The sequence below is a fragment of the Lentzea sp. NPDC004789 genome (assembly GCF_053601075.1).
Genome location: NZ_JBSGBE010000040.1, coordinates 1 through 40,990 on the forward strand (window position 1 = coordinate 1; position 40,990 = coordinate 40,990).

Annotated in this window: 41 protein-coding genes; 15 read left to right on the plus strand and 26 right to left on the minus strand. The window is 67.4% G+C overall.

Annotated features, from left to right (window positions below; all coding sequences use genetic code 11):
• The 3 genes from ACWEIJ_RS44875 to ACWEIJ_RS44885 form a co-directional block, all read right to left on the minus strand.
• Positions 1 to 2,504, minus strand: a 2,504-nt coding sequence (locus tag ACWEIJ_RS44875; protein ID WP_449843407.1) for a SpvB/TcaC N-terminal domain-containing protein, incomplete at its 3' end; no start/stop codon positions are given.
• A gap of 213 nt (positions 2,505 to 2,717) precedes the next feature.
• On the minus strand, positions 2,718 to 3,989 hold the full coding sequence (locus tag ACWEIJ_RS44880) for a hypothetical protein (RefSeq protein WP_449843408.1): 1,272 nt from the start codon (positions 3,987 to 3,989) through the stop codon (positions 2,718 to 2,720).
• Positions 3,986 to 5,215 (minus strand): MFS transporter, encoded by a 1,230-nt coding sequence (locus ACWEIJ_RS44885; RefSeq protein ID WP_449843409.1) that lies wholly within the window; start codon positions 5,213 to 5,215, stop codon positions 3,986 to 3,988. The genes ACWEIJ_RS44880 and ACWEIJ_RS44885 overlap by 4 nt, the downstream gene beginning before the upstream one ends.
• Before the next feature lie 113 nt (positions 5,216 to 5,328).
• Between ACWEIJ_RS44885 and ACWEIJ_RS44890 the strand changes: the two genes are divergently transcribed.
• The 5 genes from ACWEIJ_RS44890 to ACWEIJ_RS44910 all read left to right on the plus strand — a co-directional run bounded on the left by ACWEIJ_RS44890 (position 5,329) and on the right by ACWEIJ_RS44910 (position 9,371).
• The gene (locus ACWEIJ_RS44890; protein ID WP_449843410.1) at positions 5,329 to 5,769 is read left to right on the plus strand and encodes a gamma-glutamylcyclotransferase family protein; all 441 of its coding nucleotides are present in this window, start codon (positions 5,329 to 5,331) and stop codon (positions 5,767 to 5,769) included.
• A gap of 107 nt (positions 5,770 to 5,876) precedes the next feature.
• Positions 5,877 to 6,797 carry an O-methyltransferase gene (locus ACWEIJ_RS44895; RefSeq protein ID WP_449843411.1) on the plus strand — a complete coding sequence of 307 codons (921 nt, stop codon included), beginning with the start codon at positions 5,877 to 5,879 and terminating at the stop codon, positions 6,795 to 6,797.
• Positions 6,785 to 7,837, plus strand: a complete 1,053-nt coding sequence (locus ACWEIJ_RS44900) for a diiron oxygenase (RefSeq protein ID WP_449843412.1) — start codon at positions 6,785 to 6,787, stop codon at positions 7,835 to 7,837. The genes ACWEIJ_RS44895 and ACWEIJ_RS44900 overlap by 13 nt, the downstream gene beginning before the upstream one ends.
• Entirely contained in the window at positions 7,834 to 8,382 is a 549-nt protein-coding gene (locus tag ACWEIJ_RS44905) for an N-acetyltransferase family protein (RefSeq protein WP_449843413.1), read from the plus strand. Before ACWEIJ_RS44900 ends, ACWEIJ_RS44905 begins: the two co-directional genes overlap by 4 nt.
• Positions 8,379 to 9,371, plus strand: a complete 993-nt coding sequence (locus ACWEIJ_RS44910; RefSeq protein ID WP_449843414.1) for an SIS domain-containing protein — start codon at positions 8,379 to 8,381, stop codon at positions 9,369 to 9,371. Before ACWEIJ_RS44905 ends, ACWEIJ_RS44910 begins: the two co-directional genes overlap by 4 nt.
• 2 nt (positions 9,372 to 9,373) lie before the next feature.
• On the opposite strand, the gene ACWEIJ_RS44915 is transcribed toward ACWEIJ_RS44910, so the two are convergent.
• Genes ACWEIJ_RS44915 through ACWEIJ_RS44925 form a run of 3 tightly spaced genes read right to left on the minus strand, consistent with a single transcriptional unit; the run spans position 9,374 to position 10,884 of the window.
• Entirely contained in the window at positions 9,374 to 10,012 is a 639-nt protein-coding gene (locus ACWEIJ_RS44915) for a class I SAM-dependent methyltransferase (protein ID WP_449843415.1), read from the minus strand.
• A gap of 27 nt (positions 10,013 to 10,039) precedes the next feature.
• Entirely contained in the window at positions 10,040 to 10,420 is a 381-nt protein-coding gene (locus tag ACWEIJ_RS44920; RefSeq protein WP_449843416.1) for a DUF1304 family protein, read from the minus strand.
• On the minus strand, positions 10,420 to 10,884 hold the full coding sequence (locus tag ACWEIJ_RS44925; RefSeq protein WP_449843417.1) for an SRPBCC family protein: 465 nt from the start codon (positions 10,882 to 10,884) through the stop codon (positions 10,420 to 10,422). The genes ACWEIJ_RS44920 and ACWEIJ_RS44925 overlap by 1 nt, the downstream gene beginning before the upstream one ends.
• Positions 10,885 to 10,967: 83 nt before the next feature.
• Here ACWEIJ_RS44925 and ACWEIJ_RS44930 point away from each other — a divergent pair, with 83 nt between their 5' ends.
• A complete protein-coding gene (locus tag ACWEIJ_RS44930; RefSeq protein WP_449843418.1) occupies positions 10,968 to 11,633 on the plus strand; it encodes a TetR family transcriptional regulator in 666 nt (221 codons plus the stop codon).
• 17 nt (positions 11,634 to 11,650) lie between these two features.
• Here ACWEIJ_RS44930 and ACWEIJ_RS44935 read toward each other — a convergent pair whose 3' ends face one another.
• From ACWEIJ_RS44935 to ACWEIJ_RS44965, 7 genes are read right to left on the minus strand one after another with little or no spacing between them, the layout of a single operon-like run.
• A complete protein-coding gene (locus ACWEIJ_RS44935) occupies positions 11,651 to 11,974 on the minus strand; it encodes a hypothetical protein (RefSeq protein WP_449843419.1) in 324 nt (107 codons plus the stop codon).
• Positions 11,971 to 12,405 (minus strand): hypothetical protein, encoded by a 435-nt coding sequence (locus tag ACWEIJ_RS44940; protein ID WP_449843420.1) that lies wholly within the window; start codon positions 12,403 to 12,405, stop codon positions 11,971 to 11,973. Before ACWEIJ_RS44940 ends, ACWEIJ_RS44935 begins: the two co-directional genes overlap by 4 nt.
• Positions 12,406 to 12,457: 52 nt before the next feature.
• Positions 12,458 to 13,123, minus strand: coding sequence for a hypothetical protein (locus ACWEIJ_RS44945; RefSeq protein ID WP_449843421.1), 666 nt, complete (start codon positions 13,121 to 13,123; stop codon positions 12,458 to 12,460).
• A 7-nt stretch (positions 13,124 to 13,130) separates the two neighbouring features.
• Positions 13,131 to 13,700, minus strand: coding sequence for a hypothetical protein (locus ACWEIJ_RS44950; RefSeq protein WP_449843422.1), 570 nt, complete (start codon positions 13,698 to 13,700; stop codon positions 13,131 to 13,133).
• Positions 13,693 to 14,193 carry a WXG100-like domain-containing protein gene (locus tag ACWEIJ_RS44955; protein ID WP_449843423.1) on the minus strand — a complete coding sequence of 167 codons (501 nt, stop codon included), beginning with the start codon at positions 14,191 to 14,193 and terminating at the stop codon, positions 13,693 to 13,695. The genes ACWEIJ_RS44950 and ACWEIJ_RS44955 overlap by 8 nt, the downstream gene beginning before the upstream one ends.
• On the minus strand, positions 14,190 to 14,516 hold the full coding sequence (locus tag ACWEIJ_RS44960; RefSeq protein ID WP_449843424.1) for a WXG100 family type VII secretion target: 327 nt from the start codon (positions 14,514 to 14,516) through the stop codon (positions 14,190 to 14,192). Before ACWEIJ_RS44960 ends, ACWEIJ_RS44955 begins: the two co-directional genes overlap by 4 nt.
• A 15-nt stretch (positions 14,517 to 14,531) precedes the next feature.
• Complete coding sequence (locus ACWEIJ_RS44965; RefSeq protein ID WP_449843425.1) at positions 14,532 to 15,368, minus strand: YbaB/EbfC family nucleoid-associated protein; 837 nt, start codon at positions 15,366 to 15,368, stop codon at positions 14,532 to 14,534.
• Positions 15,369 to 15,622: 254 nt separating this feature from the next.
• Here ACWEIJ_RS44965 and ACWEIJ_RS44970 point away from each other — a divergent pair, with 254 nt between their 5' ends.
• Together ACWEIJ_RS44970 and ACWEIJ_RS44975 are read left to right on the plus strand one after the other, a co-directional pair.
• Positions 15,623 to 16,852: a serine hydrolase domain-containing protein gene (locus ACWEIJ_RS44970; RefSeq protein WP_449843426.1), complete on the plus strand. Its 1,230-nt coding sequence runs from the start codon at positions 15,623 to 15,625 to the stop codon at positions 16,850 to 16,852.
• Between the two features lie 78 nt (positions 16,853 to 16,930).
• Positions 16,931 to 17,677 carry a GH12 family glycosyl hydrolase domain-containing protein gene (locus ACWEIJ_RS44975; protein ID WP_449843427.1) on the plus strand — a complete coding sequence of 249 codons (747 nt, stop codon included), beginning with the start codon at positions 16,931 to 16,933 and terminating at the stop codon, positions 17,675 to 17,677.
• A 65-nt stretch (positions 17,678 to 17,742) separates the two neighbouring features.
• Here ACWEIJ_RS44975 and ACWEIJ_RS44980 read toward each other — a convergent pair whose 3' ends face one another.
• From ACWEIJ_RS44980 to ACWEIJ_RS44995, 4 genes are all read right to left on the minus strand, one after another.
• Positions 17,743 to 18,384 (minus strand): hypothetical protein, encoded by a 642-nt coding sequence (locus tag ACWEIJ_RS44980; protein WP_449843428.1) that lies wholly within the window; start codon positions 18,382 to 18,384, stop codon positions 17,743 to 17,745.
• Between the two features lie 138 nt (positions 18,385 to 18,522).
• Positions 18,523 to 19,467 carry a hypothetical protein gene (locus ACWEIJ_RS44985; RefSeq protein WP_449843429.1) on the minus strand — a complete coding sequence of 315 codons (945 nt, stop codon included), beginning with the start codon at positions 19,465 to 19,467 and terminating at the stop codon, positions 18,523 to 18,525.
• A gap of 104 nt (positions 19,468 to 19,571) precedes the next feature.
• Positions 19,572 to 20,126: an RNA polymerase sigma factor gene (locus ACWEIJ_RS44990; RefSeq protein WP_449843430.1), complete on the minus strand. Its 555-nt coding sequence runs from the start codon at positions 20,124 to 20,126 to the stop codon at positions 19,572 to 19,574.
• A gap of 240 nt (positions 20,127 to 20,366) precedes the next feature.
• On the minus strand, positions 20,367 to 20,873 hold the full coding sequence (locus tag ACWEIJ_RS44995) for a MarR family winged helix-turn-helix transcriptional regulator (RefSeq protein ID WP_449843431.1): 507 nt from the start codon (positions 20,871 to 20,873) through the stop codon (positions 20,367 to 20,369).
• Positions 20,874 to 21,017: 144 nt separating this feature from the next.
• Between ACWEIJ_RS44995 and ACWEIJ_RS45000 the strand changes: the two genes are divergently transcribed.
• From ACWEIJ_RS45000 to ACWEIJ_RS45010, 3 genes are all read left to right on the plus strand, one after another.
• Positions 21,018 to 21,629 carry an NAD(P)-dependent oxidoreductase gene (locus ACWEIJ_RS45000; protein WP_449843432.1) on the plus strand — a complete coding sequence of 204 codons (612 nt, stop codon included), beginning with the start codon at positions 21,018 to 21,020 and terminating at the stop codon, positions 21,627 to 21,629.
• A 25-nt stretch (positions 21,630 to 21,654) separates the two neighbouring features.
• A complete protein-coding gene (locus ACWEIJ_RS45005; RefSeq protein WP_449843433.1) occupies positions 21,655 to 22,095 on the plus strand; it encodes a DUF6069 family protein in 441 nt (146 codons plus the stop codon).
• 68 nt (positions 22,096 to 22,163) lie between these two features.
• Positions 22,164 to 23,384 (plus strand): amidohydrolase family protein, encoded by a 1,221-nt coding sequence (locus ACWEIJ_RS45010; protein ID WP_449843434.1) that lies wholly within the window; start codon positions 22,164 to 22,166, stop codon positions 23,382 to 23,384.
• Positions 23,385 to 23,438: 54 nt separating this feature from the next.
• Here the strand turns inward: ACWEIJ_RS45010 and ACWEIJ_RS45015 are convergent, their stop codons facing one another.
• Together ACWEIJ_RS45015 and ACWEIJ_RS45020 are read right to left on the minus strand one after the other, a co-directional pair.
• Positions 23,439 to 24,080: a hypothetical protein gene (locus ACWEIJ_RS45015; RefSeq protein ID WP_449843435.1), complete on the minus strand. Its 642-nt coding sequence runs from the start codon at positions 24,078 to 24,080 to the stop codon at positions 23,439 to 23,441.
• Between the two features lie 79 nt (positions 24,081 to 24,159).
• Entirely contained in the window at positions 24,160 to 25,221 is a 1,062-nt protein-coding gene (locus tag ACWEIJ_RS45020) for an aldo/keto reductase (protein WP_449843436.1), read from the minus strand.
• A 136-nt stretch (positions 25,222 to 25,357) separates the two neighbouring features.
• On the opposite strand from ACWEIJ_RS45020, the gene ACWEIJ_RS45025 reads away from it, so the two are divergent.
• Positions 25,358 to 26,278 (plus strand): helix-turn-helix transcriptional regulator, encoded by a 921-nt coding sequence (locus ACWEIJ_RS45025; RefSeq protein WP_449843437.1) that lies wholly within the window; start codon positions 25,358 to 25,360, stop codon positions 26,276 to 26,278.
• 487 nt (positions 26,279 to 26,765) lie between these two features.
• Here the strand turns inward: ACWEIJ_RS45025 and ACWEIJ_RS45030 are convergent, their stop codons facing one another.
• A complete protein-coding gene (locus ACWEIJ_RS45030; protein ID WP_449843438.1) occupies positions 26,766 to 27,149 on the minus strand; it encodes a hypothetical protein in 384 nt (127 codons plus the stop codon).
• Positions 27,150 to 28,178: 1,029 nt separating this feature from the next.
• Here ACWEIJ_RS45030 and ACWEIJ_RS45035 point away from each other — a divergent pair.
• Both ACWEIJ_RS45035 and ACWEIJ_RS45040 read left to right on the plus strand, forming a co-directional pair.
• Positions 28,179 to 28,514, plus strand: coding sequence for a hypothetical protein (locus ACWEIJ_RS45035; RefSeq protein WP_449843439.1), 336 nt, complete (start codon positions 28,179 to 28,181; stop codon positions 28,512 to 28,514).
• Positions 28,515 to 28,578: 64 nt separating this feature from the next.
• Positions 28,579 to 29,670, plus strand: a complete 1,092-nt coding sequence (locus ACWEIJ_RS45040; protein WP_449843440.1) for a hypothetical protein — start codon at positions 28,579 to 28,581, stop codon at positions 29,668 to 29,670.
• 443 nt (positions 29,671 to 30,113) lie between these two features.
• Here the strand turns inward: ACWEIJ_RS45040 and ACWEIJ_RS45045 are convergent, their stop codons facing one another.
• Both ACWEIJ_RS45045 and ACWEIJ_RS45050 read right to left on the minus strand, forming a co-directional pair.
• A complete protein-coding gene (locus ACWEIJ_RS45045) occupies positions 30,114 to 32,195 on the minus strand; it encodes an SEC-C domain-containing protein (RefSeq protein WP_449843441.1) in 2,082 nt (693 codons plus the stop codon).
• Positions 32,188 to 32,571, minus strand: coding sequence for a hypothetical protein (locus ACWEIJ_RS45050; RefSeq protein WP_449843442.1), 384 nt, complete (start codon positions 32,569 to 32,571; stop codon positions 32,188 to 32,190). Before ACWEIJ_RS45050 ends, ACWEIJ_RS45045 begins: the two co-directional genes overlap by 8 nt.
• Between ACWEIJ_RS45050 and ACWEIJ_RS45055 the strand changes: the two genes are divergently transcribed.
• Positions 32,557 to 33,162, plus strand: a complete 606-nt coding sequence (locus tag ACWEIJ_RS45055; RefSeq protein WP_449843443.1) for a UPF0158 family protein — start codon at positions 32,557 to 32,559, stop codon at positions 33,160 to 33,162. The genes ACWEIJ_RS45050 and ACWEIJ_RS45055 overlap by 15 nt on opposite strands.
• A 657-nt stretch (positions 33,163 to 33,819) precedes the next feature.
• Here the strand turns inward: ACWEIJ_RS45055 and ACWEIJ_RS45060 are convergent.
• The 4 genes from ACWEIJ_RS45060 to ACWEIJ_RS45075 all read right to left on the minus strand — a co-directional run.
• Positions 33,820 to 34,725, minus strand: a complete 906-nt coding sequence (locus tag ACWEIJ_RS45060; RefSeq protein WP_449843444.1) for a polymorphic toxin-type HINT domain-containing protein — start codon at positions 34,723 to 34,725, stop codon at positions 33,820 to 33,822.
• A 722-nt stretch (positions 34,726 to 35,447) separates the two neighbouring features.
• Positions 35,448 to 35,702 (minus strand): hypothetical protein, encoded by a 255-nt coding sequence (locus ACWEIJ_RS45065; protein WP_449843445.1) that lies wholly within the window; start codon positions 35,700 to 35,702, stop codon positions 35,448 to 35,450.
• Positions 35,703 to 36,370: 668 nt separating this feature from the next.
• Positions 36,371 to 36,997 (minus strand): hypothetical protein, encoded by a 627-nt coding sequence (locus ACWEIJ_RS45070; protein WP_449843446.1) that lies wholly within the window; start codon positions 36,995 to 36,997, stop codon positions 36,371 to 36,373.
• On the minus strand, positions 36,985 to 40,990 hold a 4,006-nt coding region (locus tag ACWEIJ_RS45075; protein WP_449843447.1), incomplete at its 5' end, for a polymorphic toxin-type HINT domain-containing protein. The genes ACWEIJ_RS45075 and ACWEIJ_RS45070, both read right to left, overlap by 13 nt.

Sequence of the window (40,990 nt, forward strand, 5' to 3'; positions counted from 1 at the left end):
GTCTGCGTCGCCATGCCATAGGTCTGATCGAACTCGGTGACCTGACTCGTCGTGCGGAACCCCCGACCACCATCCAACGCGGTACGCGAGTACTTGCCCGCGGACTGGATGTAGCGGGCGTTGACCGTGACACCGTTGATCGTCCGCGTGGCGGTCGGTTCGGACTGCCATGGCGCGTTGACCGTCGCCGACGCCTCCGCGCCGCCGGGTCCGTTGTAGACGATCTCCTCACGCACCATGCCCGCGAACGCGTCCTCGTCATTCACCGCGGGCACACCACCCACGGTGATCGCCGGCATGGGAACGTTGCGTGTGCCTGACGGGAGCTTGTCGCCGTGCATACCGCGGAAGTAACGCCGCTCGGTCAGCGTCTGCTCGCCGGGGTCACCCAGCTTGGTCCGCACCGCGCTGTAGCCGCGCCACACCGACCACGTCTTGTCCTCCGCTTTGACGAACCCGTCGTCGTCGGCGTAATGCCACGCCGGATCACCGACGTACTCGTACTGCGTGAGCACCCGGACGTTGCCGCCGGTCAGGTCCGACTCGGTCATGCTCGCCACGACGTACTTGTGGAAGTAGTCCCAGATCGGCGTCGTGTTGCCCTCCGGCGTCCACCGCACCGGATAACACCGCAGCTTGTTGTCCTGCAACGCGTTCGGGTCCGGCATCCGGGAGCCGGCCACGCAGTCCGGATCGGCATAGTTGACGTCGATCTGCCCACCACTCTCGGTGAAGATCGTCTTGAGCCGCCACCACTTCATCGCCGCCAGCTGATCCGAGTGCGTGTCCACCCGGTTGCTCAGCTGGATGCCCTGGAACCGCACATCCGGCACCGGAGTCTGCTGCCCCACCAGACCCACACGCGAGATCTTGTCCAGCCACAACCCCGCACGCGTGCCATCACCGGGATCAGGGAACGAGTGGGTGAAGGTCCACTTCTCCACCGCGTTCCCGCCGACCTTCGCCGTCACCGACGCAAGACGCTTGGTCACCCAGAACGTCGGCGAACTGTAATTGCACGTAGTCCCGGCGCACTCCTGATCCCACGGCACATCCGGCCAATGCGCCGCGTCCTTCGTACCGCAGTCGGACAGGCAGCGGTCGGCGGACTCGAACACCACCTGCATCGGCGCGGTCTCAGTACGGTCGTTGCGCGTGCCGTAATCGATCTGCTTGAGCACCGCGGCACGGTCGTACTCGACCAGATCAGTCCGGGAGTTGTTACGCCCGTACTTGTTCTTCTCCTTGTCATAGGAGTACGTCATCGTGTTGCCGTGGGTGTCCACGACATACTCGAGATTCCACCGATACGGCTGTGAACAGAACGAGTCCTTGAACAGCGTCGCCGCGCACGGCTCACCGGCGTGATTGCCCGCCACCGGCACGTTCAGCACCGACTGCGCACTCCTGCCGAACCAGTACTGCGTGCCCTCGGGCGTGGTGACCACCCAGTGCTCCCCGTTGCGCGCACCGTTGTCCGCACCCGTACGGAACTCCACGCGCGTGCCGTCGTCCTGACGCAGCCGCCACCGGCTCGACGGCGCGGCTTCCTTGATCAGCTCACCGCCATGACCCGTCATCGACAACGTGGCATTCTCATTGCGCCAGCACAGATCACCGGTCGCCACCGTGTTGCGCGCACTATCGGCCATGTCACCCGCGCAGCCGACATACCGGCGTTCGATGAAGTTCACGCCGAGGTCGAAACCCTCACCTGCCCACGACGGCTGGTTGTTCGACGCAGCCATCCGCCCATCAACACTCTGCGACGAATACCCCAGCGTCAACGACGGCGCCGGACCACCCAATGACGGCGGCACCCGCAACGGATAGCTCCACGAGAATCCACCCGTGTTCGAGCCCGCCGACCACGTCGCCGACGGCGACAACGACGTCGCCTTGTACGTCCCCGAACCACTCGACGTCCCCGACGACAACGCCATCAACGTCACACCCGACGGACTCGCCTGCGTCGCGGTGACCTTGCTCTTCGCGGTGTCATTGCGCGACGGCACCGGCTTCGCGGCGCATTCCGGCCTGTCCGGCGTCGACAACGCGCACTCGGGCAACTCGACCAGACGCAGACGCGAAGCCCAGTCACCACCGTAAGCCCAGCGGAACGACGAGTAATCGACCTCGACCTTCGCCGACCCACCAGACACCTTGAACAACAGACCGTCCACACCGGCCTTACGGGTCCTGTCCCGGTCGAACGTCTCGATCCTGATCTTCGGCCTGGCCTTCGCCACCGCCACATCCGCGGCAGCCACGGACAACGGCGTGCCCGCCACCTTGGCAGGCTCGGTCGTAGCGGCGTCGACCTCGGCGACACCGGCACCAGGCCACACCGGCGCACTGGCCGTGAAAGCCTTACCGGTCCGCACGTCCTCGACCTTGCCGAGACCGTTCTTCTTACCCGCGACCACCCGCTCCTTGCTCGGCACGGGCGGTTTGTAAGGCGCCGCCACCACCGACGGCGGCGTCGCGGTCAACACAGCGGACACCAACGACGCCACCACGGCGACGACCAGTCCGCGTCTGAAAGTGAAATAAGCGCGCAAGGCAAAGCCCCGCGCCGGCTCGGCGCAAGTCAAGTGCAGCCCCCCAATATCCGCGCGTGTCCCCCGACACCACGCGAAGCAGCCCTCTGCGGCTGGGAGTCTGCCCCGCAGGACAGAAATCCACAATGAGGCTGAACGGGTGACAGCGGCTCGAAGTCACCGGTGGGAGAACGCGGCAGCCACCTTGGCCTTCGAGTTCGCGCCCAGGTTCACCACGGCGCCACCGCCCTGCGGCACCGCGCGGATGAACGTGCCCGCGAAGCCTTCCGGCGTCACGAACAGCCCCCAAGCCGGGACCCAGTTGCACACCTCGCCGGTCGCCGGGTCCACGACCGGCTCCGGTTCCGCGACCACGCGGCGCTGCACGACGCAGGACCGCTGGACCGCCTGGCCCAGCAGCTCCTTCCAGTCGTGTTCCGGCGTTTCCCAGCCCGCGACCACGCCGTGCCCGCCGAAGTCGCGCGGCGGTTTCACGATCAGCTGCTCGCGCTCCTCGACGCACTGGTCCACGAGTTCGTGGGTGAGCGGCCTGGTCCACGGCAGCACCCGGTCGACCAGTGCGCGCTCGGCGTCCGACATCCACCGCGCGTCGGACAGCAGGGCAAGCGCTCCCTTGTTGGACCACAGCGAACTGCTCATCGACGTGAAGAGCACGCACGTGCCGGCGGCGTGCGCGCGCAGGATCTCCTCCACCACGGCCGCATTCGCCGGCACGTGGTCGACGGTGAAGTAGCGCAGCACCACGTCGATCCGCGTGTCGCGCACGAAGAGCCGTCCGGAGCGGGTGCGCACCTCGCTCAGGCCGGCCACCACCGCGTCCAGGCCGAGCCGGGCGAACTCCTCCACGAAGGACGCCAGCAGGTCCTGGTACGCGGGCAGGTCGGCGTCCGCGCACAGCAGAGCCACCATCGGATCCGGCGCCGGTGCCACCGCCCGCAACGACCGGACCACCTCCGCCGCGGTGTCGACGTGGGTCAACGAGTGCTCCGCGGCGAACGCGGCGAATTCGGGCACCCCGAGCAAAGCCTGGTGCAGCACGGCGTTGTCCAGGCCGCCGAGATCGCTCGCGACGTTGAACTCCAGCATCGTGAACGACGAGCCGTCGCGGTAGAAGTCCGCGCGACCGTAGGGAACCGGCGGCCCGTCGTAGTACGACGCGAGCAGGCCGGACGTCACGGGGTCGATGCCGAGGGTCGCGCAGTAGCGCGCCACGTCACCGTCGAACACCCTGGAAGGCAAGGCTCCCAACAACTCCAGCACCGCCGTGGCGTCCCGAGCGCACGACAGCAGCTCGGACTCCGGCACGAAGAGCGGACGGGACAACATCTTGCCGGACCAGTAGTGCTGGTAGGCGGGCGGCAGGTCCGCCTCTTCGACGGCACCGGCCAGCGCCGCGTTCTCCAGGTACCGCGCCGTCACCGCGTTCACGCGAGCACCGTCTCGGGAAGGTCGCGCAGGCGGCGCAGCGGGGAGGCGAGCAGAACCAGTGCGGCGCAGAGGAAACCGGCGGCTGCGATCACCAGGGACCAGCGCGCACCGAGTGCGGTGCCCAGAGCGCCACCGACTACAGCGCCCAGCGGAAGAGCGCCCCACATCAGGAACCGCACGCTCGCGTTCATGCGGCCCAGCAGGTGATCGGGGCAGATCGCCTGGCGGAAGCTGAGGTTGGACACGTTGAACACCGACAGGATGAGGTGCAGCAGGAAGAAGCCCACCGCGAAGAACGCGAGGCCCCAGCCGCGGAAGGTCAACGGCAGCAACAGGAACGCGGGCACGCACGCGAACTCGGACACCCAGATCGCGCGCGAGCGGCCGATCGCGTCGGCGATCCGTCCGGCCACGAGCGCACCGGCCAAGCCGCCCGTGCCGGCGAGCGCGAGCATCACGCCGACCGCGGACCCGCTCAGCGCGAGCTCCTTCACCAGCAACACGACGACCAACGGCTGCGTGATGCCGTAGCTGAAGTTGAAGATCGTGGCCGCCGCCGTGGTCGCGCGCAGCAACCTGTTGCCCAGCACGAACTTCAGGCCCTCGGCGATCTCCGCGCGGAGCGAGCGCTTCCCGGCGCGCGTGGGCTGTTCCTCCACCACCGGTATGCGGGACAACAGGAACGCGGACGCGAGGTAGCCGACGGACGTCAGGAACACCGCGTTGGCGGCACCGAGCGCCTGGGACAACACGCCGCCGAGAGCCGGCCCCGCCGCCACCGCGGTGGAACGGCTCGACTCCAGCCTCCCGTTGGCCGTCACCAGCGCGGTCCGGCCGACCAGCGCCGGCACGTACGACTGGTACGTCACGTCGAACACCACCTGCGCGAGGCCCGCGGCGAACACCACCAGCAGCAACTGGGAGAACGTCAGCACGCCGAGCCACCAGAGCAGGGGCACGAGGGCGAGCAGGCCCGCGCGCAGCAGGTCGCAGGTGATCAGCACGGGACGGCGGCGGACCCGGTCGGCCAGCACTCCGGCCGGCAGTGCGATGAGCAGGAAACCGATGGTCTGGGCCGCGGACAGCAGGCCCAGCTGGAAGGGCGTCGCCGCCAGCGTGGTCGCCGCCAGCAGACGCACCGACACGTCGCTGACCTGGCCGCCCACCACGCTCGCCGTCTGACCGGCCCACAACAGGCCGAAGCCGCTCCCCCGCGCGCTGTTCACCCGCGCACACTCACACGACCCCATTCCGGTCGCAATATGCCGTGGCCGAACTCACAGCAGTGGCGACATCATTTGCGCACCGCACCGAGAGGGCTCCTGCAACAGTTGCCGCCATGACGGACGCCACTGCGGTAAATCGGCTGGCGAGCCAACCCGACGCGTTGTTCGTGTACGGCAGCCTCACTTTCCGCGAAGTTCTGAAAATTCTCCTCGGTCGCGTACCCGAACTGACCGACGCGAAGGCCCCCGGTTGGCGTGTCGCCGCTTTACGAGACCGGCCGTTCCCGGTTCTCGTACCCGGTGCCGGAACGGCGAAAGGTGTGCTCGTGAGCGGGCTCACCACGACCGAATGGCGAATCCTGGACGCGTTCGAGGCACCTTCTTACGAGCTGCGCGAACTCGCCCTCGACGTCGGCCGCGGCTGGGCGTACGTAGCCGGCGCCCGAGCGGACGCCGAATGGGGAGTACTTCCACGCGACTGGGAAAGAAGCACTTTCGATCTATGCTCCTACCTGGAACGATGCGCCGAATGGCGGCAGCGCCTCAGCCTCTGAGGCAGACGTCGACCATCAGGTGGGAAACCTTCGGTGACTTGGCGCACAAACCGTTGCCGACAAAGCGACGACGCCGCCTATAGTCCCGCTCCAACAGGGGGATTTGAATGACTACCACCGTGCCGTCGGGGACGGCGTACTCCGTGATCGACACGGCAATGCGGAACCACGTCGAGTACCGGGACTTCCGGGACGGGCTCATGACCCGAGCGGACTATTCGCGCTGGGTCGAGTCGAACTTCGACGAGTTGGGCGCACTGGGCCTGAACCGGGACAAGCAGAATCTGTCCACCCGCTTTCCGGCGGACGACCACACCTGCGTGACGGAGGCGCTCGCCGCGCTCGCCGCGAACGGACTGGTCCAGGACACGGAATACCCCGTGGACGGGTTCGCGGAGTTCGCCGAGCTCGTGGCGAAGAAATGGGACCACGGCGACCGGACCACCTTCATCTTCCCGGAGGAAGCGCGACTGATCTTCGCGATCGCGCACCAGGTCCGGCCGCGCAACGCGGTCTTCCTCGGCTCCTACTACGGGTACTGGGCGGTCTGGGTGCTGCCCGCGGTCGCCGCCGCAGGCGGGCGGGTCACGCTCGTCGACGTCGACGCGGACGTGATGTCGTTGGCAGAGCGCAACATCACCGCACTCGGCTACGCGCACCTGGTCGACTTCGTGGTGGCCGACGCCTCCGAGTACGCCCGCACGCTCAGCGACGTGGACCTGTGCGTGCTGGACGCCGAGGGACCGCTGGACGCACCGGACCCGGACCTGCGCGACAAGGCGATCTACTACCCGCACACGCGGGCGGTCAGCCACGCGCTGCCGCAGGGCGCGCTGCTCCTGGCGCACAACGTGTTGCTGGAGAACCTGACCGACAACGCCTACTTCGCCGGCCGGATCGCCAACAACGAGGCGCAGTTCGCCAAGTGGGCGGCGCACCTGGACGAGCACTACGACGTGCACCAGGTGTTCTCGACGTCCGAAGGTGTTGGCGTGTACCGGAGAAACGGGTCGCCGTGTGCGGGATAGCCGGGCTGTTCATCGGTTGTCCCGCTCTCGCAGCATGTCCGAAGAAGGCGCTCGCCGCGCTCGCCGGTAGCGCGGCGCAGGAGACGACCGCGCCCGAGGAGGCTCTCGAGTACCGCTCGCCCTTCGCCGCCTGGTTCGAGCGGTCGAGTGTGCGCCAGGCGCCCCGGCGCGTGCTGGACGAGAGCGAGGACAGGTACTCGTTCTCGCCCGACCTCGTCCCGCTGGCGAGGCACGAGCTCGTCCGCTCGCTGCCCGCTGACGTGTTCGGGCAGGTGCTGACCCAGCACCTGTACCGGTACCTGGACTTCACGACGAAGCTGGAGCACCTGGTCGTCAACCGCACGGTGCTGGGCATCGCGCACCGGACCGTGGGTGTCGAACTGCCCGAAGAGATGGTCTTCGACGCGTACAAGATCTACTGCGACGAGGCCTACCACGCGGTGTTCTCGGCGGATCTGCTGCGACAGGTGCGAACGCGCACGGGCATCGCTCCGAAGCTGACGGCGGAGCCGTACTTCACGACACGGCTGCGGCAGTTGCAGGACACGCTGGCGCCGGAGCTGCGGCCGTTGGCGGAGCTGCTGTTCGTGGTGTGCTCCGAGACGTTGATCTCGGCGACGCTCGCGGAGGTGCCGAACGACCCGCGCGTGCACGCGGCCGTGCGCGAGACCATTCGCGACCACGCCCAGGACGAGGGACGCCACCACGCCTACTTCGCGGTCTTCCTGAAGTACCTGTGGTCCCAGCTGGACCACGCCGTGCGCCGCGAGCTCGGCCCGCTGCTGCCGGACCTGGTGCTCGCGTTCCTGCACCCGGACCGCCCCGCGATCCGGGAGGAGCTGCTCGGCTACGGCCTGTCGCGCGACGATGCCGAGCAGGTGATCGCCGAGGTGTACGACGAGCGGACCGTGCGCGACTACGCCCGTGACACCTCGCGTCTCACCGTGCGCCACTTCGCGTCCGTCGGCGTGCTGGAGGACCCGGCGACGCACGACCGCTTCGAGGAACTCGGCCTGCTTGAAGGAGCTCTGCAGCGATGACCACGTCCGTCGGGACGATCATCCGGAACGCCACCGCCACCGACCTGGAGGACGTGCGGGCGATCTACAACCACGCGGTGCGGCACACCGACGCCACCCTCGACACCGAGGAGAAGTCCGCCGAGCAGATGTCGGCGTGGCTGGCGGCGCACGGCGGACGCAACGCCGCGGTGGTCGCCGAACGCGACGGCCGCGTCGTCGGCTACGGCACCCTGAGCCCGTTCGCGGCGCGCGGCGGATACTTCCCCAGCACGGAGATCTCGATCTACATCGCACCCGACGCCCAGGGCATGGGCGTCGGCAGCGCGCTGACCGGGTTCCTGGTGGAGTTCGCGCGCGAGGAGGGCTACAGCACGATCATCAGCTTCAACACGGACACGAACATCGCGTCGATCCGGATGATCGAACGGTACGGGTTCGTGCGCACCGGTCTGATCCAGCACATCGGCGTCAAACTGGGCAAGCTGGTGAACCTGGCCGTCTTCCAGCTCATCTTCCCCGAGAACCTGCCGCGCTATCAGGACGAACAGGACACCCCAGCATGACCGACCTCGCCTTCGACCAGCACGTCGCACAACAGCCCGACGTGGTCGCGGCGCTGCTCGACGCCGAACTGCCCGCGCTCGACCCGAACCGCCCGATCGTGTTCACCGGGATCGGCACGTCCCTGCACGCCTGCCGGATCGCGGCGGCGTGGACCCGGCTCGTGACCGGCGGCCAGGTGCGCCCGTCCGCGATCGACGCGCACGACCTGGCGCTGAGCGAGTCCGTGCAGCCGGCGGACCAGGTCGTCGTGGTCAGCCACCGCGGTACCAAGCGCTACCCGAACCAGGTGCTGGCCGACGCCCGCGAAGCCGGCGCCTCGACGATCGCGATCACCGGCGCAGGCGACACCACGCCCGCAGCCGACGCGGTCGTGCGCACCTGTCCGCAGGAAAAGGCAAGCACGCACACGGTTTCGTACACGGCCGCCCTCACCGTGCTGGGACGCCTCGTGGCGCAGACGTTCGACGCCACCGAACTGGCGAAGGCGCTCACCGAGGCCCCGGCGGCGATGCGGCAGACCCTCGCCCTGCCGCTGCCCGCGGCAGCGGTGGACGCGATCACGACCGCCACCCCGACGATCGTCACCGGCACCGGACTCGACGCGATCACCGCGGACGAGGCGGCGCTGAAGCTCAAGGAAGGCACCTACCGCTGGGCCGAGGGCCTGCACACGGAGTTCGCCCTGCACGGCACACCGGCCGTGTTCTCCGCAGGCACCGCGGCGTTCCTCATCGGTTCACCGGACGACGGCGGCCGGACCGTCGACCTGCGCACCCTGCTCGGCACCCTGGGCGCGACCACGATCACCGTCTCCGAGGACGGCGACGTGCGGTTCGCCGAGGTCCACCCGCTGGGCCGCCCGCTCGTGACCGTGCTGCCGTTCCAACGGCTCGTCTCGGCAGCCGCAGTGCGACTCGGCGCGAACCCCGACCTCACCCACCTCGAAGCCGAACCGTGGGCGGGTGCGATCCGCGCCGTGCAGCTCTGACGTCAGCTCGGTTCCGCGTCCGGCAGGCGCAGCTCGGCCGTGCCCCTGACGTGCCCGAGGCGTTCGAGACTCCACGTGGGGTGCCGCTGGATCCAGCGGGCGACCACGGCCTCCTCCTCGTCGCGGTCGTAGTCGTCCAGGACCACGACCGCGCCCGGGCCGAGGGCGCCGGCCAGCAGCGGCACCGCCGGGTACCGGGCGAGAGGGGCCGTCCACCCCGGTGGACCGTCCACGAACAGCAGGTCGCACCCGCTCAGATCCCGCCACGCCGACTCCGCGTACCAGGACCAGCTCTCGCCGTCGACGGTGTGCTGCTCCAGCGGAGCGAGCCGCACCTGCGCGAGGTCGCCGAGCCCCAGCCGGTCGACCTCCCGGACGACGCGTTCGTGGTAGCCGGGATCGTGCTCCAGACTCACCACCCGTCCCGGAACGCCGAAGGTGCGCAGGGCCGTGGCGAGCCACAAGGTCGAGGTGCCACTGCCTGCCTCGATCACGAGCGAGGGCCGCCGCGACCGGATCTGCTCCACGAGGTGCAGCAGCAGATCCGGTGCCGCCGCCCAGCCGTCGCCGGAGGGGATGGGCGCAGGGGGTCGGAGTGTCTGCTCCAGCCGCGCCAGAAGTTGCTCGTCCTCGGTCCGCACGCTCCGAACGCTACCCGGATCGGCTGCTCACACCACGAGGGCGACGAGGGTCGCCAGTGCGGGCGCGCCCTGACCGATCAGGCCCTTGATCCGCGCCCGGCGCGGGTCGAAGGCGATCAGGGCCGCGCTCGCCGCGAGCATGGACGCGCAGGCGGCCAGGACGAGAGCCGCGCCGACGGCACCGTGGCCCAGATGCGCCAGGGTGAGACCGGCGAACACCTGCAAGGCCAGCAGGGCGTTGTAGCAGCCCTGGTGGAACGCCCAGGGACGGACCGCGTCGAGATCCGCCGCGCGCACCTCGAACATGGCGTGCACAGCAGGGCTGCCGAACCGGATGCTTTCCATCGCGGAGATCCACAGGTGCGTGAGCGCCGCGACCAGGGCGAACGCCTGTGCGGGGATGTTCATCAGGGTCGTGCCGGGCGCAGCGTGCCGGTCTCGTCCAGCTGGGCGAGCAGGGCGGGCACCCCGGTGGTGAGCATCCTGGTGCGGATCGAGCCGAGCATCTTGGCCATGGCGAACCCGCCGATTCCGGTGAACCCGGTGTGGTGGTAGGTGAAGCGGGTGCCGCCCGGGATGGGCTCCAGCCGGTAGAGGACCTGGCTGGGTGTCTCGCCCGGCGCGCCGACCCAGGTGTAGCGCAGCAGTTCCCGTTCGCGCACCTCCAGCACCTCGCAGTCGACGATCCCGCGCCAGCCGGGCATCGGCTTGGCGACGAACTGGAACCGGTTGCCGGCCACGGGCTGGAACCCGACGGCACGAGCGCCCTTCCCGGTCGAGGTCCAGTACGGGATCAGCTCGGGGTCGGTCATCGCCCGCCAGACCTTCGTCGGCGAGTGCGGGTAGTCGCGAACGATGTGGATCTCGGACATGACGGCTCCTCGTCGCACGTAACTTCAGTGGCTGTAAAATTACAGTAGCAGAACTTTTCGTGCGGCTGAACTAGGATGACCGCGTGACGACAACGGAAGGGTTGCGGGAGCGCAAGAAGCGCGCGATGCGCCGGCAGCTGTCCGACACGGCGGCACAGCTGTTCGTCGAGCACGGCTTCGACGCCGTCCGGGTGGCCGACGTCGGCGAGGCGTGCGGGGTGTCCGAGAAGACCGTCTTCAACTACTTCCCGAGCAAGGAAGCGCTGCTGCTGGACCGGTTGGAAGCGACGGCCGACGCCTTGCGCACGCACCTGTCGAACCCGGCGCTGTCCCCCGTCGCCGCGATGCTGGCCGTCCTCGACCAGGAACGGCAGGGCCTCGCCGCCACCATCGCCGCCGACGCCGACACCGACCGCGCCCTGGCGCAGTACCAGAAGTTCGGCAACCTGATCCGGAGCACGCCCTCGCTGCGGGCCTACCGCAGCGACACCGCCGACCGGTTCGCCGACATCGCCGCCGAGGTGCTCGCCGCCCGGACCGGACTGCGCCCTGACGACCCCGAACCCCAGATCGCCGCGGCCACCCTGCTCGGCCTGTGGCGCGTGCAGTTCCGCGCCCTCCGCACCCACCTGCGCCCCGGCCACGCGCTGCCGGACGCGATCGACGCCGTGACCAGGGAGGTCCACCGCGCCGCCCGGCTGGCAGAAGAAGGACTCACCACGTTCCCGCAGCCCGCGGAAGCGCGCTGAAGCACGACCTCAACGGGTCACTCGAAGATCTCCGCCAGGAGCTCGTCGGTGGCCGGGGCGTAGGTGATCAGCTGATCGGGCTCGGTGACACCGGGCCGGCTGAGGTGGGCTCGTTCGCTGGTCTCGGTCTCCGGAACCACGTGGACCGGGTTGGTGCCGCCCACGAGCGCGTCCGGGTAGTCCAGCGGGACCGCGTCACCGGAGCCGGGGGTGCTGATGTTGGGGTCGGAGGCGATCGCCGGGTTGCCGAGCGTGGTTTCGACGACGTCGTAGTGGTAGTAGGCGGCCTGCAGCCACCGGTACCGCTGGGCGGCTTCGAACTGGCGGGCGGTGATGTTCATAGACAGTTCCAGACGAACAGGAGGTTTCCGGCCGGCACGGTGGTGCGGCACAGGTCGGCCACCTGACGCAGCCACGAGCTCAGCGCGGCGGGGTCGCGGTCGGCCAGTTCCGGTGATGCGTGCCAGTCCGCGGCGAGCTGGTCGATGCTCCCCTCGTCGATCGACGGGAGGAACCGCACGACCCGCTCGCTGAGGGTGGTGATCACCGGGGCCTCGTACAGGTTCGGGTCGGCCGAGGGGGACGTGCCGGCGGTGTCCAGTGCGGTCTCGAAGGGAACGCCGGAGAGCAGCACGTCCAGCGACGCGAGCGCCACCGGGTCCAGGCCCCTGGCCCGCACCGTGCGGTAGCCGAAGGTCGTCGGGTCGGGGAAGCCCGCGGCGCGGTAGCCGGGCAGCGTCTCGGGTCCGGCGCTGAACACATCGGTGATCATCGGGCTCCTGTGCGGCGCATGGCGGACATGGGCGAAAGCCTACTCAGGCGGATCATTCGGCAATGCCCAGATCACGCAGCTCGTGGAACGCGTCGAGCTGCTCCTGGAAGGTCTTGGACCGCTTCGGGGCCACCACCACGCTCGTGTCGTACGGGGCCTCGGCGGCACGTTCGACGTAGATCTGCGCGTAAACGGACAGTGCGTCGACATTCGCGGCCGCGGCGGCGGCACGGTGAACGAGGAACTGGGTTTCCGGGTCGCGTTTCACGAGATGCCCCGGAACGTCCCAGATCTCGACGTCGCTGAACTCCGCCTCGGTGATGTCCAGCGCCCAGTCGACGCCTTCGTACAGTTTCGCGGCCGCCGGAGCGAGCACCGCACGTGAATCGTCCTCGACCGCCGGGCGGAAGCGGACTGCGCCGACCTTGCCCCGGAGCACGACGTGCGTGCAGACGCAGGCTTCGAACTCGATGGTCTTGGGGTGGGTCAGGGTGTCGACCGTGACGTCCTCGAACCGGACGCCGTACAGCTCGACGTTGCCCGCCTTGCACTTGCGCAGGGCGACGTTGCGGACCACCAGCCCGTAGGCGGGGTCGTCGGCCGGCTGCATGATCACTCCGCCGACGAACGAGCACCGCTCGAAATCGAGATCCGCGATCTCCGCCGACGACTCGATGATCTTGCGGTACTCGAATTCTTCCTTGACGTGGTTTCGCATCGATTTCCTACCGGAAGATGTCGTCGAGCTTGGTTCTGGGCACCGACGGATATTGCAACACCTGGTCCGGGTGACTGTAGTACGGCCGATTCATGTGCGTGCGCAGCGATGTCGCGCTGCCGCCGGTGACGTCCACGTTGTGCTGCCCGCCGATCTTGAAGTCCGGCACCGCCTTGCCGGTTTGACTCGCCCCGAGGTGGGTGATGTTCGTGTCCGAGCGCACGCGGCGGGCGACGTCCTTTTCGATTTCCGTGCCGACGAACCTCGAGCGCAACCAGGGTTCCTGCTTGCCCCTGGCGAGCTGGGCGGGTGACAGCCCGGCGCGGATCTGGGCCGCCGAGCGGTTGGAGGACGCGGTCACCGCGTTCTTGAGGTTGTCGTAGCTCGCCTTGTCCTTGGCGCTGAGCTTCTTGACCCACGCGCCCGGTACCGGCTTGGGCTTGGGAGCCTTCTTCGCCGCCGACTTGGCGGCGGCCGCGACACCGGCCGGCCGCTTCGACTTGCGCAGCCCCTTCAGGGCGGGCTTGAGGATCCCGGCACCGGCCTTGGCCGCCTTGCCGCCCGCGCGCTTAGCCATTCAGCACCGCGTTGATCGCCAGGTCCAACGCCTGGTCCAGCAGCATGTCGGTGATCTTCTTGAAGATCGGGATCTCCGCCAGGGAGGCACCGAACGTCGGCACGGCCGTGGCAATGGCCTGGGCGATCTCGACCGCGAGCATCGCCAGCTGCACCACCACGGCGATCTTCAACGCCACGACCACACCGGCGCACACGTAGAGGCCGGTCCCGATCAGCGTGGACGCCGTCGCGCCGTCGTCGAGGTTCTGCTTCGGCGACTCGCCGTCGGACCAGAACGCCCCGAACTTCTCCACCGCGGCACCGGAGTTGTTGCCGAGCACCCGCTGGGCGTGACCGTCGGCCTCGGCGGCGGCGGGTCCCAGCCGATCGGCGAACGACGACCACTGCCCGGCGAGGTCGAAGAGCTTGCCCTCGTCGCTGAGCGGCCAGTTGAAGCCGAGCGTGTTGAGCAGTCCGGCCAGTTCGGGCGGCAACATGACCCCGCTCGTCATGACAGCCCTCCCAGCACCTGCTGGAACACGTCCCGGTGCGCCGCGTCGGTCTCGGCGTAGTGGTCGGCCATGTCCTGCAACGTGTGACCGATCTCCTGCAGGCCTTCCGCGTTGTCCTGGAAGCTCTCGAACGCGACCTCGGAGGCGACCTGGTAGATCATCCCGAGGACCGAGCCGAGGTCGTCGTCACCGAACGCGTCCCCGAGAGCCGCGACCCGCGACTGGAACTCGGCGACCGCACCGGCGAGCGACTGCCCCGCCCCCTGCAGGCTCTTGGCCGCTCCGCCCACTTCCTCCGGATTGACCGTGAATCCGCCTGACACCGTGCAGCCCCCCTGCTACTGGTCCGCGTTGCGCATGATCGCGGTCATGCTGTCCGTGTAGGTGTGCAAGTGCTCCATGCTCTGCCGCCGCACGGCACCGGCCCGCTCCGCGAGCTGCCGCAGCGCCTCCGGGTCCCGCGGCTGCCGTCCCGCCTCGGCGCTGCGCCGCTCCCAGTCCGTCAGCGCTTCGTTGACCGCCTGCTGGACGGCCCGGCCGAACTCGGCCGGCGACATCTGCAACGCGGAACTGCTCAGCGTCATCCGGTTCAGCTCGCCCTGGCACACGGCGACGACGACCTCGTTCGCCTCGTCCCGTCCCTCACCGGTGACCGGTGCCGAGGCATCGCTGTCGAGCGCGGCCCGCATGGACCGCACCACCTCCATCGCCTCGTCGAACAGGAAGTCGACGTACTGAGGTGACGCGTCACCGCGGACCTGGACCTTGCCGGCCAGCTTGGCCATCGACTGCTCCACCGCGTCCTGGATCCGCCGCAGCGCCTGCCCGCCCGCCTCGGCGGCCTCCGCCAGCCCGGTGCCGACGGCCGCGAGATCCGGCCCCGGATCGCCGGCCCGCGGAGCCAGCGCGAGCGACTGCCTCACCGCGGGGTTGATCGCCTCCAGCAGCAGGTCCGCGACCTCGCGGCGGGACTTCGCCGACACCGCCTGGCTGACGACGACCGAGACGACTCGCCGGTCCCGCATCACCACCCGCACCGCGCCGTCGCCGGAGGTCCCCACGACCTCTTGACGGCCGGCGTCGTCTGCCGGTGTCCAGGTCCCGCCGGCCCGGACCTGGGCCAGGAGCGCCTGGCGCTCGGCGAGCAGGACCTCGTAATCCGCGTCCGGGTTCACATTCCCCCTCGAGTCGAACGAAGTTGCTCATAAGGAGGAACCCGAGCCTAGAGACCTGCGGAGCTGCGGGTGGCAAGAACGAGAACATTCCACGCCAGGAAGGAATTCGGCGCCCCGGCCATGCTCTGTCCATTGTGGAGCCTCGGATTGGGCGCTTATCGCGGACGTATCGAAAACCTCATACGCCCTCGCAACCCTCTCCTGACTTCGGTGGAGGCACATCCACTCTGGGACCAAGGGGAAGGGCCGTGAGCATGAGCGCGGATTCCGCACGTGGTGTCGACCGGCGGCGTGTGCTCGGCTGGGGCGGGCTGACGGCGGCCGGTCTGGTGGCCGGCACTCCGCCGACCGGTGTCCACGCCGAGCCGGAGGACCACCGGGTCCCACCGGACACCCGGCCCGGCGGGGCGTACGACCGGTACGTGGCGAAGCTGGCCGCCGAGGGCAGGTTCTCCGGTGTGGTGCTGCTGGCGCACCGCGGCAGGACCGTGCTGTCGCGCAGCTACGGCATGGCCGACCGGGAAAGGGGCATCCGCAACCACGAGGGCACCGCGTTCAGCCTCAGCTCGGCGGGCAAACCGTTCGTCGCGGTGGCGATCCTGCAGCTGGCGCAGCAGGGCAGGCTGAAGCTGTACGACACCGTCGGCACTTTTCTCACAGGCTTCAGCAAGGACGTCGCCGATCACGTGACCATCCACCACCTGCTCTCCAGCACCTCCGGGATGGGCAACGCGGACGTGGACGTCGACCGCGTCTTCCAGAGCAAGGAGGAGGTGCTGGAGTACAACGAGCAGTGGGCACGACGAGCGCCGCTGTTGGCACCCGTCGGCACTCCCAGCGACCACGCCGGCGCCGACATCGCCATCCCCGCGCTCATCGTGCAGGCGGTGACCGGCATGACGTACTGGGACTACGTGCAGGAGAACATCTTCCGGCGCTGCGGCATGACCGGCACGGGCTTCTTCACCAGGCCGCAGTGGCTGAGCGACGATCACATCGCGCACCCGTACATGACGCTGGCCGACGGCAGCACGGTGGACGCGGTGCGCAACCTGGACAAGAGCAGCACCAATCCGCGCACACCGGGCGTGAACCCCGGCCGCGCCTTCATCGACGCCCCCGGTGACGGCGGTTTCGCCACCGCGCCGGATCTGGTGCGGTTCGCGCAGGCGCTGGGCGACGGCACGGTGCTGGACCGGCCGTACGCCGCGTTGTTCACCGGAGCCAAGATTCCCCATCCGCCCCAGACCGGCGGTTTGCGGACGACCACCGCCGACGCGTCGTTCGGCGCCTACGGGCTGCCGGTGCACATCGTGAACGGCCACTGGGTGTTCGACCGCGCCGGCGGCAACCCCGGTGTCGCCGCCAGCTGGAGCATCTGCCCGGACATCGGCTGGGTGGGCGTCGTTCTCGCCAACGACGACTCCGTGCCGCTCCAGGAGATCCTCGAACGGCAGATGCAGGCCGTTCTCGGCCGGAGCTGACCCGAGCGCGAAGCGAGCAGGAGGCATTGACGTCCCGGTATTGTGGGAGCGCTCCCAGAACCTGCGAGAGGAGTCTTCATGCGAAGGAACATCCGTGCCCTCACTGCCGCGGGCGCGCTGGTCGCGAGCATCTTCGTCGCGACCTCAGGCTCGGCAGAAGCCGACACGACCATCTGCGACCAGTACGGGTCGACCACCATCCAGGGCCGCTACGTGGTCCAGAACAACAGGTGGGGCACCTCGGCACAGCAGTGCATCAACGTCACGTCGACCGGCTTCCGGATCACCACGCAACAGGGTTCCAGCCCGACCAACGGCGCCCCGGTGTCGTACCCGTCGGTCTTCCTCGGTTGCCACTACACCAACTGCTCCCCCGGCTCGACCCTGCCGAAGCAGGTCAGCCAGATCCGCAACGCCACGTCCTCGATCTCCTACCGGTACGCGGGCGGCACCTACGACGCCGCGTACGACATCTGGCTCGACCCCACGCCGAAGACCAACGGCGTGAACCAGATGGAGATCATGATCTGGTTCAACCGCCAGGGACCGATCCAGCCCATCGGCAGCGTCGTCGGCAACACCACGATCGGCGGCCGCAGCTGGCAGGTGTGGCGCGGCAGCAACGGTTCCAACAACGTCATCTCCTACGTCGCGCCGTCGCCGCTCAACTCCTGGTCGTTCAACGTGCTCGACTTCCTCAACGACGTGCGCGCCCGCGGTGCGATCACCAGCTCCTGGTACCTCACCAGCATCCAGGCCGGATTCGAGCCCTGGAACGGCGGTGTCGGCCTGGCCGTGGACAACTTCTCGGCCACGGTGAACTGACCGCGTGAACAACGCCGGCCGGCGCGCTCAGAAACCCGCCTGCCTGAACGTGCCGGCCGTGCTGCCTACTCCCCGCCGGGAGGAACCGCCTTTCCGACGTCCACGAGGACGCCGACCACGTCGCACGCCGTCACGGCCAGCTCCTCGACCCGTTCGACGAGGTCCACGCCGGTGAAGGTGAAGCACGCGACACCGTCGGCGATGTCCACGGCGGGCGACTGGTACGACGTGAGCTGGGCGAGCACCTTCTTCTCGACATCCCCCGCCACCAACGCCGCCAGGCCGCCCCACATCCCGTAGCCCCTGGAAGCCTGAGGCGGATTCATCCGCAGGTCTCCGCGCAGTTCCGGCACCTCCACCGCCACCACGAGGCTCAGGACGACCATTCTCCCCGACGGGACACCGTGATAGTGGCCCGAGGGCACCGCCGAGGAGAACACCGCAACTCGCACGGTCCGCCCCGCACAGGTCCCCTCCACCGCCCCGCGCCGCGTTCGTTCGGAGGCGCTCACCCGCCCCGCCGGCACGTCCTCGTCACGAGGAACCTGCCGCCAGCCGGGCTTGCCCGCCTGACGCCGAAGCGCTCCGACGGCCGCATTGGAGGAGCGGAGCAGCGCGGACTTCTGCCTGGCCTCGATGATCGAGTACAGGGCCGTCGCGATCAGGAAGAAGACTCCGATCACGGCCACGGTCAGCAGAAAGTCCATGCGTCCTCCGAGGAGCGTTCGCCCGGCACGGCTCCCCAGGTGGCGGGGAGCCCCTCATTGGACTACGCGGCCGACCGCCGTTTCACTCTTCTCCAGGCGGAGTCACCTTGTTGACGTAGAGCGGCCGGCTCGCTCGGATCAGAACTTGCCCGCGGCCACGTCGGCGAGGGTCACGCGGGCCGTCTGGTAGTTCACCGCCCAGGGCTTGGACGGTTCCGCCGAGCCCTTGACCGGGATGCCCTCGGAACGGATCGGCAGGCCGTTGTCGGCGTTGACGGTGAGGACGTACGTGGAATTGCCGCCCTGAATTGCGGCAGCCGCGGTGAGGGTCAGCGCGGCCTGGCCGTCGACGACGGTCTTGCCGATGGCCACGTCCTTCATGGTCGCGAGCAGCTTCAGCACCCCCGCGCGGACCTCCGCGTCGGAGGCGGCGATGTACAGCGCGTGCGTGGCGTTGCTGAACAGGTGGTTGTTGATGCGGTTCTCCAGGTCCTGGCCCGTAGGCCGGTCGGGAACCTTCTGCCCGGCCTTGCGGTACTTCTCCTCGACCGACGCCATGGCCTCCGCCCACGCCTTGTCCGCCTCGGTGGGGCTGAGGCCGATCCCCAGGGGGTTGCCCGCGGCGGTGATCATGTCGAACTTGGCCTTCTCCACGTCGCCGTTCGCGGCGAGGCGGGCCGCCGCCGTCACCTTCGCGTTGAACTGCGAAGCGGGCTCAGCGGCACCCTTGGCGACCGTGGCCGCCAGGTTCTGCGCCGAGTCGCCGGTGAAGACCTGCCCCTTGTCGGTGTAGACGGTGTAGTAGAGCTGCGGCCCGTCCGGCAACAGCTTCGTGTTGATGATCAGCGACGCTTCTCCCGGCAGCGTGCCGGCCGCCTTGACCGCGGAGGCCAGCTTCACCAGCGGTGACTCGACCACCACCGGCGGCGAGGCCGAGTCGGAGGGACCGACCGGGACGTCACCGCCCGTCGTCCCCATCACCACGGCCACCGCGACGGCCGCCGCACCCACGGCCGCGACGCCGACCTTGGTCCAGGACATCCACCGCTTCGGCCGCACGACCGTGTTCACAGGTTCCCCCATCGCCGTGTGCAACGCCGCGCGAGCACGGTCATAGGCCTCAGGACTCGGGGACGGCACTTCACGCAAGTTCTTCATCAGATCCATTTCGTCCATGGGTCGTCTTCTCACGTCGTCGGGACTCGCAACAGCGCGGCCACCTCAGGTGCCTCGCGCAACGCCTTGCGCGCCTGGTGCAACAGGCGCCGGGCCGTACCGGCGGGAATGTCGAGCACCCGCCCGGCCTCGGCGACGGTCAGGTCCTCCCAGGCGACCAGGCCCAGCACTTCCCGCTCTTCCGGTTTGAGCCGAGCCAATGCACTTCGCAGCTGTGCCTGCACGTCCACACGGGCATCCACCGCCGGCCACGGATCCCAGCCGTTCGCCACGCCGGTCAGGTCCGGCGCCGGCTCCTCGGCCGGTTCGGATCGCCAGTACCGCCGCAACCTGTTCAGCGCGACGCCGTACAACCAGGGCCTGGCCTCGGGGTACGAACTGTCATAGCTCGCACGGGATTCGTATGCCGCCACCCACACATCGCCGAGCACGTCCTCGGCGGCCTGACGCCCCACTCTGCGCGTCAGGTAGTTCCCGATCGCGGCCTCGTGACGGCTGATCACTTCCACGAAGGCAGCGGTGTCTCCACGCAGCGATCTGCCGATCAGTTCCGCGTCTGACGACATGAAGCTCCTCGGGTTCGCTCAGCCCTTACACCCCTTCTTTGCCAACGCGCGCGCAAAGCGTTCAGGCTGCATCACCCCATGCCGGACGAGGCCCGGCTGAACTCGCGAATGCAGAAGGGCGGAAACCGACCAGCGGTCTCCGCCCTCTTCACACTGCCAGCCTGGTCCACAAAGGACTCCCACCGGCAACCAGCCGTCGTTCAGCGCCGTCGCCCCCGTTCGACGACGGCCCGGAACGCGTCATGACGGACGTTGGTCGGCGACTTTGGGCAGGCAGGAGTCCCCGGGATCGATGGCCGCGAGGATGCGCCGCCCGATAGCGCCGAGCTGGCGCACCTGCGCCTTGGTCAGCGGGTCGAGCACCAGTCGCCGCACCTCCTCGACGTGACCGGGGGCGGCGGCGACCACCTTGTCCACGCCGTCGTCGGTGAGGATGGCGAGGGTGTAGCGCCCGTCCTCGGGATCGGGCGTGCGACGCACCCAGCCCCTGGCCTCCAGCCGGGTCACCACCTGCGACAGGCGGGACAGCGAGCCCTCGGAGAGCACGGCCAGCTCGCTCATCCGCAGCGTGTGGTCCGGTGCGTCCGACAGCACGGCCAGCACGGAGTGCTCGAAGAAGGTCATGCCCGCGTCGCGGCGCAGCTGCGCATCCAGGGCGGACATCAGCCGTGTCATGACGCCGACCAGTGCCAACCAGGAAGCCTGCTCCTCGGCGTCGAGCCAGCGCGGCTCCTCAGTCCTCGTCATGGCCTCACTGTACCGGAGCTCTCGCTTCACCGTTGAAGTGATACACGGATGACTTCACTTGACGATTGAAGTCATCCACCTCTAGCCTCACTTCATGCGTTAAGTGATTCAACTCTGTCCAACCTGGACAGTTGGGAGATCGTCATGAAGATGCTCATCCTCGGCGCGACCGGCGCGACGGGTCGTCTCGTCGTCGAGCAAGCCCTTGCAGCAGGCCATTCGGTGCGCGCCCTGGTGCGTTCCCCTCAGAAGCTGACCGTCTCGAATCCCGCGCTGGAGGTCGTCGCCGGACAGGCGACCGACCCCGTGGACGTGGGCCGGTCGATGGTCGGGATGGACGCGGTGATCAGCGCCCTCGGCGCGACGAAGGGCAGCGTCATCACCGACGCGACGCGGGCCGTCATCGCCGGGGCGGCGACCAGTGGCGTGCGGCGCTTCGTGCTGCTGTCGTCGTTCGCGGTGGTCCGTGATCGGCTCAGCGGTCCGGCCAAGCTCATGTCCGGCCTGGCGATGGGCGCGATGGTGCGCGACAAGGCCGCCGCCGAGGACCTGCTGCGCGACAGCGGCCTCGCCTGGACGGTCGTGCACGCCGTCCGCCTGACCAACGGCCCGGCCACCGCTCGCGCCAAGACCCTGCCCGACACCGCCACCCTGCGCATGAGCGACACGATCTCCCGCGCCGACGTCGCCACGTGGCTGCTGTCGGCAGCCGCGGACCAGGCCACCCAGAGCCGTGCCGTCGTCCTCGCCGCCTGAACCCTCGACCCTGACAGGAGCCCTCATGGACCACGTGACAATCACCGTCCGACCCGCCCGTCGTAGCGGCTTGATCGCCGTCGGCCTCGTTGCCGCCGCGATCGCGGCCACCGCGCTGAACGCGGTTGTCGCCGCCATCGCCCATGCCGCGGGCGCTTCGTCGCAGTTCCAGGCGCTGCAACTGCCGACGTACGCCGCCTTCACCGTCATCGGCGTGCTCGCCGGAGCCGCCGGTTGGGGCATCATCCGTGCCCGCGCCCGCAACCCTCGTCGCGTGCTGCGCGCACTCGTCCCCACCGTCGTGCTGATCAGTTTCGTGCCCGACCTGCTCGTCGGCGCCACCGGCTCGCTGCCCGGAACGAGTTGGGGCGGCGTCGCGGCCCTGATGATCATGCACGTCGTGGTCGCCGCTGCCGGCGTCGCCGCCTACTCGCGCGTGCTGCCTTTGCCCCTCGCACGCCCCTGATCTCGCTGGCACGTCACCCAGAGATGGAACCCGCGCTCGCCTCGGCTTGATCGGTGAACGGAGCGATGATGACGGCACGACTCGCGGTGCGCGCCGAGCGCGCGTTCGACGGTGAACGATGGATCGGAGGCGGGGCGCTCGTTCTGGTCGAGAGCGGCCGCATCGTCGGCGTCGAAGCGGCGACGACTCGGGTTCCACCCGGCTGGTCGGTGGTGGAGCACCCCGGTGGCACGTTGCTCCCCGGGCTGATCGACGCTCACGTGCACTTGTCGGGTGATGGCGAAGCCGGCGCGTTGGACCGGCTGGCCGACTACCGCGATGCGGAACTGGACGGGGTCATCGAGGCCTCGTTGCGCCGCCAACTGGCGGCCGGGGTCACGACGGTGCGGGACCTGGGCTGCCGCCGTTACGCCGTGCTCGGCTGGCGGAACCGGCCGGGGCTGCCCGCGGTCGTCGCATCCGGACCTCCGATCACGTTGCCGGGCGGGCACTGCGCGAACATGGGCGGTGGGGTGAGCGGCGACGCGCAGCTGCGCGATGCCGTCGCCGATCGGGTCGAGCGCGGTGCCGACGTCGTGAAGATCATGACCAGCGGTGGGGTCATGACACCTGGCAGCGACCCGTTCCAGCCGCAGTTCTCGCTGGAGGAGATGCGTCTCGTCGTCGAGCAGGCTCATGCCGCGGGGCTGCCGGTCACCGCGCACGCCCACGCGCTGGCCGCGGTCGAGCTCGCCGTCGCCGCCGGGGTCGACGGGATCGAGCACTGCACCTGCGGCAGCCGGGACGGCGTCCGGTTGCCGGCCGCACTGCTGGACTCCCTGGCGAACCGGAGGATCGCGGTGTGTCCGACGCTCGGCGTCGTCGGCACCCCCACTCCGCCACCGCACCTGCTGGAGTTGTTCCGCAATGTCGGACTGCTGCCGGAACAGGAGCGGTACCGGGCGGCCCGCCTCCACGAAAGCGGGGTCCGCCTCGTCTCCGGCAGCGACGGGGGCATCGGCGAGTTCAAGCCCCACGGCGTGCTGGCCGCCTCGATCATCGCACTGGCCGAGGCGGGCCCCGGACTCGACGCCGCCCTCGCCTCGGCCACGACGGTGGCGGCGGAGGTGTGCGGTCTGGCCAGGAGCAAGGGGCGCCTTCGCGCCGGCTACGACGCCGACCTGGTTCTCGTGGACGGCGACCCGTCCGCGGACCTGACCGCGTTGGCCCGTCCCGCGGCGGTCGTGCTCGACGGCCAGGTCGTTGCCAGTTACTCCGGTACACACGCACGTCCACTAGCAGGACTGTGACCTGTTTCGCGGCCCTCGGATCCCTGCTCCGGTTCGGTGCACCACTGTTCCTGCCTACTCCACGCCGGGCGGAACCGACTTCCTGACGTCCACGAGAACGTCGATCACGTCGCACGCCATGGCCACCAGGTCGTCGAGCTGCTCGACGAGGTCCATGTCGGTGAAGGTGAAGCACGCGGTGCCGTCGACGACGTCCACCGCCGGTGGCTGGTACGACACCAGCTGGGCGAACACCTTCTTCGCGGTCTCTCCCGCCACGAGAGGTGCGAGGCTGCCCAGGACCTCGTAGCGCCTGGCGCCCTGGACGGGGTTCAGCTGCAGGTCTCCCGGCAGCTCCGACGCGTCCACGACCACCACCAGACCCGGGACGACCGCCCACCTGACCGGGACGCCCTGCCAGGTTCCCGCGCGCCTCGACGAGGCGAAGACGGCGACCCGCACCGCCCGCCCGTCCTGGGTTCCCGCCAGCGCCACGTGCCGCGTCCGTTCGGAGGCCTCCATCCGCCCCGCGGGCACGTCCTCATCGTCGGGGACCTGCCGCCACCGGGGCTCGCCCACCCGGCGCCGAAGTGCCCCGGCGGCGACCGAGAGGGAGCGAGCGTCGGCGTTCTCCTGCCCGACGTTGACGATCGACACCACAGCGATCGTGATCAACAGGAGGACCCCGATCACCATCAGGACCTGCACCAGACCCATGCGTCCTCCGAGGAGCGTTGTGCGGCACGGCTCCCCGGTCGCGGGCAGCCCCTCATTGGACTACGCGAGCGGCTCCGCTTCACCCTTCTCCGGGCGGAGTCACCTTCTTGACGTAGAGCGGCACTTCGCCGACTTCGGCGGAACACCGGTGCACCGCCTCCGCGGTCGGTGCGAGGCCATCCCGCGTCTGCGACATGTCCTGCTCCCAGCTGCCGCGCGTGTCGACGTCCGCGGCATCCGCCAGCGTCTCCAGCTCCGCGATCTCCTCGTCGGCGAGCTCGATGCCGTGAGCTCGGACCAGCCCGTCGACGTAACCCGCCTTCGTGACCCCGATGATCGGGGTGGTCCCCTTGGCGATGGCCCAGGCGGTGGCGACGTCGGCGGCGGACGCGCCTCGGTCCTCTCCCATCGCCGCCATCCTGTCCGTGAGCGTCTGCAGCTGGGGCAGGACGCCGTTGTACACGGCCGCTCGGCTGCTGCCCTCCGGCATCGGATGGGCCGGGCTGTACCTGCCGGTCAGCGCCCCTTGTTCGAGGACCATGTAGGAAAAGAACCGCACGTCGTGCTCACGGCAGTGCTCGAGAATGCCCGCGCGCTCGGAGTTCCGGTACAGGAGGCTGTAGTGGTTCTGGACCGCCTCCACGCGAAAGCCTGCCTCGCCGAGGATCTGATCGGCGAGAGCGATCTCCTTCAGGTTGTGGTTGGAGACGCCGACGTGCTTGATCCTGCCGCTCTGCAGCAGCGGAATCAGAAGCGGCGTCCAGCGAGCCACGTCGGCGGGGTTGTGGATCCAGTGCAGATCCACGTAGTCCGTGCCCAATCGGTCGAGGCTCCGCGCCAGCATGTCCGCGACCGGATCGTCGCCGTCGCCTGCGATCTGCGGGGTGAACTTCGTGGACAGCTGGTATTCGCCGCGGGCGTAGCCCTTCAACGCCTGAGCGAGGACCGTCTCCGAGTGGCCCATGCCGTACACCACCGCGGTGTCCCACAAGGTGAACCCGTTCGACTGCGCCTTGTCGACGACCTCTCGCAGACCGGACGCGGTCAGCCGACTGCCGAAATAGCCGTCGCCCGCCTCGCCGCTGTCTCCCCAGGCCCACGTGCCCAGCGCCACCGCCGGCGCGGTCAGCGTCTTGCTCATCTCTCATCACCACCGGGTTCGCGTCGGAACGTCGATTCCCAGGAGACGACGACGGCTGCCGCCGGAGAAGGTCGCGTTCATGGGGGGTGTGACTTCAACCCCCCTCGCGCTGTGACCAGCGGCTACCGTGGATGACGTGGACCAGCAGCACGGGAACCGCGGCGAAATCCGGGACTTCCTCGTCACCCGGCGCGCCAAGATCACCCCGGCGCAGGTCGGACTGCCGGCCAGTACCCGTCGCCGGGTCGCCGGGCTGCGACGTGAGGAGGTCGCCGTTCTCGCCGGTGTGAGCACGGAGTGGTACACGCGGCTGGAGAAGGGGCACATCGGCGGCGTGTCCGAGGACGTCCTCGACGCGGTCGCTCGCGCACTGCGGCTGGACGACGACGAACGCACCTACCTGTTCGACCTGGCCCGGTCATCGCGGTCCGAAAGCCGCATGCCGTCGCGTCGCCGGGACGTCGAGATCCCGTCCCAGATCCAGTGGCTGCTCGACTCGATGACGATGTCCTCGGCGTTCGCGCGCAACGGCCGCACCGACGTCGTCGCGAGCAACCCCCTGGCCCGAGCCCTGTACGCGCCGATGTTCGGCAGCGCCACCGTCGACCAGCGCGGCCGCCCCAACATCGCCCGCTACATCTTCCTCGACCCCGGCGCACAGGACTTCTTCGTCGACTGGGACGCCGCCGGCAATGCCACCGCAGCCCTGCTGCGCGCCGAGGCCGCGCGCGAGCCCCGCGACCGGGCACTGCGCGAACTCATCGGCGAACTGTCCACCCTCAGCTCCGAGTTCCGCGACCTCTGGGCCGCGCACGACGTCCTGATCCGCCACGACGGCGTCAAACGACTCCAGCATCCCGACGTCGGACACCTGGAACTGACCTTCCAGTCACTCGACCTGCCCCTGTCCGGCCGAGCCGTGCACAACCTGATCACCTACACCGCCGAACCCGGCACCGCATCCGAAGACCGGCTCAAACTCCTCGCCAGCTTGGCGGCTGCGCATTCTCCGGCAACAGAGCCCACCCGCCACTCTCCTCAGCCCCGGCCGCTCTGATCCGTCGCGGATGGCGGGCACAACCGAGCGGGTCAGAGCGGCGGCGCCGAAAATCGCGTGCTCAGAACGGTGGTCAGATCTCGCGCGGCTCAGCGGAACTCATCCGTGCCGGACGGCCGCCGACTGATCCGGCAGCCGATTACCACGCACGGAGCCATGGTGTTCCCGAGGTGACGCGAGGGAGGACCGGTGGGTTCGCCGCGCCAGGCCTCGATCTCGCGGTAGATCTCCAGCGTCGACTGGAACGACCATCGCGGGTCCGCGCACTGGGCGGCCAGATCCTCCCAGTCGCGCGCGGATGCCCGAACGACAGCACCAATCAGGTGTCCCGGACCTCACGATCCGGGACACCTGTGCGTTTACCCGCATTTCACCAGTCGTGTCACCGACGTCATCCCTGTCAACGCACCACTGGCGAGGAGGCGGAGGAACTATGTCCGACTTGCGCCGGATCGAGCCTGCGAAGGTGTCGTCAACGCCTCAACGCTCAGCACTCCACGTTCACCAGTTTTGCCAGAGTGTTGGACGGGAAAGACCTGCTGTCCCAGGCCCAGAGATGCACGCGGCTGCCGTTTTCGAAGTAGATCGTGAAAGGGTTGCCGTGCGATTGGGCCCAGCCGAAGTAGTCGTTGAGGCCACTCCACCCGCATTTCTCAATGTTCCAGGTGTCTCCGGTCGCCTTGGAGACGCAGGCCCTCCCGTAGTCACATTTGTCCGACCAGTACTGAACTTGGACGTCAGATGCGGAAGCCACGCCAGGGCCGCCGATGAGCGCGGTCATTCCCAGAGCGGCGGCCAGCGCCGCACGACTCGTGAACCTCGCGATAGAACGCGATTGCGAAACAGTCAAGACCGTTTCCCCCAGTTTCAACACAAAAACGTCATGGCGAAGGTGAACACTGCATCCGTGATGGTTGCCGACGTGGCACCCAGTACGGCATCAGCGTTCCAGACAGGCATTTCTCGAAATCGCCCATTAGATTAGGAAATCAGGCACGAGACTCTACATCAGAGGATGAGTTCTCGGGTAATCTTTTCAGCCCCAAGGGCTACCGCCATTCAACACCCCCACTTATCCACCCTCGTACAGGGAAGCCGGTGGGTGCGAGAATTTGAATAATCAGAACCATCAAGCGTCCCCAGCCCTTGACAGACCCTCACCTTGTCATGAGTGCCATGTTGTGTCAATTGCCCTGACCGTATTAGCGAGCGTTTAGTGTGACAGTCTTCAATTTTGGTAGAATTCGCGGCTCAGTGAGAGCTGTTTTCCGCGTACCGGAAAGTCACTCGGCTGGCCGAGCTGAGCGACGACGACGGCCACAAGCGAGCACCGGCTTCACGCGCTGTGGGCAGCGGAGCTCGCGGTCGGGCTCCGCCGGGGTGAAGCGCTCGGGCCACCGACTGTCCGGCAGGTGCTCTACCGCGCGGACGAGGCGGGCACGGCGTACATCGAGGCGATCGAGCGGGTTCAACGGGACGCACCGGACGGGATGAACGCGTTGATCGATCCCGACGACGAGACCCGTAATGAGAGCACGGCACAAGCGCACGTTGCGGTATCAATTGCGAGAAAAAGGCCGCCTGCCATGATCGGTAAGCAGCCTTTTGCCGGTGGAGCTCGAACCCCTGACCCTCACACTGCCAGCGTGAGCCGGAGCACGTCCTCCAACTGCGGCGATTGCGAAACCACTGGTCATCACGGATCCGTTCACCGTCGTTGAATGCAGTCTAACGCCGTTCAGACCATATGAACTGTCCAGATTTCTCCAGACCGATCCGGTGTGAGGTTTCACCAGAGGATGCTCTCATCACGCAGCCGACACTCCAGAGCAGCCGCCCCGCACCGGCAACTGAGGCGCCCCGCTAATCTCGCGGATCGGCGATCGAGTGGGGAGAACTCGTGAAGACACCGACCGGGCGATGGCGGATCGTGGACATGACGAACTGGGACTCCGACGACGTCGACCTGGTCGAGCCGGGGTTCATCAAGTTCGCCAAGGACAGGACCGGTGAGTTCGGCTTCATCGCCGTCCGCGGCTGGATGGACTGCCGGTGGTCCGAACGCGACGGTCGTCCCTTCGTCGAGTTCAGCTGGGAGGGCCACGACGAGGGCGACCAGGTCAGCGGGCACGGCTGGGCGGCGCTGGCCGAGGACGGTTCGCTCGCCGGGCGCCTGTTCTTCCACCTCGGTGACGACTCGGGATTCCAGGCGAAGCCGTACGGGAGCGTACGTTGAGCGAGTACCAGTACTACGAGTTCGTCGCGATCGACCGCCCCTCGACGCACAGGCACAGGCCGAGGTGGGTGCGCTGTCCACCCGCGCGGAGATCACCGCCACCAGGTTCGTCAACGAATACCACTGGGGCAATTTTCGCGGCGACCCCAACCAGCTGATGGAGCGCTACTACGACGCACATCTCTACTCTGCCAACTGGGGCACGCGGCGAATCATGCTCCGCCTGCCCCGCAACCTGCTCGACCTGGACGTGGCCGGGCAGTACTGCGTCAGCGACCAGGTCACGGCCTGGACTGCCGGCCAGCACCTCGTCCTCAGCCTGACCAACGACGACGAATCCGGCGACTGGGACTACGAACCGCAGGCCTCACTGTCGTCCATCATCGGCATCCGCGACGAACTCGCCGCCGGTGACCACCGTGCGCTCTACCTGGCATGGCTGGCCGACTACGGCATCTGGGAGGACGACGAGGACGCCTTCGACCACGACGAGGACGACGAACTCGAACCACCTGTGCCGTCAGGCCTGCGCACGCTCACCGCGCCACAACACGAGCTGGCCAAGTTCCTCCGCGTCGACCAGGACCTGCTCGCGGCAGCCGCCGAAGCAAGCCCGCCTCTCGACGTTCCCGCCGACGACCCCGAACAGCTCGCGGCCTGGCTGACGAAACTGACCATCGACGAGAAGGACCGGCTACTGCTGCAGGTCGCCCAGGGACACGCTGCGACTGCACGAATGGAGATACTGCGCGGATTCCGCGACGTCATGGCGCCGTCTGTCCCTGCACCCGGCCGCCGCACCGTGGCCGATCTCCTGGACAGCGCCCGGTTCAGGCGTAACGACCGGCAGCGCCAGGAAGCCGTGCAACGCGCCGAGGAGGAAGCTCGCCGCGAACACGCCCGAGCCCTCGCCCGCCAGAAACGACTGGACGACCTGTCCCACGACGAAGAAGCCGCCTGGGCCAAGGTCGAAGCACTGATCGCCACCCGCAAGCCCACCGAGTACGACGCCGCCGTGGCCGTGCTCAGCGATCTCCAGGCGCTGGCCGAACGCGACGACCGGTTCGACACCTTCACTTTGCGCAGCATGGCGTTGCGTGACGCGCACGCACGCAAACCCAGCCTTATCGAACGACTCAATCGTGCGAATCTGTGAACAGGGTGTCGTCGAAGTCGTCTTCCCAGCAGCCGAACGGAGCTCCGCCTGCGGTGTAGCCCACGACGAACATCCTCCGGTCGCCCACCCAGACCCAGTCCGGGTCGTCGGGTTCGTCGATGGGTCGGCGTTCCTCACGTGGTACCGGGGGCGGTCGCCGCGCCCACTGCGACGCGGTAGCCGGGAGCGGAAAGCAGATCGCGGTGAGTTCCTCGTACGCCGTGTAGCGGTCGACGCCATACCACTTGGCGCACGTTTTCACGGTGATCCGCGCGCCGGAACGGACCCAGACCCGTGCGGAGTCCAGCCGGGGCCGGCTTGCGCAGGCGGTGACGACGTGGCTGCACCACCTCGTCAGCCCAGGCCGAGAGCGGCACGCAGGCGGTCTGGGCTCATGAGACCAGGTTGGTCCGGGTGGCTGGGGAAGGAGTCCAGGAGCCGGATCAAGTCGTCGTGCCGGGTGGATCGGCGGCGGCCTGCCGGGGCGCGTGTCCGGCCAGGGCGGGGATGGGCTCGTCCAGCCACTTCCGCTCGTAGTCGCGGATGAACCGATCAAGCACAGCCGCTGCCCTGGGATCAACCGGGTCCCCGCCGGAGTTGCTCCTGGACGTGAGAGCCGCCGCTTCGCGGGTGTCGCGCGCGGGTTGGCGGGACTCCTCGACGACCACGAGCGTCGGATCGAGCTTTCGCAGTGTGTCCAGCACCCGATCGAGTCGGGCCTCGCTGTTGGTGTGCACGGTCAGATCAGCCCCGTCGAGACTCAGGGTCGCGCGGACAGGCCCGTCCGCGACGCTTTCGATCCACTGTGGAGTGTGCGCGTCGGCACTGCGTGCGTAGGTCTCGTCCAGTTCGGCGACCAACGCGGCCGGATCACCAGTCCGCAGGGTGACTTCGCACAGCACCAACGGGTCGCCTTCGGTGTTGCGCAGTGCTGGCGGCGCGAACCGCCGGGTGAGGAAGGAGACCAGATCGATCGGATCGGGCTTGGAGTCCAGCAACGAGATGAGTTCGTCGCGCTCGTGCAGCTCGACAGATTCGATACCGCCGAAGATCTGCATCGTGTCGCCGGCGGGCACGATGCGGGCACAGATCAGCGCACCTACCTTCAGCTGCCGGCTGGCCGTACGCTCCCGGACCTGGTGCACGTCGCCGGTGCGCACGTCCCGCACCGTCAAGCCCTCGCCACGGTGGACCTGTTCGATCTCGAACACCGAGCGATCGATGAGTAGCCACTGCTCGGCCAGCAGCCGCTCGTCCTCCGGCAGCAACACGCCCCGAACGGACACGAACTCCGCGAACCCTCCACCCTCGAACAGCACCGCGTCAGTGACCAACGGGTCCTCCAGCGCGTCAAGCAGACCGTAAGGGCTGTCGCTGAACGCCGCCCGCTCTCGCGCGACATCCGCCATCTCGACTCGCCAGGGACCGTCCGCCAGGAACAAGCCCGCCTTCCGGTACAGCCACCCAGCGCGCTCGTCCAACGGGAGCTGCTCACGGTGAAGGTGGCACTTCTTGTACTTGCGACCAGAACCACACCAGCACGGATCATTACGACCGACGTCCGACCGGGGCTCAGCCTCGAACTGCTCGAGCAACCCGACCAGCGGATGGTCCGATGAAACCCCAGCGCGGCGCAGCAGATCAAGCGCTCTGGTCGCATCACCGCGATCGCCGGCGTAGCGAGCGAGGGCGCTCAAGGCCAGTGGCCACTGCGGATCCAGCGACTCCGCGGCCTCGTAATCAGCCTCGGCCGCGGCAACGTCACCCAGCCGCTCGTGGGCTTTGCCACGCAGCCACCGCAACGCCGGTCGAGCAGCGCGCGGCGCCAGTGGCTCGAGCGTCTCGGCGAACAACCCCAGCGCCGCCACGCCGTCACCACCCGACCCGACCGTCTCGGTCAGAACCGCCGCGGCCACGACGGGCTCGGCCAGCATCGGCAGCACCGATCGGACCACAGCACCCGCACCGGTGCCGGAAGGCTCCGGCTGACCGGTCATCTCGGTGGCGAACGTGGTCAACGCGGCGTCACCACCGCCCTCGTACGCATCCGGCGCTGCGGCGTGCAAGTCGGCGACGCGCTCGTACAGCGCCACGATCGCCAGAACCGCGACCGCCTCGTCGTCATCCAGATCGTGCCGCGCGGCGATCGCGCCAAGCCGCGTGTTCGCGCGCCACCGCCCGAAGTCGAACCCCGGCGGGGCCAGCCACTCGCCGTCGCACGCCAACCCGCACGCCTCGAGCACCTCCCCGAGCGGAGGCAGCGGCTCGGTGAACAACGTGGGATCGTCCGCGCACGCCGTCCAGACCGCCGCATCCAGCAACACGGGTTCGTCTGATTGTGCCGCCAGCACCTGCGACAGCCGGTGCCCCACGGCGGCAGTCCCTTCCGCCGACGCCACCTCGTCCGGCGCGGCCTCCAGCAGCAGTCCCTCCGCCGTGACCCGTACCGCGATCACGTCGCCCTCGTTCAGCCCCTTACCCACCAGATAGCCGACCGGCAGCAACAGAGCGCCGAGATCATCCACAGCCTCTGGCGGCACGCCGCGCGCCTCCAGCGCGTCGTCGTCGAGCCCCTGGCAGCACCCCCACCACCGGCGAGCCGTCAACCAGCTGCTGATAGCTCACGTGCTCGGTCAGCATGTCAACCGGACACAGGTCCAGGCTGGACTCGAGAAAGTCGTGCTCGATCTCCAGCGCGCTCAACCGACGCATGAACACCCGGCCGGCCAGCAGAGCCGGCAACGACACCCACCGCTCGTCGGTGAGCACCGCCAGCACACCGGAACCATCGTCCAGCGCCTCCGCCAACACCTCGTCCGCGTCGGCTCCCAGCACCACACCACGGTCGTTCAGGACGGAAACAAGCTGCCCCTCCGTCATCGGCCCGTGCTCGGCCAGCACACCCGCGATGACGTCGACCAGCGTCGAACCCGTGGGAAGAAAGGAGTCAGCCACGGCCGAACACAAGTACTCACCCCAGCAGACCGGGCAGATCTCGACAGGACCGCTACCGTGGTCCGAATGCTGGATCTCAGGCGACTTGACCTGGACGAGATCGCACAAGCGCTGTCGGATCAGAGCGACTACGACCACCGCTGGCTGATCAACTCGGACACCGGAGAAGTCCTGTTCTGGTCACGCGAACTCGGCATCGACGGCAAGACACCCATCGACCTCGACGACCTGGACGAAATCTGCATCGACCCACTGCCCTCGTACGTCTGGTACCAGGACATGGCCGACTTCGCCGAACTCGTCAGCGACGAACGCACCCAGCGGCGACTCATGCGGGCGATCGACGGAAAAAGCGCCTTCCGCAGGTTCAAACTCGAACTGCACGAGGAGTACCCGGAACTACTGCCGATCTGGTATGCCTTCCGTGACACCCGAGCCCGCCACCGCGCGGTCCAGTGGCTGGCCGACAACGCGCTCATCGACGACGACACCGCCACCCAGTACATCGTCGAACACCCCGCTCCAGACGTTCCATAGACAGCCGAGTGCTCCGCGCCCTCAACCGGTCGACTTGCGTTCATGACCGCACAAGCGCACACCAGACCAGACAAGCAACTCTCTCCACAATGGAGCCTGTCATGGCCTGGACAGAACAAATCGGTTCGCAATCCTGGCGAGTCCGCTACCCCACCGGAGACGGACACACCGCCTCAACCTCGGGATTCACCACCAAGCAAGCCGCCGACAACTACGCCAACGACATCGAGAGCGACCAGCGCCGCAACACCTGGCGCGACCCCAGCCGCGGCAAGACCACCGCCGCCCAATGGGCCACCACCTGGTTCGCCGCCCTCGATCTTGACCCTACTGCCGCAACCAGGACGTCATCAGTTCAACCGCCTCAGCAACGTCGCTCGTTCTCGCCCGGTCAACGTCTGATTCGAGCAAGAATGGGGGTGCACCGTTCGGCATTGAGTCCAACTGCAATTCAGTTGTGCCAGACAATCGTCGAATGTACCAAACATTGTCGTCATCCGCTGCGTGAGTCACCGACAGGCGACGCACATGTAGATCGGGAAATGACTGCCGAAGGCTGGCAAAGACTTGGTCGACTGGACCACCCGCACGATGGCCCAGCTCCCAGGATGTCTCATCATTCACGAACTGCCACCTCTCTGACCAGGACCTATGGCACTAACACCGCGGAGCACCCAGAGCCTCGGGCGCCAACCGGCCAGCCTTTGGAACGGGGTTTGCCTCTACTTCACCGAACGGGTTTCTTTCACCGAGCGATACGTTTACGTGATTGTAGTTCATCGCCCCTCCCGCGGTCGGTTCGGGAGCATAGGTGACCGTGCCACCAGCAGCCCGAATTGCGCCCGCCGTGGTCACCCGAATGCTTCCATGAGGTACGCCCGCCCCGGCTTCGCCGACAGATGTCCCCATTGAACCGGAAAAGACCTCTCCAGCTCCTGGCATCGGGCTTTGTCCACCACGAACGATCACGTAGTCGTCCGGCACAGTCCATCCACCCTCATTGTGGACCAGTACCGGAGTGTTACCGGCCATCACATAGTACGTGTGGATGCCGTCGACGGTCAGGTTGTGCACTCGTTGGACAACGATCCGTTCTTTGATCGCGGTGACCTGCACCCGAGTGCCCGCCGAGGTCTGCAACGCCGAGCCGACCGTTAGATCCTCAGCATTCACCCACCGCCTCTGATCGGCTAACCAGAACGGGTGCTTGTCCGTCGCGGCGATCTTGCCGCCGTCAACCTCGATGTCCTCGAGGAACTTGATGCCTTCACCGATGATCGTCGCAACGACCTCGTGCGCTCCCGACTCGCCCGATTCTGGGTCTGTGGCAAGTACCTGGTCACCGAGCTTGATCTCGTCGATGCGTTTGGTCGAGCCGTCGGCCATCCACACTTGGGTGTCACCGGCGAAGCTGTTGCCAGGTTTGCCGCCGCAACCGTTCCCCAGAACCTTGGCGGCTTTACCCAGCCAGCCAGCCTCCTTGGACGCCGCACCTGCACCCCGCAACGCCGACCCGCCCACGGCTCCCGCGGCGAGTGAGACCGCGCCGACGACGGTGAACACGAGGTCCCAGCCGTCAGCCGGTCGGTTGCCGACGGTGTAGGACCATTCGCAGAATCCGGCGCCTGGGTTGCTGCTGCGACACAGGTAGGTGGCCCAGTGCTTTACCGCCTCCGCGTAGCTCTCGTCTCGGTTGGCTGCTAATGACGTCGATTCGCGGCGGTTGACGTCTGTTCAGCACAGTTCGGCAAGTTCACCCGTTCGTGGCGACCCCATTTGCCGTAAGTCAAAACGAAGGAGCCAGCGGCGCCAGTTTTCACTCCTTCATCTGCCTGTTAATCATGAATATGATGATCAAGCGAAGATCGTTTCGAGCGCATGAAAAGGCCACTAAACTGGGGCTTTCACCCAGAATCAGCGGGCTTATTCAGACCGTCTGAACGACAGGATTCGAACCTGCGACCCCTTGACCCCCAGATCAGGGTTCACAGGCCACTGACCTGCAGAAATGGAACGCTCAGCGCAGTTGAGCGCACTTGGCGAACGGTCAAGTGTGTTGCCATCAGTTCTGCGGCCACCCAAGATCTACTCCTTCGCCCAGCACGGCATCCGGATGGCCAACGCACATGGCTGTCGTACTGGTCGACCTCGCCAAAGCCGCCTAGCCCGCGGCCGTGCAAAACGGCTTCGGTCCGGCCAGCTACTCGGTGCAGCAAGAAGACCCGAGACCACATCCTATGACGGCGCGCGTACGACCTGTTCGTCAGGAGCACCTATGAGCGGAGTTAGCCGCGGGTTTTGTCCGAGTTCCTGAGGTCCTCGACGATCTGCTGCACGGCTTTCTTGACGTCGTCGTTCATCGGCACCTCATACACCGACACCACAGCACTCCACTTTCCGGCGGCGGCATGCACCGTGAGGCCACCGGCAGGCGCGTCCCCCTCGCACAACTTGGTGTTCGCGTCCAGCTTCCCGCTGCGGCAGGGCATCGGTGTCAACCGTTCCGACTCCTCCGGGCTCGTGTAGGCGACGAGCCCCACATTGAGCACCTGGTGCCCGGTAGAGACGAGACCTGGCAACCGTTGGCCCCCACGGAGTTCACTTGCGAGACCTCGAAACCCTTGGTGATGACCGCGAGCGGTTCGGGCTTCAACAGGTCAGGACAACCCGACTTGACCTTGTCAGCGAGACCGGCGGGCACATCGGTGCCACACGCGGCCATGGCCATGAGCGCGAACACCCGTCAAGGCGGCCGCGAACCTGATTCTCACTTGCTCCCCATGTGTTACCTCGTGCCTGATCGTTCAGCGCGAGTGAAATGGTCGCACGGCGTTTCAGCGTGCGACCACTGGCTGTCTGACCACCACGAACAGGCCGCGAAGAACATCCTTGCGACACTGCGCGACAAACCGACTGGTGACCTCGACATCGTGCCCGCTCGGACAGGCTGCGTCCCCGGCAGCAGTTCCGCCACGACCTCACTCCTCAACGTCGGCGAGATCTCCTGCATCACCGCGGCCGGGGAATCCCGGAATTTCCCCAAGGCGTGCATGGTTCCCGCCGAGTAGGCCACATCCTATGCCAGGCCAAGACCCGCTTGCCGGTTACAGGCACGACAGCTCTACCCTTGCGGAGCCGCCAAATTCGCCGTTGATCAAGATCGGCATATATCTCCGACAACAAGTCTTCCAGCCGCCTTTTGTCGCACTTACAAAGGTTCAAAATAGCGGCGAAAATCGGCCAAGAATCGCTGCGCCTGGCGCGCAAGCAGAGGAGGTTGAGAACCTCCCATTTCCTCAATTCTCAACAGAACCGATTGCGCCTTCACGCGTTCGCCAACAATCATATATGCCACCGCCAACTGACCGAGATCAAGATGCGTCCTCGCCGAGATTTCCATCTTTCCCACAATTGCCTGAAGAGAAGAGAATTGCGAGAAAAATTCCTGACCAAACTCCTGCACATCCGAGAGGATCTGACCAACTACTGACACCACCTCATCTACAGCGCCTATGGTCCACATGACCCCTTGACCTCGATTCCCACGTCGGAGCAAATCCGACAGCGACTCTCCTACCTGCGCAGGGCCGTGCTCAAAGCCGAAGAACTGGGCAGTTAGCTCCGAGACCTGAGCATGCCGCACCGATATGGCTGGATTCAGAGACAGCCCGAATTCTCGCCGCGTGAGGTCGATTCCTATTTCTTCTCGAATATCAGAATCGCGAAACCTTACAAAGAGTGCAAATTCATCATCCTCCACAAAGTCGACAACCCAGCCCATAGTGGCCGCCTGCTCGGAAAACCGTGAAACGAGTTCTTGCGCTATGACCCACACGCTGGGCACCTCCAAATATCAATCTCAACCTGCATCGTCACAGCCGAACCCTTCGGTATGCCAAACTGCGACAGCTTACTCGTGTCGACGATAGCGCCCGTGGAGTGCAACTGCGGGTATCCTACCGCTTGACCAGGACTGATCGTGGCACCGCGACCTGTCTTGGCCTCAACTGCAACCCAACGACCACTCGAATCCTGAGCAACAAAGTCCGCACGGAATTTAGTGCCGTCAGCTGTCCGAAAACGCACTTCAGGCGTGATATTGGAATAACCAGCGTCCTGCAATCGCTGTCGGGTCGCCATTTCCCCTATCTTCCCATGCGGATCACCGAGTACAGGACATGCTCCGACGACGTTCTGATTGTGGACGAGGACAGGTGTGGCATGTGCAACTACGTAGTAGGTGTGGATGTCGTCGACGGTGAGGTTGTGTACCCGTTTAACCTCGACACGATGCCTGATCGCGGTCACCATTACGTGCTTGCCAGCCGAGGTCTGCAACACAGTCCCCACGCGTAGATCTTTGGCGTCTACCCAACGGTTCTCGCTGGCTAGCCAGAACGGATGCTTGTCCGTTGCGACGACCTTGCCCGCACCGTCGACCTCGATCTCGACGAGGAACTTGACGCCCTCGCCGATGATCGTCGCGATCACTTCCCGCGCTCCCGACTCACCGGTCTCCGGGTCCGTGGCGAAGACCCGGTCGCCGAGCTTGATCTCGTCGATGCGCTTGGTCGAGCCATCCGCCATCAATACCTGCGTGTCACCGATGAAACTGTTGCAGTCGCGGCTAACAACCTTGGCGGCTTTGCCCAGCCAGCCCGCCTCCTTGGACGCCGCACCTGCACCCCGCAACGCCGACCCACCTACGGCACCCGCAGCGAGCGAGACGGCGCCCACCACGGTGAAGACGAAGTCCCAGCCATCGGCCGGCCGGTTGCCGACGGTGTAGGACCATTCGCAGAAGCCAGCGCCGGGGTTGCTGCTGCGGCAGAGGTAGGTGGCCCAGTGCGCGACGGCCTGCGCGTAGGTCTCGTCCTGCGCCATCATGACGGGCGCGCCGAAGATGGGGCCTCGTTTCATCTCCTCTGCGGTGGGTAGCCGGTGGCCGTAGATGATGGGCTGGTTGGAGCCGTCGCCGGTGCCGGTCTGCCATTGCCAGCGTTGTTCGAACTCCCGCTGGGAGTAGCCGGATCCCTCCGGGCCGCACAGGCCGTTGGGCGAGTAGCCGCACCCGACGGACGCCGGCGACGTCACATACCCGTATTTCTGGTAGTAGTAGAGGTCGCAGGAGTCGCAGTACAGGCCGGTCGGGTCGCTGAAGCTGACCGGGCTGTTGTTGGCGTAGACGTAGGCGTTCCACTGCCGCGGATCCCCGAGATCCATCACCGGGTCGACGGAGATGAACCGGCCCAGCTTCGGGTCGTACTCCCGCGCACCGATGTGCGTCAGCCCGCTGTTGTCCAGCGTGCCGCCCACGAAGCCCTTGTCCATCCGCGTCGGCCAGGTGCCGGTGTTGCCGCGCACTTCGCCGAACGGTGTGGTCAGCCGCGTGCTCACGAGCTGGCTCAACGCGTTGATGGTGCTCTGCGCGGTGCCGTGCTGATCGGCCGACAGCCACGTCAACCCCGATGACGTCCGCATGGCGATGGTCTGGCCCGCGTGGGTGTAGTAGCGGGTGCAGACCTTCGCACCGGACGAGGTGGTGTAGCGCAGTTCCTGGCCGGGCAGGTACAACGTCCGGCCGTCGGGGTCGCGGCGGACCAGCCGGTTGCCGTCGGCGTCGTACACATACGACGACTGACCGGTCTCGTCGGTCGTCGTGGCGACGTGGCCTTCCTGGTCCCACGTCATCGTCTGCGTGGCGCCGCCGGGTGAGGGGCGGGTGAGGGTGTTGCCGGTTTCGTCGTAGGTGTAGCTGGCCTGGCGGCTGCCCGCGTTGTCGGTGGCCACGGTCTTGGCGACGGAGTGCTTGCCCGGGGTCGGGAAGTACTCGGTGGTGCGGTCGCCCGCGCTGGTGGCGTGCTCGACGAGTTTGGTGCGGTCGCCGGCGAGGTCGTAGGTGTAGGACTGCCAGTACTTCGACGGCCCGCCGAGACCGGCGGTGGTCGGGTCGGCCGTGCAGTCGCCCGAACTCGGGGTCCAGGCTTCGGTCAGGCGGCGCAGGTAGTCGGCGCGGAAGCACTGGGTGTCGGCGCTGACCGAGTCCGCGACGCGGGTGACGTTGCCCGCCCAGTCGTGGCTGTACGACACGTTCGAGACATCCGGCCCGGTCTGTTTGGTGGTCCAGATCTGGGTGAGGCGGCGGGTGAACTGGTCGTAGTTGCGCACGATGTCGACCGTGCTGCCGCTGCCGTTGCGCAGCTGGTACGCGGCCAGCTCACCGAACGAGGTGTAGCCGGTGCTGGTGACCAGGTCGGTCTGTGGCGAGGTGCCGTAGCCGGTCTTCAGGGTTGCGATCTGCCCCAGTGGGTCGTAGTTGTACTCGAGCGTCTCCCGTTTGAGATCACCGGTGGCCGACATGCGCGTGGAGTAGGGCGCTCCGTTGGAGTGGTAGGTGTACTCGTAGTTGTAGGTGCCGCCGAGGCCGGTTTCCGCGGCCGGGACGGTGAAGCTGGTGGCCGAGGGCTGGTAGTCCGCCCTGATGCCGGTGTGTTCCGTGACGTAGTCGCCGAGCTCGCCGTGCCGCACGGACTTCACCAGCTGGCCCTTGACTGCGGTGCCGTCGGCGAGCACGTCGTAGAACCACTCCGACCTCGCCGCACCGGTTGCCGTGTTGTCGCGGATGCTCGTCTTGCGGCCCAACACGTCATAGGTATACGCGAGCGTCTTACCACGACCGTCCGTAGTGGACACTAGCTGGTCCGCGTCGTCATACACCGATGTGGTCGTGCCCTTGTCCGGGTCGACCGAGCGGACCTGCCGGCCCCGCACGTCGTAGCCGTACTGCCACTTCTTGCCCGACGCGTGCGTGACCTCGGTCTGCTGGCCCTTGAGGTCGTAGGTGTACTTCGTGGCGTCGAAGCCCGTCGCGGCCCCCGCGACCACACCCGAGTGGTACTGCCGCAGCTCGGACTTGCGGCCCACGGCGTCGACCAGTGTCGAGGTCACGACACCACCCGCGGGCGGTGTCACGTCGACGCGGTCACCGGCGTAGTAGGTGGTCGTGCGGAACAGCTCGTCGCCGCCGGGGCTGGCGACCGGCATGTTCTTCTTCAGCACCTGGGCGATGTCCCGGCCCGCGCCGTCGTAGTTCGTCACCGTGGCCGACGGGATGGTGTCGGTCGGCACGAACAACTCGGTGCTGGGGGCGGCATTGCCGAGGTAGGCGTTGTTCGATCGCTTGGCCCGGCCCGCCGAGTCGTAGTAGGTGTCCGTGACCACCGAGGTCGTCGTGCTGCCGGTCGCGTCCGGCTGCTGCGTCTGCCGCGGCCGCAACAACCCGTCGAACAACTCGTAGGAGGTCACGTACTGCATGCTGGTGTTCAGCGTGCTCGTCGCGACCGCGGAAGGCGCGTTGGCGCGTTGCAGGTAAGCGAACTTCTTGCTGTAGCCAGGCCGCGAGACCTCGGTCATCCGGCCCAGACCGTCGTAGGTGATGTTCGTCGTCCGCTGGTTCGGGTCGGTGGTGGACACCGGCGAACCCCACGCGGGCTCCACGCCGGTCGTCGTGACCCAGCCCAATGCGTTGGTCGACGTCAGCTGGGTGACCGGTCCGCCCGCGGCCGGGGTGTAGGCCGTGGTCGTGGTCCCCTTCGCATCGGTCAGCTTCGTCACCCGGCCGTAGGCGTCGCGCTCGGTCACCGACTCCGCCAGGTACGACGCCGTGCCGTTGACATACGACTTCAGGGCCTCGGTCTTGGTGGTCTCGCCCTTCGTCGGCGCGACACCATGCCCCTGGCCGTCGAAGTAGGTCTTCACGTCACCGGCGATGTCCTGGTCCCGCAGACCCGTGCCCTTCGCCTTCGCGCAGTCGACCAGGAAATCGCGC

Bases quoted from the DNA above. Each gene is read 5' to 3' on its own strand.
- ACWEIJ_RS44940 (WP_449843420.1), bottom strand. From the start codon at position 12,405: ATGATCACCGATGTGTTCAGCGCCGGACCCGAGACGCTGCCCGGCTAC.
- ACWEIJ_RS44890 (WP_449843410.1), top strand. From the start codon at position 5,329: ATGACGGACGCCACTGCGGTAAATCGGCTGGCGAGCCAACCCGACGCG.
- ACWEIJ_RS45020 (WP_449843436.1), bottom strand. From the start codon at position 25,221: ATGAGCAAGACGCTGACCGCGCCGGCGGTGGCGCTGGGCACGTGGGCC.
- ACWEIJ_RS44935 (WP_449843419.1), bottom strand. From the start codon at position 11,974: ATGAACATCACCGCCCGCCAGTTCGAAGCCGCCCAGCGGTACCGGTGG.
- ACWEIJ_RS44925 (WP_449843417.1), bottom strand. From the start codon at position 10,884: ATGTCCGAGATCCACATCGTTCGCGACTACCCGCACTCGCCGACGAAG.
- ACWEIJ_RS44975 (WP_449843427.1), top strand. From the start codon at position 16,931: ATGCGAAGGAACATCCGTGCCCTCACTGCCGCGGGCGCGCTGGTCGCG.
- ACWEIJ_RS44980 (WP_449843428.1), bottom strand. From the start codon at position 18,384: ATGGACTTTCTGCTGACCGTGGCCGTGATCGGAGTCTTCTTCCTGATC.
- ACWEIJ_RS45010 (WP_449843434.1), top strand. From the start codon at position 22,164: ATGACGGCACGACTCGCGGTGCGCGCCGAGCGCGCGTTCGACGGTGAA.
- ACWEIJ_RS44945 (WP_449843421.1), bottom strand. From the start codon at position 13,123: ATGCGAAACCACGTCAAGGAAGAATTCGAGTACCGCAAGATCATCGAG.
- ACWEIJ_RS44995 (WP_449843431.1), bottom strand. From the start codon at position 20,873: ATGACGAGGACTGAGGAGCCGCGCTGGCTCGACGCCGAGGAGCAGGCT.
- ACWEIJ_RS44950 (WP_449843422.1), bottom strand. From the start codon at position 13,700: ATGGCTAAGCGCGCGGGCGGCAAGGCGGCCAAGGCCGGTGCCGGGATC.
- ACWEIJ_RS44910 (WP_449843414.1), top strand. From the start codon at position 8,379: ATGACCGACCTCGCCTTCGACCAGCACGTCGCACAACAGCCCGACGTG.
- ACWEIJ_RS45005 (WP_449843433.1), top strand. From the start codon at position 21,655: ATGGACCACGTGACAATCACCGTCCGACCCGCCCGTCGTAGCGGCTTG.
- ACWEIJ_RS44970 (WP_449843426.1), top strand. From the start codon at position 15,623: ATGAGCGCGGATTCCGCACGTGGTGTCGACCGGCGGCGTGTGCTCGGC.
- ACWEIJ_RS44985 (WP_449843429.1), bottom strand. From the start codon at position 19,467: ATGGGGGAACCTGTGAACACGGTCGTGCGGCCGAAGCGGTGGATGTCC.
- ACWEIJ_RS45000 (WP_449843432.1), top strand. From the start codon at position 21,018: ATGAAGATGCTCATCCTCGGCGCGACCGGCGCGACGGGTCGTCTCGTC.
- ACWEIJ_RS44920 (WP_449843416.1), bottom strand. From the start codon at position 10,420: ATGAACATCCCCGCACAGGCGTTCGCCCTGGTCGCGGCGCTCACGCAC.
- ACWEIJ_RS44905 (WP_449843413.1), top strand. From the start codon at position 7,834: ATGACCACGTCCGTCGGGACGATCATCCGGAACGCCACCGCCACCGAC.
- ACWEIJ_RS44955 (WP_449843423.1), bottom strand. From the start codon at position 14,193: ATGACGAGCGGGGTCATGTTGCCGCCCGAACTGGCCGGACTGCTCAAC.
- ACWEIJ_RS44895 (WP_449843411.1), top strand. From the start codon at position 5,877: ATGACTACCACCGTGCCGTCGGGGACGGCGTACTCCGTGATCGACACG.
- ACWEIJ_RS45015 (WP_449843435.1), bottom strand. From the start codon at position 24,080: ATGGGTCTGGTGCAGGTCCTGATGGTGATCGGGGTCCTCCTGTTGATC.
- ACWEIJ_RS44990 (WP_449843430.1), bottom strand. From the start codon at position 20,126: ATGTCGTCAGACGCGGAACTGATCGGCAGATCGCTGCGTGGAGACACC.